General features: G+C 45.3%; 51 protein-coding genes and 1 other RNA gene (1 of these 52 running past the window's edge). 40 read left to right on the forward strand and 12 right to left on the reverse strand.

Going from position 1 to position 57671, the window contains the following annotated elements; translation table 11 throughout:
- Positions 1-420 precede the first annotated feature (420 nt).
- The 4 genes from KDM90_RS00005 to nusB all read left to right on the forward strand — a co-directional run bounded on the left by KDM90_RS00005 (position 421) and on the right by nusB (position 6208).
- Positions 421-3684 carry an amidohydrolase family protein gene (locus tag KDM90_RS00005; RefSeq protein WP_212673580.1) on the forward strand — a complete coding sequence of 1088 codons (3264 nt, stop codon included), beginning with the start codon at positions 421-423 and terminating at the stop codon, positions 3682-3684.
- A 330-nt stretch (positions 3685-4014) separates the two neighbouring features.
- The gene (ribBA, locus tag KDM90_RS00010; RefSeq protein WP_212673581.1) at positions 4015-5127 is read left to right on the forward strand and encodes a bifunctional 3,4-dihydroxy-2-butanone-4-phosphate synthase/GTP cyclohydrolase II; all 1113 of its coding nucleotides are present in this window, start codon (positions 4015-4017) and stop codon (positions 5125-5127) included.
- Positions 5128-5199: 72 nt separating this feature from the next.
- Positions 5200-5700, forward strand: a complete 501-nt coding sequence (gene ribH / locus KDM90_RS00015) for a 6,7-dimethyl-8-ribityllumazine synthase (RefSeq protein ID WP_212673582.1) — start codon at positions 5200-5202, stop codon at positions 5698-5700.
- Between the two features lie 46 nt (positions 5701-5746).
- Entirely contained in the window at positions 5747-6208 is a 462-nt protein-coding gene (gene nusB / locus KDM90_RS00020) for a transcription antitermination factor NusB (protein ID WP_212673583.1), read from the forward strand.
- A 328-nt stretch (positions 6209-6536) separates the two neighbouring features.
- Here the strand turns inward: nusB and KDM90_RS00025 are convergent, their stop codons facing one another.
- The gene (locus tag KDM90_RS00025) at positions 6537-6938 is read right to left on the reverse strand and encodes a DUF3224 domain-containing protein (RefSeq protein WP_212673584.1); all 402 of its coding nucleotides are present in this window, start codon (positions 6936-6938) and stop codon (positions 6537-6539) included.
- A 255-nt stretch (positions 6939-7193) separates the two neighbouring features.
- On the opposite strand from KDM90_RS00025, the gene KDM90_RS00030 reads away from it, so the two are divergent.
- The gene (locus tag KDM90_RS00030; RefSeq protein WP_212673585.1) at positions 7194-8120 is read left to right on the forward strand and encodes a LysR substrate-binding domain-containing protein; all 927 of its coding nucleotides are present in this window, start codon (positions 7194-7196) and stop codon (positions 8118-8120) included.
- A 102-nt stretch (positions 8121-8222) separates the two neighbouring features.
- On the opposite strand, the gene KDM90_RS00035 is transcribed toward KDM90_RS00030, so the two are convergent.
- A complete protein-coding gene (locus KDM90_RS00035) occupies positions 8223-9173 on the reverse strand; it encodes a transglycosylase SLT domain-containing protein (RefSeq protein ID WP_212673586.1) in 951 nt (316 codons plus the stop codon).
- A 508-nt stretch (positions 9174-9681) separates the two neighbouring features.
- On the opposite strand from KDM90_RS00035, the gene ubiD reads away from it, so the two are divergent.
- The 6 genes from ubiD (at position 9682) to KDM90_RS00065 (ending at position 16752) form a co-directional block, all read left to right on the forward strand.
- On the forward strand, positions 9682-11166 hold the full coding sequence (gene ubiD / locus KDM90_RS00040) for a 4-hydroxy-3-polyprenylbenzoate decarboxylase (protein ID WP_212673587.1): 1485 nt from the start codon (positions 9682-9684) through the stop codon (positions 11164-11166).
- A 57-nt stretch (positions 11167-11223) separates the two neighbouring features.
- Positions 11224-11322, forward strand: an RNA gene (gene ffs / locus KDM90_RS00045) — signal recognition particle sRNA small type.
- 791 nt (positions 11323-12113) lie between these two features.
- Positions 12114-14414: a DNA polymerase III subunit gamma/tau gene (locus tag KDM90_RS00050; protein WP_212673588.1), complete on the forward strand. Its 2301-nt coding sequence runs from the start codon at positions 12114-12116 to the stop codon at positions 14412-14414.
- A gap of 79 nt (positions 14415-14493) precedes the next feature.
- A complete protein-coding gene (locus KDM90_RS00055; protein WP_212673589.1) occupies positions 14494-14820 on the forward strand; it encodes a YbaB/EbfC family nucleoid-associated protein in 327 nt (108 codons plus the stop codon).
- 82 nt (positions 14821-14902) lie between these two features.
- Complete coding sequence (gene recR / locus KDM90_RS00060; protein WP_212673590.1) at positions 14903-15499, forward strand: recombination mediator RecR; 597 nt, start codon at positions 14903-14905, stop codon at positions 15497-15499.
- Positions 15499-16752: a CaiB/BaiF CoA transferase family protein gene (locus KDM90_RS00065; protein ID WP_212673591.1), complete on the forward strand. Its 1254-nt coding sequence runs from the start codon at positions 15499-15501 to the stop codon at positions 16750-16752. Before recR ends, KDM90_RS00065 begins: the two co-directional genes overlap by 1 nt.
- Before the next feature lie 59 nt (positions 16753-16811).
- Here KDM90_RS00065 and KDM90_RS00070 read toward each other — a convergent pair whose 3' ends face one another.
- Positions 16812-17414, reverse strand: a complete 603-nt coding sequence (locus KDM90_RS00070; protein WP_212673592.1) for a MarC family protein — start codon at positions 17412-17414, stop codon at positions 16812-16814.
- 248 nt (positions 17415-17662) lie between these two features.
- Here KDM90_RS00070 and KDM90_RS00075 point away from each other — a divergent pair, with 248 nt between their 5' ends.
- The 23 genes from KDM90_RS00075 to KDM90_RS00185 all read left to right on the forward strand — a co-directional run bounded on the left by KDM90_RS00075 (position 17663) and on the right by KDM90_RS00185 (position 39930).
- Positions 17663-17851: a DUF1289 domain-containing protein gene (locus KDM90_RS00075; RefSeq protein ID WP_212673593.1), complete on the forward strand. Its 189-nt coding sequence runs from the start codon at positions 17663-17665 to the stop codon at positions 17849-17851.
- 252 nt (positions 17852-18103) lie between these two features.
- A complete protein-coding gene (gene gspG / locus KDM90_RS00080; RefSeq protein WP_212673594.1) occupies positions 18104-18562 on the forward strand; it encodes a type II secretion system major pseudopilin GspG in 459 nt (152 codons plus the stop codon).
- Positions 18563-18571: 9 nt separating this feature from the next.
- Positions 18572-19060 carry a GspH/FimT family pseudopilin gene (locus KDM90_RS00085; RefSeq protein ID WP_329605270.1) on the forward strand — a complete coding sequence of 163 codons (489 nt, stop codon included), beginning with the start codon at positions 18572-18574 and terminating at the stop codon, positions 19058-19060.
- Between the two features lie 5 nt (positions 19061-19065).
- Complete coding sequence (gspI, locus tag KDM90_RS00090; protein WP_212673595.1) at positions 19066-19464, forward strand: type II secretion system minor pseudopilin GspI; 399 nt, start codon at positions 19066-19068, stop codon at positions 19462-19464.
- Complete coding sequence (locus tag KDM90_RS00095) at positions 19454-20110, forward strand: PulJ/GspJ family protein (RefSeq protein ID WP_230409525.1); 657 nt, start codon at positions 19454-19456, stop codon at positions 20108-20110. The genes gspI and KDM90_RS00095 overlap by 11 nt, the downstream gene beginning before the upstream one ends.
- Positions 20107-21156 (forward strand): type II secretion system minor pseudopilin GspK, encoded by a 1050-nt coding sequence (gene gspK / locus KDM90_RS00100; RefSeq protein WP_212673596.1) that lies wholly within the window; start codon positions 20107-20109, stop codon positions 21154-21156. The genes KDM90_RS00095 and gspK overlap by 4 nt, the downstream gene beginning before the upstream one ends.
- Before the next feature lie 106 nt (positions 21157-21262).
- Positions 21263-22540, forward strand: a complete 1278-nt coding sequence (gspL, locus tag KDM90_RS00105) for a type II secretion system protein GspL (protein ID WP_212673597.1) — start codon at positions 21263-21265, stop codon at positions 22538-22540.
- Positions 22540-23043, forward strand: a complete 504-nt coding sequence (gene gspM, locus KDM90_RS00110) for a type II secretion system protein GspM (RefSeq protein ID WP_212673598.1) — start codon at positions 22540-22542, stop codon at positions 23041-23043. The genes gspL and gspM overlap by 1 nt, the downstream gene beginning before the upstream one ends.
- 1 nt (position 23044) lies before the next feature.
- Complete coding sequence (locus KDM90_RS00115; RefSeq protein ID WP_212673599.1) at positions 23045-23824, forward strand: type II secretion system protein N; 780 nt, start codon at positions 23045-23047, stop codon at positions 23822-23824.
- A gap of 10 nt (positions 23825-23834) precedes the next feature.
- Positions 23835-26018, forward strand: coding sequence for a type II secretion system secretin GspD (gene gspD, locus KDM90_RS00120; protein ID WP_230409526.1), 2184 nt, complete (start codon positions 23835-23837; stop codon positions 26016-26018).
- 5 nt (positions 26019-26023) lie between these two features.
- On the forward strand, positions 26024-27454 hold the full coding sequence (gene gspE, locus KDM90_RS00125) for a type II secretion system ATPase GspE (RefSeq protein WP_212673600.1): 1431 nt from the start codon (positions 26024-26026) through the stop codon (positions 27452-27454).
- A gap of 19 nt (positions 27455-27473) precedes the next feature.
- Complete coding sequence (gene gspF / locus KDM90_RS00130; RefSeq protein ID WP_212673601.1) at positions 27474-28691, forward strand: type II secretion system inner membrane protein GspF; 1218 nt, start codon at positions 27474-27476, stop codon at positions 28689-28691.
- A 43-nt stretch (positions 28692-28734) separates the two neighbouring features.
- Positions 28735-29235, forward strand: coding sequence for a type II secretion system protein N (locus KDM90_RS00135; protein ID WP_212673602.1), 501 nt, complete (start codon positions 28735-28737; stop codon positions 29233-29235).
- 18 nt (positions 29236-29253) lie between these two features.
- Positions 29254-30027, forward strand: coding sequence for a uracil-DNA glycosylase family protein (locus tag KDM90_RS00140; RefSeq protein WP_212673603.1), 774 nt, complete (start codon positions 29254-29256; stop codon positions 30025-30027).
- 285 nt (positions 30028-30312) lie between these two features.
- A complete protein-coding gene (locus tag KDM90_RS00145; RefSeq protein WP_212673604.1) occupies positions 30313-31563 on the forward strand; it encodes an HD-GYP domain-containing protein in 1251 nt (416 codons plus the stop codon).
- Between the two features lie 90 nt (positions 31564-31653).
- Entirely contained in the window at positions 31654-32391 is a 738-nt protein-coding gene (gene surE / locus KDM90_RS00150) for a 5'/3'-nucleotidase SurE (RefSeq protein ID WP_212673605.1), read from the forward strand.
- Complete coding sequence (locus KDM90_RS00155; RefSeq protein WP_212673606.1) at positions 32388-33215, forward strand: protein-L-isoaspartate(D-aspartate) O-methyltransferase; 828 nt, start codon at positions 32388-32390, stop codon at positions 33213-33215. Before surE ends, KDM90_RS00155 begins: the two co-directional genes overlap by 4 nt.
- 53 nt (positions 33216-33268) lie before the next feature.
- Positions 33269-34183: a peptidoglycan DD-metalloendopeptidase family protein gene (locus KDM90_RS00160; RefSeq protein WP_212673607.1), complete on the forward strand. Its 915-nt coding sequence runs from the start codon at positions 33269-33271 to the stop codon at positions 34181-34183.
- A 65-nt stretch (positions 34184-34248) separates the two neighbouring features.
- Entirely contained in the window at positions 34249-35298 is a 1050-nt protein-coding gene (gene rpoS, locus KDM90_RS00165) for an RNA polymerase sigma factor RpoS (protein WP_438947417.1), read from the forward strand.
- 226 nt (positions 35299-35524) lie between these two features.
- Positions 35525-36859 (forward strand): 23S rRNA (uracil(1939)-C(5))-methyltransferase RlmD, encoded by a 1335-nt coding sequence (gene rlmD, locus KDM90_RS00170; RefSeq protein WP_212673608.1) that lies wholly within the window; start codon positions 35525-35527, stop codon positions 36857-36859.
- Positions 36860-37028: 169 nt separating this feature from the next.
- Positions 37029-38399, forward strand: a complete 1371-nt coding sequence (gene ppnN / locus KDM90_RS00175) for a nucleotide 5'-monophosphate nucleosidase PpnN (RefSeq protein WP_230409527.1) — start codon at positions 37029-37031, stop codon at positions 38397-38399.
- Between the two features lie 192 nt (positions 38400-38591).
- Entirely contained in the window at positions 38592-39548 is a 957-nt protein-coding gene (locus KDM90_RS00180) for a chemotaxis protein (RefSeq protein WP_212673609.1), read from the forward strand.
- Positions 39549-39693: 145 nt separating this feature from the next.
- Complete coding sequence (locus tag KDM90_RS00185) at positions 39694-39930, forward strand: hypothetical protein (RefSeq protein WP_329605271.1); 237 nt, start codon at positions 39694-39696, stop codon at positions 39928-39930.
- A 129-nt stretch (positions 39931-40059) separates the two neighbouring features.
- On the opposite strand, the gene KDM90_RS00190 is transcribed toward KDM90_RS00185, so the two are convergent.
- The 3 genes from KDM90_RS00190 to KDM90_RS00200 all read right to left on the reverse strand — a co-directional run bounded on the left by KDM90_RS00190 (position 40060) and on the right by KDM90_RS00200 (position 44225).
- Positions 40060-40326 carry a hypothetical protein gene (locus tag KDM90_RS00190; RefSeq protein WP_212673610.1) on the reverse strand — a complete coding sequence of 89 codons (267 nt, stop codon included), beginning with the start codon at positions 40324-40326 and terminating at the stop codon, positions 40060-40062.
- A gap of 67 nt (positions 40327-40393) precedes the next feature.
- A complete protein-coding gene (locus tag KDM90_RS00195) occupies positions 40394-42679 on the reverse strand; it encodes an OPT family oligopeptide transporter (protein WP_212673611.1) in 2286 nt (761 codons plus the stop codon).
- Positions 42680-42923: 244 nt separating this feature from the next.
- Positions 42924-44225 carry an MFS transporter gene (locus KDM90_RS00200; RefSeq protein ID WP_212673612.1) on the reverse strand — a complete coding sequence of 434 codons (1302 nt, stop codon included), beginning with the start codon at positions 44223-44225 and terminating at the stop codon, positions 42924-42926.
- 223 nt (positions 44226-44448) lie between these two features.
- Between KDM90_RS00200 and KDM90_RS00205 the strand changes: the two genes are divergently transcribed.
- The 4 genes from KDM90_RS00205 to dcd all read left to right on the forward strand — a co-directional run bounded on the left by KDM90_RS00205 (position 44449) and on the right by dcd (position 47063).
- Positions 44449-45120, forward strand: coding sequence for a 3'-5' exonuclease (locus KDM90_RS00205; protein ID WP_212673613.1), 672 nt, complete (start codon positions 44449-44451; stop codon positions 45118-45120).
- A gap of 3 nt (positions 45121-45123) precedes the next feature.
- Positions 45124-45366, forward strand: a complete 243-nt coding sequence (locus KDM90_RS00210; RefSeq protein WP_212673614.1) for a DUF1653 domain-containing protein — start codon at positions 45124-45126, stop codon at positions 45364-45366.
- A gap of 5 nt (positions 45367-45371) precedes the next feature.
- Positions 45372-46388, forward strand: a complete 1017-nt coding sequence (locus KDM90_RS00215) for an XdhC family protein (protein ID WP_212673615.1) — start codon at positions 45372-45374, stop codon at positions 46386-46388.
- A gap of 108 nt (positions 46389-46496) precedes the next feature.
- Complete coding sequence (gene dcd / locus KDM90_RS00220; RefSeq protein ID WP_212673616.1) at positions 46497-47063, forward strand: dCTP deaminase; 567 nt, start codon at positions 46497-46499, stop codon at positions 47061-47063.
- A gap of 122 nt (positions 47064-47185) precedes the next feature.
- Here dcd and KDM90_RS00225 read toward each other — a convergent pair whose 3' ends face one another.
- The 5 genes from KDM90_RS00225 to rarD all read right to left on the reverse strand — a co-directional run bounded on the left by KDM90_RS00225 (position 47186) and on the right by rarD (position 55822).
- On the reverse strand, positions 47186-48631 hold the full coding sequence (locus KDM90_RS00225) for a DUF1501 domain-containing protein (RefSeq protein ID WP_212673617.1): 1446 nt from the start codon (positions 48629-48631) through the stop codon (positions 47186-47188).
- Positions 48632-48640: 9 nt separating this feature from the next.
- Positions 48641-51103, reverse strand: a complete 2463-nt coding sequence (locus KDM90_RS00230; RefSeq protein ID WP_212673618.1) for a DUF1800 family protein — start codon at positions 51101-51103, stop codon at positions 48641-48643.
- Positions 51104-51239: 136 nt separating this feature from the next.
- Complete coding sequence (locus KDM90_RS00235) at positions 51240-52214, reverse strand: flagellar brake protein (RefSeq protein ID WP_212673619.1); 975 nt, start codon at positions 52212-52214, stop codon at positions 51240-51242.
- 151 nt (positions 52215-52365) lie between these two features.
- Positions 52366-54639, reverse strand: coding sequence for an arginine/lysine/ornithine decarboxylase (locus KDM90_RS00240; RefSeq protein ID WP_212673620.1), 2274 nt, complete (start codon positions 54637-54639; stop codon positions 52366-52368).
- Between the two features lie 238 nt (positions 54640-54877).
- Positions 54878-55822 carry an EamA family transporter RarD gene (rarD, locus tag KDM90_RS00245; RefSeq protein ID WP_329605272.1) on the reverse strand — a complete coding sequence of 315 codons (945 nt, stop codon included), beginning with the start codon at positions 55820-55822 and terminating at the stop codon, positions 54878-54880.
- Positions 55823-55944: 122 nt separating this feature from the next.
- On the opposite strand from rarD, the gene KDM90_RS00250 reads away from it, so the two are divergent.
- Positions 55945-56748, forward strand: a complete 804-nt coding sequence (locus tag KDM90_RS00250; RefSeq protein ID WP_212673621.1) for a M90 family metallopeptidase — start codon at positions 55945-55947, stop codon at positions 56746-56748.
- A 94-nt stretch (positions 56749-56842) separates the two neighbouring features.
- A complete protein-coding gene (locus tag KDM90_RS00255; RefSeq protein WP_212673622.1) occupies positions 56843-57544 on the forward strand; it encodes a hypothetical protein in 702 nt (233 codons plus the stop codon).
- A gap of 49 nt (positions 57545-57593) precedes the next feature.
- Here KDM90_RS00255 and mutS read toward each other — a convergent pair whose 3' ends face one another.
- Positions 57594-57671, reverse strand: the final stretch of a protein-coding gene (gene mutS, locus KDM90_RS00260; protein WP_230409528.1) for a DNA mismatch repair protein MutS. The gene runs 2568 nt beyond the window's last position; 78 of the gene's 2646 nt are visible here — the last part of the coding sequence; the start codon falls outside the window, past its right edge — the gene reads right to left on this strand; the stop codon is at positions 57594-57596.

Genomic DNA, 57671 nt, shown 5'->3' on the forward strand with positions numbered 1-57671 from the left:
CATCCCGAACAGGACCGTGAAACGACTTTGCGCCGATGATAGTGCTGCAACCAGTGTGAAAGTAGGTCATCGTCAGGCTCTTATACCAGAAAGCCCCTGATTCCAACGAATCAGGGGCTTTTGCTTTGCAGATTCAGAAAAACAAATTCTGCATCTCGGTTGTGACCGAGACCTCGACGCTTCAAATCTCGACCCTTCAAGCTGCCTCACAGCTACTCTATAGAATCCCACCACAAATACCTCTTCAGTCACGCTTGTTTGCGAAGCTTCATTCGTTGATAACCGCGAATTCTCCAAATTCGAACAGACCGGATCTGATTGGAACCAAGCGTCTATATTCCTGTCCAATGTGCACTCGTTATTACTTTGGTCTATGGTAAAGTTTGTTCATTTAAAGATAATAATTACACGGAGTTTGCTATGCATTTTGGCTACAGTCGAAGCTTTTTCATTGCGATGTGCTTGGTTTCGGGAATCAGCACTGCTGCTGACGCTCCAAAGAAAAAGTGGGATGTGAATTCACCTACCGGGGAATCAAAAACCATTCAACTTGATATCAAAACTGGTACATGGATGAGTGTTGATGTGAGCCCAGATGGCAAAAAAATTCTCTTAGATATGCTTGGAGATATATACGTAATGCCAATCGAGGGTGGCGAGGCTAAGGCTTTGACGCATTCCATGGCTTGGGAAATGCAAGCACGCTTTTCACCTGATGGTAAGCAGATTACATTTATGTCCGATGCAGGCGGAGGCGACAATGTGTGGGTGATGAATGCAGATGGTTCTGACCCTCGCGCTGTCACGAAAGAAGATTTCCGTCTGCTGAATAACCCAGTGTGGCATCCAAATGGGCAATACATCGCCGCCCGTAAACATTTTTCAGGCACCCGATCACTAGGTTCTGGTGAAATTTGGATGTATCACATAAGTGGTGGCTCTGGTATTCAGATCAATGAAAAACCAAATTGGCAGAAAGATTTAGGTGAGCCAGCGTTTTCACCTGACGGTCGTTACATCTACTATTCTCAAGATACAACTGGAGGTTCCTCATTTGAATACAATAAAAATTCAAATGGACAAATTTACCAGATATTCCGTAAAGACCTAATCGAAGGCAAGACAATTTCATTCGTGAATGGACCTGGCGGTGCTGTACGGCCGACGCCATCACCAGACGGGAAGTATTTGGCTTTTGTGCGTCGGATTCGCAATCAAAGCACCTTGTTTTTGAAAGATTTGAAAACAGGTGAAGAAACCCCAGCCTGGGCGCATTTAGAGCGAGATATGCAAGAAGCGTGGGCGGTACACGGGGTATATCCGGCATTTGCTTGGATGCCAGGGGCGAAAGAAATTGTGGTTTGGGCGCAAGGAAAAATTTGGCGCGTCGATCCATTCACTAAGAACGCAAAAGAGATTCCATTCCATGTGAAAGATACGCGTGAAATACGTCCTGCTGTTCGATTCACCACTGAAGTTGGTACGGATCAATTTGATGTCAAGCAATTGAGATGGGTTAATGTTTCTCCAAAAGGTGACAAGGTACTGTATTCTGCCTTGGGGCATATTTACTTGCGAGACTTACCTAATGGTACACCTCGGCGTTTGACCAAACAAAGTGAGCATTTTGAATATTTTCCACAGTTTTCTAGGGACGGAAAATCTGTGGTGTATGCCACTTGGGATGATCATTCAACAGGTTCGATTCGTCTGTATGATCTTGATGCGAACCGCGAGCAAGTCCTAACGAAAGAGCCAGGAAAATATATTGATCCCACGGTAGCCCCCGATGGAAAAACGGTAGTCTATCGAAAAGTCCGTGGCGGATATTTGACAACGCCATGGTTCGGCATGGAAAACGGGGTCTACGCGGTAAGTTCCGATGGGAAATCGCCCCCACGATTGCTTGCTGAGGACGGCGAAAATCCACAGTTTGCATCTGATAGCAGCAGCTTATATTTAACCCGCACCAAGTATACGAGCGAGGTAGATTGGTCGACCTCGTTATTTCGCGTCAATTTGAATAAGTCCGAAGAGTTTGCTGTTGCACGCGGTGATTTTGCTTCGAATTTCTCTGTATCTCCCGACGGTAAGTGGTTGGCCTTTACTGAACGTTTTCATGTATACGTCATGCCTATGCCGGCTATCGGAAAGGCTATCACGGTAGGTGCGAAGGCTGATGCAGTGCCGGTAAAACAGTTAGATGTTAACGCTGGTGACTATTTGCATTGGTCTGGAGATAGTAAGAAATTGCATTTCAGTCTAGGTGATCAGCTTTTTACGAGTTCGTTGATTGATACATTTAGCTTTATAGAAGGCGCACCAAAAGAATTGCCTAAGCCTGTTGAAAGTGGAATGCCAATCGGTTTCCGCACTTCGTCCGATAAACCCACTGGCGTCACTGTTATTTCTGGTGCCCGTGTCGTTACGATGCGGGGAGATGAGGTGATTGACAATGCTCGTATTGTGATTCGAGATAATCGAATTGCTGCAGTTGGGAAAGTTGACGAAATCTCTGTTCCAGCAGGTGCAAATGTTATCGACGCGAAGGGGAAAACGATTATTCCTGGATTGGTGGATGTTCATTGGCATGGTGGAATGGGAGAGTCTGAGATTATTCCTCAACAGAGTTGGGTAGATTATGCCTCGCTCGCTTTCGGTGTCACGACTATCCATGATCCATCGAATGATACATCGGAGATTTTTACGCATAGTGAAATGCAAAAAGCAGGGCGCTTGGTTGCGCCAAGGATTTTCTCGACAGGGACAATTTTGTATGGTGCAAAAGCCAATTTTAGTGCAGTGGTGAACAGTTATGATGATGCGTTAACTCATCTCAAGCGACTCAAAGCTGCCGGAGCAATTTCTGTGAAGAGTTACAACCAGCCTCGTCGAGAACAGCGCCAACAAATTCTGGAAGCTGCTCGTCAAACGAATATGATGGTTGTACCCGAGGGCGGTTCATTGTTTCAGCACAATATGACGATGGTGGTGGATGGGCACACTGGTGTGGAACACTCGATTCCCGTAGCAAATGCCTATGAAGATGTGAAGCAGCTCTGGTCACAGACAACGGTCGGATACACACCTACTTTAATCGTTGGATACGGTGGACTTGATGGCGAACATTATTGGTACGCAAGAACCGACGTTTGGAAGCATCCAATCTTGTCACGTTATGTTCCGCGTTCCGTTTTAGAGCCGCGTAGCGTGCGTCGTGAAACAGCTCCAGAAGAAGACTTTAATGTCTTCAATATCGCACGCACCGCGACCGAATTGCAACGGGCAGGCGTGCCAGTTAATCTTGGCGCACATGGCCAACGTGAGGGCCTTGGAGCTCACTGGGAAATGTGGACCTTGGCACGTGGCGGGATGACACCAATCGAGGTCATACGATCTGCGACGCTAAATGGTGCGAAATATCTTGGTATGGACAAAGATATTGGATCATTGGAAGTCGGTAAATTAGCGGACATGGTGATTCTGAATGGTGATATTTTGAAAGATATTCGAAATTCCGATCAGATTGCCCATGTTATGTTGAATGGACGGTTGTATGAGGTAAATACGATGAATGAAATCGGTGCACGTAATAAGGCACGCAAACCATTTTTCTTTGAGGGTAAGAATGGTGTCAATGTGCCAGTCAATGTACAAACTTATGGCGATGGACATGGACATTAAATTTGTTGCGTAGGGCCTGACTAGGCTCCCTTAAAAGCCATGGCATTTTCCGTGCTATGGCTTTTTCTTTTTAGGGGCAGCATTTCTAGCTTGTTTTTTGTGCCCTTAAGTTCCCTCTCAATTTTGCCTACACAGTTTTTGAGCATAACTGTCAGTCTAGAATTAGAGGCTGCATTATTAAAAGCGAAGAAAAAGTCCTATTTTGCTATTAGAAAAGCAAGTTTTGTGAATTGTGTTTCTGCATCATTGTGTAAATCCTTTAGAATAGAGGGTTACAACATTTTGTGTTCGCTGGGTTAGATTCGGTGGCACGTCTAAGCAAAGTACAGCATGAATATCTCAAACACCCAAGAAATCGTCGAAGAACTCCGCGCAGGTCGGATGGTAATTTTGGTCGACGAAGAAGATCGTGAAAATGAAGGCGATTTAGTGCTTGCCGCTGAATTCGTTACGCCAGAAGCCATTAATTTCATGGCGAAATATGGTCGTGGACTGATATGTTTGACATTGACTGAAGAACGTTGTGATCAATTGAATCTCGCCATGATGTCGAGTCGTAACGGTACCGCGTATGGTACTAATTTTACGGTTTCTATTGAGGCTGCGGAAGGCGTTACCACAGGTATCTCAGCTGCTGATCGTGCGCGTACGATTCAGGTAGCGGTTGATCCTAATATGACGGCAGACGATATTGTGCAGCCGGGCCATATTTTCCCTTTGAAGGCGCAAAAGGGAGGGGTTTTGATGCGAGCTGGTCATACAGAAGCGGGTTGCGATCTTGCGGAATTGGCAGGCCTCAATCCTTCTTCCGTGATTTGCGAGATCATGAAAGATGATGGCACGATGGCGCGCTTGCCAGATTTACTTGAGTTTGCAGCAACGCACGGGCTCAAGATCGGCACCATCGCCGATTTGATTCGATATCGCAGTCAAAACGAAAGTATGGTGCAACGAGTTGCTGAACGACCAATGCACACGGTTCATGGTGTTTTTAATGCGATTGTCTACCGCGATATTCCGAGTAACTCAGCGCATTTGGTATTGGTGCATGGCGACATCAATCCTGATACTGAAACCTTGGTGCGGGTGCATCAGCCAGTGTCGATTCTCGACTTGCTGGAAACTCAAGTCACCACACATTCATGGAATATTGCGAGTGCATTACAAGCGATACAAACCGCAGCAAGTGGCGTGATGGTGCTACTGAATTGTGAAGAGACCGCAGAGCAGCTGTTTTCACAATTTAATGCATTGAATACGCCTGAGAAGAAACCGCAAGGCCGAGCTGCGCGTATGGATTTACGGACTTATGGAATTGGCGCACAAATCTTGCGAGATGTTGGCGTTGGCAAGATGCGCTTGCTCGCAAATCCACGTAAGATGCCTTCCATGACAGGATTTAATTTGGAAGTAACAGGCTATCTTGATAGTCCAGCAAAATAATTAATGCCGAGTTCACTTTTGTGTGAGCGAGGAAACGAATTTAGTGCGACCAGGTCGCGAAAAGGAATGAAAATGACAGTAGGACATTACGAATCAAATTTAGATGGCGCTGGGGTGCGTGTTGGCATAGTTCAAGCTCGTTTTAACGAGAATGTCGGCGAAGGCTTACTAAGTTCCTGCCTCGCAGAATTGAAACGCCTTGGTGTAATGGACGAGGATGTCTTACATGTCACCGTGCCAGGCGCGCTAGAAGTGCCTCTCGCTTTGCAAAAATTAGCTGCAACTCATCAGTTTGACGCGTTGATTGCTTTAGGTGCGGTGATTCGTGGTGAGACCTATCACTTTGAGTTGGTGTCGAATGAATCTGGTGCGGGAATTACTCGGGTAGGTTTGGATACCGGTATTCCTATCGCGAATGCAATTCTGACGACCGAAAATGATGAGCAAGCAGAAGTTCGCATGCATGAAAAAGGGGCAGATGCTGCTCGCGTTGCGATCGAAATGGCGAATTTGACCCTAGCACTAGAAGAGCTCGCCGAAGCGACAGAAGACATTCATTATGAAGCAGATTAATTTGTAATGTATAGGCATTACTACGACAAAATACGAAGGCAAAACTATGACAAGTACATCACAACACGCTAATCCAAATAAGAGTCGCTCACCACGTCATCGCGCGCGTGAGTTTGCATTGCAAGGTATCTATCAATGGCTCTTGAATAATGAAGACTCTGGGGTGATTGACGCGCATATTAGAGAGGCGCATGGATTCGATAAGGCAGATCGCGAGCACTTTGACGTACTATTGCACGGTGCCATTAATCATTCGATTCAATTGCGGGAAGAATTTGCCCCTTTCATTGATCGTGGAATCGGACAACTCTCACCAATTGAACATGCGGCATTATTGATCGGTGCGTTCGAACTGAAAAATCACATCGAAATTCCCTACAGAGTTGTGATCAATGAGGCGGTCGAGTTGACTAAGTCGTTTGGCGGTCAAGATGGCCACAAATATGTTAACGGTGTACTCGACAAGCTTGCAGCGAAGCTTCGCGCAACAGAAGTAAATGCGAAATAAATTTGTCGCGTTGTTAATTGGAGTTGACGCTTTATTCTAGTTTGATTTTCGATAAGAAAAGCCAGAGAGAAATTCTGGGGCCGAAAATGGTAGTGTCTTTACACAATCAAACTCTCTGTCTTCACAATTTGGAATCCCATCAGATCAATTATCTGCATATTCGAGTGTTAATAGCTGAGCTTCGTTTAGAAAATCCGCGGGTCTTCAAGTTCACTATGAGTTGCAGATAGAGAAATGAACTGTGGCTTCCTTCGGAGCGTTGCGTATAAATACGTGTAGTTGATTCAATGAATAAGCTTGGCTAACATATTCAATACTCGACTACCGATTAGCATTTATTGTCAGACTCAAAACTATATTCTAGCAATACTTGCGAAGCGTCAGCGCCGGCAGTACTCCAAGTTGTTCTGCCGTGCCCTCTAATACCAGCGAAGTCACCAGTTCCAGATCCAGACACGACATTTAAAGTGCTGATAGATTGGCCTGATTTCACAGATCCAATATGTTGAAGTATAAAACCACCAACACGATTACCGATTCGGCCATTTAGATATTCCAATCCTACGAAGTTTGATGCTCCATTTGCATTGGCAAATGCCAAACACTCAAAACGGGACTCCGCTTCGATGTCTCCGAGATAAAGGTGAGTAAGCTTTGAACGTCGCAATCCGGTGGTCAAATCCAATTTCTCATCCATTCCAAACAACTTTATTGTTCCACATGCCAACATATTCGCTCTCCCCCAAGGCGTTAAAGCAAAAAAGCAATATTTAAAATTAATTTCTAATAATCACTTTGCATTTTGATTGCTTTTTTTTGTTTTATTATTTTTTGCGCAGGACTTGTTGTCTCTATTTGTCGCTTTTGATTTTGAGTATTTCAAAAAAACACTATTATGTCTACTAACAAAATCACATACTTTATGTTGATTTGTTATTGTGTTTTTGTTGTTGAAAAAATATTTTAGCTCAGAATTGGCATGATTATGATGAAATTTAGACAAATTGAGGCTTTTCGTTGCCTGATGGTTGCGGGAACAACGATTGGCGCAGCGCGAAAGATGAATGTTACACAGCCAGCAATTAGCCGCTTAGTTGCAGATTTGGAGGATTCGTTAGGATTTCGACTTTTTAGTCGTGCAAAAGGTCGATTGGAGCCGACGACCGCCGGAGTTAGATTTTTTCGGGCAGTCGAGGAAAATTTTTTAGGGTTGGAGCGCTTAACTCAAGTTGCGAACAATATTCGAAATGATGCACCTGAAGGTATTTCTGTCGCTTGTCTCTTCGTTCTGTCGACGACTTTAATGCCATTAGTATTGAAAGAATTTTTTAAGTATCATCCTGAAGTCCCTGTGACTGTTGACAGTTGCAACGGGCCAGAAATATTGGTGCGGCTTCAAGATATGAAAGTTGATATGGCGGTGGCTCTGGATTTTCCACCCTTTGCGGGTGTCGAGGTTGAGAAGATATTGCGTGTCAATGTTATGTGCGCTATGCCGGAAGGACATCGTTTGTGCTCCAAGGAAGTGATCTATCCAAGCGATTTGGATGGTGAAAACATGATTGGATGGATTCCAATAATTTCACAAAACTACGAGAAGGAATTTCAAAGTTTGCAAGATGCCAAAAGTACGCCACGTAATGTAGTTAAAACACATACATCGCACACGCGTTACGCAATGGTTGCAAGTGGGTTGGGTTTGTCGATTGTCGAGCCATTTGCCGCAAAGATTTGGCAAGCTCATGGTGTGGTTGTTAGGCCTTTTTCTGAGAAGATTAGTTACGAATACGTACTCGCCTACCCAGGCGGAGGTATACGTTCTCAGTTATTAGCTGATTTTCGTGATGCAGTGATGAAAGTTGCCAGCGAATACGACTTTGGATTTGACGCGCGACCAAATACGTGTAGATAAGGGCGTGTGAACAATTTTGATTATCGATTTTAGATATAAAAAACGCCTATTGAGAAATAGGCGTTGGGATCAAATCAAGTCTAATTCTAATCGTCGAACTAGTCAGATGCCACCAGCTTGGCCAATCAAATTATTTGATTGTTGTGTAATTTCTTCACCGCGTTTCTCTGTATTGACTTCTTGGGGTCTAGAAATCATGCTCGGTTTTGCTGTTGTCGAAAAAATTGAAACTGATTTTCCGGCTGCGACATCTTTGAGGCGTTTATATTCGGCCATCACGAGGTTGCCATAGCCACCATCGGTCTCGTTGTCAGCCGCTCCAACATATCTCTTTAGGCCTGCCTCAATTGACCCTGCACTACTTACGTAGTCACGGAGGATCATTGCGCCAACTTTGATGTTGGCAACGGGATTTAATGCCGCCTTGATTCCACCAAGGTCGGAAAATTTATCATGGTGAACTTTGGACATGACTTGCATTAATCCTTGCGCACCGACGGGGCTCTCAGAAAATGGATTGAAGCGCGATTCGATCGCAATGACGCTAAGAATGAGAAGCGGATCAAGTTTGGTTTCTTTCGCTGTCAAATACGCAGCCGAAACCAGCATGTCGATCGCTTCGTTTGCAACACGATAGCGCTTCGAGAGCCAATTCGTCACTAATTGTTGTTGGTGTTGATTGCCGAGCAAGCGCTTTGAACCGAGTTCCGAATCCGAGCTATTTTTAGCTGTTTCATTAGTGTCGACATTTTGAGATACTAACTCAGGTGTCGCCATTAACATCGCGAGATCAGGTTCTGATGCTCTAACACCTGCCGAGATACTACTATCTTCACCAAAAGGGGATAGTTGTCGAAATTTATCTACTAGATCTGGATTAAAAAACATACTGGCCAGTATAAGTAGTGCCAACAGGCCCAAAGCGGATGTGAAGTGCAATAATTTCGTTAAACTGCCTACTTTGTTTTTGCTTGCTAACAAGCGAGCCATCTCTTTTTCCGCAGATAATCGTTTATCTGTTGGACGAGCTGATAAAATTAAATTTTGAAACATACAACCTCCTGAAATTTCGAGAAATGTCACGATGCTGGCAATCGGAGTTGCTTAGCAGTTCATTCTTCGAATCAGAAACATCGTCTACAACTTGAATATAAAATTATAGACGCCGGAGTTTTTCATTCTTTTCGGTCTTGCATCTGCATGGCAGAAAAGAATAAAAAACGTTTTCGGGTTGTTGGCTTTCGCCTAACTTGGTACAGGGAGATTTTTCGTCCCTATATTTGAATGGAAACCCGACTTCCAAAATAATTGCGCAGTTCGAAAAGTGTAACGATCTTTGATTTTGCGCAAACTTTAAAAAATTACTGTAAATCAATTCAGTAGTTTTTTAAGTTGGGCGAATTGTAGGTGCGCATTTATATCGAGTCAATACTAATAAGATTGTTCTTTATAACTTTTGAATCTATTTATTTGTGCTGCGTCGCAGCAAATTCTAATAAAATCAAACACTTGCCGTTGAATTTTAAGAAAAACCCTTGACCATACGATTGCATAAAAAAAGATGAAATATTTGGATTTGCGTGATTTTATTTCCCAATTGCAGCAACAAAATGAATTAAAACAAATAGTTACACCAATTTCTCCACATTTAGAAATGACTGAGATCTGTGATCGTACTTTGCGTGCTGCGGGTCCTGCATTGCTTTTCACGAACCCCAAGGGACATTCGATGCCTGTTTTGGCTAATTTATTCGGAACGCCAAAGCGGGTTGCAATGGGAATGGGCGCTGCTGACATCAGTGAGCTGCGAAAAATAGGGCATGTCTTGTCTTCGCTAAAAGAACCTGAGCCACCTAAAGGCTTCAGAGACATCATGGGTTTGGGATCATTGATCAAGGCTGTTTGGGATATGGCACCCAAAGAGTTACGCAGTGCCCCGTGCCAAGAAATAGTATGGGAGGGAAATGATGTTGACTTAGGTCGCCTGCCGATTCAACACTGCTGGCCAGGTGACGTCGCCCCTTTGATAACATGGGGACTAGTGATTACCAAAGGACCTCATAAGAAACGCCAGAATCTCGGAATTTATCGGCAACAAGTCTTGGCTAGAAATAAAGTGATTATGCGTTGGTTAGCGCATCGTGGGGGGGCGCTTGACTTTCGTGAGCATACTTTGCTCAACAAAGGAAAGCCTTATCCGATCGCTGTTGCCTTAGGTGCTGATCCCGCGACTATTCTGGGGGCAGTTACCCCAGTTCCAGACAGTTTGTCCGAATATCAATTTGCTGGTTTGTTGCGCGGTAGTCGGACTGAACTTGTCAAGGCGATCGGGAGCGAATTGCGGGTTCCTGCTTCTGCTGAGATAGTCTTGGAAGGGCATATATATCCCGACGATTCACACCATAGCGGATTCGAACACGCGCTTGAAGGACCATTTGGGGATCATACTGGCTACTATAATGAACAAGATAGTTTCCCTGTCTTCACCATTGACCGAATCACGATGCGACATAACCCAATCTATCACTCCACCTATACGGGAAAACCGCCAGATGAGCCTGCGGTTCTCGGCGTCGCATTAAATGAAGTCTTTGTTCCACTTCTACAAAAGCAATTCTCTGAAATTACTGACTTTTATTTACCACCAGAAGGTTGTAGCTATCGAATGGCAGTGGTTCAAATTAGAAAGTCGTATGCCGGTCATGCGAAGCGAGTGATGTTTGGTGTTTGGAGTTTTCTTCGGCAATTCATGTACACCAAATTCATCATTGTTGTTGACGAGGATGTCAATATTCGTGATTGGAAAGAGGTCGTATGGGCAATTACAACGAGAGTTGACCCAATGCGTGATACGACGATGGTGGATAATACACCAATTGATTATCTTGATTTCGCGTCACCTGTTAGCGGCCTTGGAAGTAAGATGGGTTTGGATGCAACAAACAAATGGCCGGGTGAAACAAATCGAGAGTGGGGAACGACCATTCAAATGTCGGTTGACGTGAAAACCAGGATTGATCAAATCTGGCAAGAACTAGGTCTTTAGTCTGAAACGTCATAATTTCAATTCACGAAACTCTGTCAATACAGTATAATTCGGGCTGGCGGGCCCCTGCGCATTGCGGCGTGACCAATCTGGTCAGGTCGGGAACGAAGCAGCCACAGTCATTTCCCGTAAGTGCCGCAGATCAGGCTCGCCTCCTACCTATTTTTATTTCTAGCGTCTTCGTTTTTCATACGGCGCGACTCATTTTCTGTGAACATCAAGTTGGGGCTCGCTAAGGGTGTATTTTGTCAACTTGTACTGACACATTTCATTTTTCTTCTTGATTGTTGACTTGCACGTTCCTAGCACTGCAGATCTGAAATGTTAATGAAGCTTAGCTCTATGTGTTGGCTTGAATTTTAGTAGTGCGATGCCATGGCTGTAACGGAAATGCGCGACGCATTCTTCGATTTGATCCTTTCAGTTGACCTGAATTGGTATTGATATTCAACCTCAATTGAATAGAAATGTTTGTTCAATTCGTTTTGTTTGCCTGATCAATGTGGAGAGCTATGCCGAAAGATTCAATCAGATGTTGGAAAATGGCGTTTTGTTGCGTTCTTGTTTTGAGGAACCAAAGAGGTTTGACTTGATTCAGCCGATTTCACCCGATTAATTTGGTTGTATGCGCGCGCGATTTTTGTTGGAGAATATTGACCCCATGTGAGCTGTGATCTGAGTAAAGTGGAGGAATGCTATTGAGGTCTCGTAGGTGAATCGAATAATTGAACGGCAGCGGTTAGGATTCTAAAATACCTACTGCGGTTTTATTGAAAACTCTATAAAATGCCTCGTCGATTGTCGAGCATTCTCGGCTAGAATCGAACAAATAAGTGAGTTGGTTAGCACGGCAATCAATCTATTTAAGATTCGGTGCTGAATGGAATGCACAAAGGATTGAATTTTTTGAAGACTTTGTGTGAAAAACAATAAGGTAAAATTGACAGATGTCTTATCAAGTTTTAGCCCGAAAATATCGCCCTAAGAGTTTTTCAACTCTGGTTGGGCAAGAGCACGTTGTGCGCGCTTTAACTCACGCGCTCGATCAGCAACGATTGCACCATGCTTATTTGTTCACTGGCACACGTGGGGTTGGGAAAACAACATTGTCCCGTATATTGGCCAAGTCATTCAATTGTGAAAAAGGAATCACGGCTCAGCCTTGTGGGCAATGTGAAGCATGTGTTGCAATTGATGCTGGACGTTTTGTCGATTATATCGAAATGGATGCGGCATCCAATCGTGGAGTCGACGAAATGGCTACTTTGTTGGAGCAGGCTATCTATGCACCATCGAATGCGCGATATAAAGTGTACATGATCGATGAAGTGCACATGCTCACGAATCACGCTTTCAATGCGATGTTGAAGACTTTGGAAGAGCCGCCAGAGCATATAAAATTTATTTTGGCGACGACCGATCCGCAGAAAATTCCCGTTACTGTACTTTCAAGATGTTTGCAATTTAATTTGAAGCAGATGCCACCGGGTCATATTGTTGGACATCTTGAAAATATTTTGGGACAAGAACAAATTGAATTCGAAGTGTCGGCTTTGCGATTGTTGGCGCAGGGAGCTCATGGTTCAATGCGTGACGCCCTCTCATTGACTGATCAAGCTATTGCCTATGCTGCGGGTAAGGTTAGCCTTGATGCCGTTCAAAATATGTTAGGGGCTCTTGATCAATCTTATTTGCTTCGCTTATTGGATGCGCTTTTAGTTGAGGATGGTCGATCACTATTGGGTGTGGCGGATGAAATGGCCGCGCGCAGTCTTTCCTACAAAGCGGCTTTGCAAGATTTGGCGACGTTACTTCATCAAATTACGGTTGCGCAATTGGTTCCGTCGGCCTTGCCTGAAGATTTGCCTGAGCGAGCAGAATTGCTCAGATTGGCGCAGGCGTTCGCGAAAGAGGAAATCCAACTTTACTATCAGATTGCCATACATGGACGAAATGAAATTGGACTCGCACCTGATGAGTATGCAGGATTTTGTATGTGTTTAATGCGTATGCTGGCGTTTCGTCCTGCGTCCTCCACGGCTCAAGGAAGTGCATCGAGATCGGATGGTGATGTGGCGGCAAGGCATTCTACCGCAAGTCAGAGTACTGTTCGATCGTCGAACGGCGCTCAAATTTTAAAGCAAGATTTGTCGGTGACCCCGCGTTCAAATAATGCAAACTTGACCGACCAAGTGGCTATCGAACAAATCGCAAAATCAGAATTGATTGAAGATGGAGAGAAAGTTGCTATACCGCTGAGTTCTGCGCTAAATATGCAAGCGCCAGTCCCGAACAAACCGATGAGCCCAGCAATGGCAGCGTTGGCTGCTGCCCGGGCCGGAAGTGCAAATGGCGCGAAAAAGCAAAATGGCATAAAAGCGCCAATGGCTCTGTCCTCCGAATCTCCAAATCAAAGTTCTGTTCCTTCCATAAGCATTCAAGATCGAGAGTCAAGTGCAAAGTCTGAACGAGTAATAACTCCAGCGTCTTCAACCGTACAAGAAATCGCAAAAAGTTCAAATCGCGATTTGGAACCACCTCCATGGGATGATATCGATATTGACCAATATTCCTTAACTCCTACGCACGGGCGGCACAAAGAAATTCAGGAGAGTGATTATTGGAGTGAAGAGATCTCTAATCAAGCGCATAGGCCTGATGCTGCCGAAACAGCAACGGCTGAGTTGCAATTAGAGTCGGAAAATGTTGCTTTAGCTGCAACTGAAATCAATCTTCAGATCACGGAGTCGGCACCACAGTCTGGACGACTCGAGGAGTGGGTCCCATTGACCTCGTCTAGCCAGACTATCGAAAATGCTAGTCGTACTCTCAAACTGCTTCCTGTGCCAGAAATCGAGTGGGATGGACATTGGCCTAATTTGGCAGCGAGCCTACCTTTGCGGGGAGTTGCTCAACAACTTGCACAACAAAGCGAATTGCGTGATTGTGTTATCAATGGCAATGCGGTTTTGTTTAAGCTCTGCGTTCCTTTGCAAACACTGTTGTCAGCAGGTAGTGGAGAAAAGTTGTCGGCTGTATTAAACGAGAAATTTGCGACATTTCAAAGAGAAGTTCGATTGGAATTTGAAATTGGCGCTGTTGAACTGACCGCAAACGCGCAGGCAGTGGCTGAGCGGGCCGAACGTCAAGCGGAGGCAGAAAATTCTATACGAACAGATGGCTTTGTTCAAACACTGATGCGTGAGTTTGGCGCGACGATTTTAACTGGTAGTGTTCGACCAGTATAAGGATTTTGAAACAATGACCCCAAGTTGCTGATCTATCAGACCTTGTAATATGAATTAAATTAGTAAAGGAGAAGTTCTCATGATGAAAAACCAATTGGCTGGCTTGATGAAACAAGCGCAAGCAATGCAAGATAATATGAAAAAAGCGCAAGATCAATTAGCGTTGGTCGAGGTGGAAGGGCAATCTGGTGCTGGATTAGTGCGGGTTGTGATGACTTGCAAAAATGACGTTAAGAGAGTGACGATCGATCCAAGCTTATTAGCCGACGATAAAGATATGTTGGAAGATTTAGTCGCCGCCGCTTTTAATGATGCGGTACGAAAAGCTGAGGCAACAAGTCAAGAAAAAATGGCTGGATTGACAGCCGGTATGCCTCTGCCACCAGGCTTCAAGCTGCCATTCTGAGTTTTTTCGTCGTTACGTATTTGAAAAAAATCGAGGCGCATCCGGTTTAGATCGGGTGCGCTTTATTTATTGAGATAATCGTGTGAAATCATTAGGTAGTTTAGAACAATTGTCTGAAGCGTTGCGGCGCCTACCTGGGGTTGGTCCCAAATCGGCCTTGCGAATGACTTATCATTTACTTCAGCATGATCGCGAAGGCGCGGAGTTAATCGGTCGTGCAATGTTGTCTGCTCTGAACATGGTGCATAACTGCTCGCTATGCAATACTTTCACTGAAAATGAGACTTGCGAACTGTGTTTGAATCAGGAGCGCGAGCGGTCGATGCTGTGCGTTGTAGAGTCTCCCAGTGATCAGCTAATGATCGAGCAAACGATGACCTATAAAGGTTTGTATTTCGTGTTGATGGGGAGATTGTCGCCGTTAGATGGTGTGGGGCCTCAGCATATTCATTTGGAAAAATTAGTACGCAGAGCGACCGACGGCCAAGTGCGAGAGGTCGTATTAGCAACTAACTTTAACAATGAAGGCGAAGCAACAGCGCACTATATAAGTGAAACATTGAAAGCGCGAGGCTTGCTGGTAAGTCGACTTGCTCGCGGCGTGCCAGTTGGTGGCGAGTTGGAATATGTCGATCCAGGGACAATAGCGCGCGCAATGCTCGATCGACGGGTGACTTGATGTCTGCACGAAACCAAGAAAAATCACATGGCCCGTTAGCAGGTATTAAAGTTCTCGAACTTGGTACCTTGATTGCAGGTCCTTTTTGCGCCCGGATGTTTGGAGAGTTTGGTGCTGAAGTGATTAAGGTGGAAACGCCAGATGGCGGTGATCCATTGCGCCACTGGCGAGTTTTAAAAGATGGTACCTCTCTGTGGTGGCGTTTGCAATCGAGAAATAAGAAAAGCCTGACGCTGAATATGAAGTCGAAGGAGGCCCAGGAGATAGCTCGACGATTGGCGCTCGACGCCGATATTATTATCGAAAATTATCGCCCAGGTGTTTTGGAAAAATGGGGGCTTGGATACGAAGATTTGAAGTTGATTAATCCAGCGACGATCATGGTGCGTTTATCGGGCTATGGCCAATCTGGTCCGCTCAAAGATTTCCCCGGCTTTGGTGCGGTTGGGGAATCGATGGGAGGACTACGCTATGTATCAGGTCATCCTGATCGACCACCAGTTCGCGTTGGTATCTCAATAGGCGATTCAGTTGCAGCGCTGCATGGCGTGATTGGTGCCATGATGGCATTGCGACATCGAGATGTCACAGGTGGGCGCTGGAATAAAAAGGAAGGTGCTGAATTGATTGCTGGGCAAGGACAAATGGTCGATGTTGCCTTATATGAGTCAGTCTTTAATTTGATGGAATCATTGGTTCCAGAGTTTGATTTTGCTGGAGTTGTTAGAGAGCGCACTGGTGGCGCATTGCCGGGGATTGTTCCATCGAATACTTATACTTGCCAAGATGGAGAGAATATAGTTATTGCGGGAAATGGTGATGCCATTTTTCGTCGATTGATGTTAGCGATCCAGCGAGTTGACTTGGCGGAAGATCCAGAGTTGCAACGAAACGATGGGCGCGTTCCTCGGACCGCAGAGATTGATGCTGCGATTCAGGCGTGGTGTTCGTCAATGCTGATTGATCAAGCATTAACTATCTTGCGTGAAGCGGATGTTCCTGTCAGTAAGATTTATTCTGTGCGCGATATGATGGCTGATCCGCAATTTCAGGCTCGTGACATGTTTGAGCAGCACCATTTCTCAGATGGGGCGCCAGTGAAATTTCCTGCGATTAGCCCGAAGTTATCAAAGACTCCTGGCGTGACACATTGGATGGGGCCGGAGTTGGGCGCCCATTCAGAAGAAATTTTAATATCGCTGGGATATACTTGTTTAGAGATCGATGAATTGCGCAAGCGAAAAGTGATATAGCACTTTTCGCTCTCAGCGTATTCCACCTAGATTGGACTTCGAATTGGTTTGGAAATACCCTAGGATAAGGTTTTTAAATATTCTCTTATCCCAGCAAGTAGCATTTCGACTGCCATCGCTGTAAGAATCAAACCCATGAGGCGTTCGACGGCAGTCATTGTACGTTCGCCCAATGCGCGTTGCATTCTTTCTGCGCTCAATAGGACAATCAACCAAACGATCGCAACCGCGATTAGTGCGGCAACGTGAATCGCGACATCGAGACGACTGTCAGACGAAAATAGTAAAACCGTTGCAAGCGATGAAGGGCCTGCAAGAGCGGGAATCGCTAATGGGACAATAAACGGCTCACTCTCACCTTCGGTTCCCCCGAACACTCCGCCTTCTTGAGGAAACACCATTCTTAGTGCAATCAAGAATAGGATGACACCACCACCAATTCTCAAGGATACTTCAGATAACTGCAAGGCTTCAAGAAAGTGCTTGCCAAAGAACATGAAGAGGAGCAACAGGATAAAAGCGATTGCACATTCTCGAACGACAACTTGCCAACGTCGCTCTGGAGAGACTTTCGAAAGAGCACTGACAAAGATAGGGATGTTGCCAAATGGGTCTGTGACTAGAATGAGCAGAATAAGTGATTGAAAAAAATCTTGAGTCATTTAATTGTTTCTCACCTTTGTTATAGTTAATTAATGCTCGAGTGTTTTCTCTATGCATTAGGTGGCGGTTTTCTAAGTATTCATTACACGCAATTCTGGGGGCGAAAAAGGTTTCGGTCAATCTTGTTTTGTGCAGGGCTATTAAGGCGAGAAAATATCTTTGTGTTTTGCCGTAAAATCTCCTTGTCTCGATCGAGATGTTAAAGTACTGACCGAGCAAATTATTCACTTTTAGAAAACGCTGAGAAATGATCACAAACAAAAAAATACGACCAGACACTCCCTGTGTTGCCGTTTGTTCGACAACCTTTGACGAGGTTTGCAGAGGATGTGGTCGGACGGTTGCCGAAGTTGCGGATTGGGTATTTATGAGCCAAGACGAGAAAGATAAAGTTTGGGATCGGATTTTGGCGCAAGGTTTTCCTCGCCGCAATTAAATTCTATGATGTAAATAGTTGTAATGAAATTTAACGTCATCATTAAGTCAAATTAAAATATTGTAGAAGTGAATTCTGTCCGAATTATTCTTCTACAAGAGATTCTAATGGCATCTTTGTGCTGAATTCGTGTTAGGATTTCCGACTTAAGCTTTTAATATTTTTTTTCGGTGATCGAGAGCGGTTTGCGTCATTCAATCTGCTTGATCGGCCGATATTTTTATCAAAATTAACCAATGTAATGAGAATGCAATGAAGAATGTTCGTTTTAAACAGAATCCCAATAAGTTTGCTTTTACAAATGGTTTTACTTTGATTGAAATTATGATTGTGTTAGTCATCATGGGCATTTTGGCTGGGTTAGTAGTGCCAAAATTAATGGGACGAACCGATGATGCTCGCGTATTGCAAGCAAAGCAGGACATCTCGACGATGCTCGGTGCCTTGAAAATGTATAAGTTGGATAATTTGCGTTATCCGACAACAGAGCAGGGCCTACAAGCTTTAATCACTAAGCCAACTTCAGGGCCTGCTGCTAATGGGTATAGATCGGAAGGCTATATTTCTAAATTAGCCAAAGATCCTTGGGGAAATCCCTATCAATACGCCTCGCCGGGCTTGAAGTCTGAAATTGAAATCTATTCCTATGGACAAGATGGCAAACCTGGAGGTACAGGCTATGACGCTGATATCGGGTCTTGGGATCTGTAAATAGCGCTCGTGTCTATTTATCACAAAAAACAAGGCGATTTTCGGCAAACTGGCTTCACTTTGCTAGAACTGCTTGTCGTGTTGGTCATTATGGGCATCATGCTCGGTGCCGTCACCTTGAACGCAGTGCAGAGCGTACATCAGCGATTGCAAACTGATGCGCAAAGAATCTCATTATTGTTGCAATTGGCTCGAGAAGAAGCCATTGTGCGGAATCGCCAAACGGCTTTTGAGGTGTTTGAGCAAGGCTACCAATTTATTGTGTTGAATGATAATAAGTGGGAAAAAATTGCTGATTTAGATACTTTGCGTGCGCGTCAATTCACTTTTCCCGAAACCAAGCTGAGTATTATTTCAAATGATCCAATCAGCGCTGAAAAATTGCGTATCGTGTTTGGACGGGAGCCAGTATCGCGACCTTTTACTATGATTCTGCGCGTCGGTAGCGATCAAGTATCGATCAATGCAGATGGTGTTGGACATTTTGTCGTAGAGTGAGTCAAATGTATCTAGCAAAAACAGGCAAGTTTGTTACTCTCAAAAATAGCGGATTTACATTGCTTGAAGTTCTGGTCGCTTTAGTCATCGTTGGCACTGTTCTCGGCGCAAGCTTACGCGCTGTCGCGAGCCTTGCTCAGAATAGTAGCGGTCTGCGTGCCACGATGATGGCCAATTGGTCTGCCGAAAATCGGTTGGCGCAAATTCGTTTGGGTAAGGAATGGCCTGAAATAGGGGAGCGTAGTTTTCCTTGTTCACAGGGGGAATTGAATTTACTTTGTGAAGAACACGTACTTTCAACTCCGAATCCATCTTTCCGTCGAGTTGAAGTGTTGGTATTTGATGCGAATAATATACAGCGTCGTTTGGCAAAGCTGACGCAGGTGGTTCCTAATGCGCCTTAAAATGATCTATCGCAATGCTGGCTTTACTCTGATTGAATTACTGGTGGCAATCGCAATTTTGGCGATTATCGCGGTGATGGGCTGGAGTGGCTTAGATAGCATTATTCGCGCTCGTCAGACATTGAACCAAGAATTGGAGCAGAGCCGTGGCGCGCAAATTAGTTTTGTACAGCTCGAGAATGATTGTGCCCATCTTGTTAGCGAAGCACACTTGCCTAAGCGTGAAAACCTGCGTGCCTTTGACACCCAATTGATTTTGGTGAGAACTGTGTATGAAGATAATCGGCCGCCTCAACTTCAAGTTGTTGCCTATAAGTTGGAAAATGGAGTTTTTTCTCGACGCGAGTCTGTTGCGACTCGTGATTTGAGAATTTTGGATTCATACTGGCAAAGTGCCATTAGCAGTACCGATAACATGCCTGTCGTGGCGCTGCAGCGCGATGTTTTGTCGTTTCAAATGCGTACTTGGAATAATGATGAAAATACTTGGCGAGTTGCTGGCACAGATTTGGCAACGGACACCCGCGGAGCTGTCGCAATTAAACAAGGTAAAGAACCACCGCGTAAGACTGGGCTCGAAGTGACGATGCAATTGCGAAATCAGGCCAACCCTTTGCTAAAAATTTTCTTGCTGGGTGCAGCATGAACTTGTTTAAGCAACGTGGCGTGGCGGTGGTGACGGCACTATTGCTCACCACGCTCGCGATCACAATTGTTGCCAGTCTTTTTTGGCAGCAGCAAGTCCAAGTACGCTCCATTGAAAATCAACGTTTTCAATTACAAAAGAAATGGGTTTTGCGTGGAGCGCTGGATTGGGCAGGTCTTATTCTTCGCGAGGATAGACGAATCAGTAAAGTTGATCATTTAGGCGAGCCATGGGCGGTTAGTTTGGGCGATACTCGGCTCGACCAATATGTAGAGAATGGAAAAACAGATACTGAAGATAGTGACGCGACATTGTCTGGCCAAATTAGTGACGCTCAGGCCAAATATAACTTAACAAATTTAGCGGCGAATGGTCAAGTTGATCCGCGTGAGCTTGCTGTCTTCGCCAAATTGCTAAGTAATCTCCGGCTAGATCCCAGTTTGGCGCAGCAAGTTGCCGTGCAAATTGCTCTCACGCAAGAACGCGTTGTCGCGGGTCCTGATAAGCCTGGTGATAGTTCAAAAAAACAGGAAGATAGCGGTGCCGGAAAGTTGGGGGGCGGCTTGAGCGGGGCAAATACAACGCTTCATGGGGGACTTTCATCTGTTGGTCTATCGACAAGTTCCAATTCCGAAGTACAATTCTTGAAATTTAGTCAAATTGAAGATTTGCTCGCTGTGCCTGGCTTCAACTCCTCGATGATTTTTCGCTTAAGAAACTTTGTTACTGTGTTGCCTCGTGTAACCAAGATAAACGTCAATACTACTACTGCGGAAGTCCTCTCTGCTCGTTTAGAAAATGTCAGTTTGAGCGATGCGGCGTTGATGATTGCAAGCCGTGATCGCGCCTATTTCCTTGATTTCGAGAGATTTCGAATGAACTTTCAAGATAAGGTGCAGGAATCGGATAGAAATTTTTTGGAATTTCAATCAAATTTTTTTGTGGTGAACGGTAAGGTTAAGTTAAATCGCTCATTACTTGAAGTTGACGCCTTGTTCGAGCGAGATGATACAAAGACACAAGTCCTTTGGATCAAGGAAAATTGAATAAGATGCGATAGAAGTTGGAATACGAGTAGACGATAGCAATTGCAATTGCTCGAAATAGACAAATAAAAAGAGAATGCATTTATGCATGAGGGTGTAGGAGAACATGGCAAGTACGCTTTATATACAAATTCCATCTAAGTCTGCTTTGGAAGACTTAGGTCCATGGAATCAGCACCAATTTTCCTATTGCTTGGCAAGTTCGGACAAAAGAATAATCCAGCAGGGCCAGCTTGATTTTAAAACTGCGCAAGAGATGATCAGCAGAGTGGATTTGGTCACGTTTTTGCTGTCAGGGAGTGATGTAAGTTTTGTGGACTTGCAACTTCCTCCTATGCCGTTTGCTAAGTTGAAAAATGCCTTCCCCAATTTATTGGAAGAATTTGTCCTCAGTGATCCTAGTGAGCTTTTATTCGTTGCTCATCCACCTCAAGATGGACGTTGTCGTGTTGCGGTTGTTGCTCGCGATTGGATGGAACAAATTTATGGTTTAGGGTCGCAATTAGGTGCGACCAGAATCGCAGCTTACGCGATGTCTGATACTCTAATTGCTGATGATAATCAGATGACCGTCGCTATTGATCTTTCAGCCGCCAACCATCGCGCTTTTCAAGTGACTGCGCGTAGCTCGGACAATACGACTGCTGGTTTGGATATTGATATCGGCAGCTTGCCTTTTGATGCGCCAGAGAGCGTTGAACAGTTGCGAAATGCAATAATGATCCTGACGCAAAATCGTGATTGTGTCATTTTTCTGTCGCCAAATCTCGCCACGACTCTTTCGGAGAGTGCGCTTCAATTGACTGAGTCAGTACAGATACGTGCATTAGATTGGCAAAGCAAAATTGCAGGTTATTCAATTCAAAGTTTGAACTTGCTGTCGCCCCTTGGAATCGGAGGTAAACACAGTTTTGATTGGCTGAAATGGCGCTGGTCTATCACATTGGTGCTAGCGATGTCGCTTATTAGCTTATCCGCCCTGAATTGGAAATGGCTCAGTATGAAGAGAGAATCGGATAATGTTTCGGATTCAATTCAAGCTGCTTATCGGAACGCCTTTCCAAAAGAGCCTGTTTCGCGCGATCCTTTATTTCAAATGCAGCAAAAAATTAATGCAGCAAAAAAATTGTCCGGACAGTCTGGGAATGATGATTTTTTAGTCTTAAGTGCTCAGTTTGCTTTTGTTTGGGGACAGTTCGTGCCAGCGCAAAACTTAGCGACGATTGCCACTATTGAATATCGTGAACGCAGCTTGTTTGTTACGCCTAAAAATCTTGGAGATGTTCCTATAGACCTCGTTAGGAATGCTTTGAAGGAGCGAAAGTTGAAGCTTGATGCACAAGATGGTGTCTTAAAGATCTCTGTTGATGTAGGTGGGATGTAATGAATCGAAATGAAATTTTGAATGAGTTGCGAGAAAACTGGAATCGTCGCGAGCTGCGAGAACGTCGGATTTTGATTGGTGTCGCTCTGATCGTCATATCAAGTTTGGTTTTTTTACTTGGCGTTAGCCCTGCGATGGATGGAATAAAGAATTTGGAAAAATCCTTGCCAGAACTAAAATCTCAAGCAGCTAGTATGGCGAATATGGCAGCGCAATATGAGCAATTGGCGAAAAATGTCGCGGAGAATATTCCACCAATTACGCGCGAGACCATTGAGTCGACTTTAAGCCGTCGAAGTATTAAGACGCAGTCACTGACGGTATCGAACGATATTGTGCGCTTTCAGGTCAACGTCGTTGCTTACTCAAATATGATGGAATGGATTTTGGAAATGCAAAAAGCGGCACGCTTGACCGTTGAAGAGGCAAAGGTCACAGCTTTGACTGACCCTGGTCAAGTGAGTATCGTCATCACCCTAAGACAGCAGCGCTCCGGAAGTTAGTATGCAAAGAAAAACCGTGCTTGGCTTGATTTTGGTTGGTGTGTTGAGCGTGTTCGGCACAGTAATTTATTTTCTACCTGCGAGCTGGGTAGGTATTCTCTTGGAAAGACAGACATTAGGGCGAGTGAGCCTTGGCGATATTCAAGGTAGTTTTTGGCAAGGGTCGGCCTTCTTGGGTGTGGCTGTCGATCGCAGCTCTCCATTGACGCCTTTGTTTCCTGGACGCTTTAGCTGGAAAATTTCTCCAGCTTTGTTACTAGGGCAAGTAGCAGTTCATGTTGAAAATAATGCTGCAATGTCGGCGCCACTGAGAATTACTGGGAATCTGCACACATGGCAAATCAGCCCAGCGAGCATTCGCTTGCCACCAGAACGACTTGAAGGATTTGGAGCTCCGCTCAATACCATAGGCCCTACAGGTAAGATCAATTTGCGTTGGGGGGCGTTAAATATTGAACGAGCAGAAAATGCTTTGATGCTGGTTGGGAATATGCATTTGGAATTGCAGGAGATGGCTTCAAGAATAAGTTCGATTAGGCCTTTGGGTAGCTATGACTTGAATATACTTTGGCGTGGAGATAGCGCTGAAATGCAGTTGAGTACAACGGTTGGACCTTTAATGCTTGAGGGACTTGGTGGACTAAAACAAGGCCGATTCCAGTTCACAGGGAAGGCTTTTGCTGATAAAGGACAAGAAGAAAAAATGGCAAATCTATTGAATTTGCTCGGGAGACGTCGCTTTGATGGTGACAAACAATTCATCGCTTTAGAATATAAATGAGACAAACTGTATGAAGAAGATACAAACTATTTCGGCTAGTTATCAAGTTAAATCCCATACAAAAAAATGGCATCAGGCCATATTGCATGCCGCAATGGTCAGCGGTATGGGGTTGTTAGCCGCCAGTGCGACGCAGGGTGCCTGGGCGCAAGAGGCGACACAGAATACAGCGGGACTTAATTTTGTGAATGCTGATATCGAATCGGTCATCAAAGCAATTGGACATTACACAGGCACGACATTTGTGATCGACCCGAGAGTGAAGGGGCAGTTGACTCTCGTCTCAGAGAAACCTCTGACGAAGGAACAGGCTTTTAAGCTGTTAACTTCTAACTTGCGAATGCAAGGATATGCAATCGTTACATCGGACGGATTTTCGAAAGTGGTACAAGAGGCTGACGCAAAATTGCAAGGCGGTCCGACACAAGTCAAAGGTGTGAAAGGCGACCAGATCATCACCCAAGTCTTTCGTATTAATTACGAAGCGGCAAACAACATTGTGACCGCATTGCGACCATTAATTTCACCGAACAATATCATCAACGTCAACCCGGGAAATAATTCCATCGTCATTACAGATTATTCCGACAATATGCGTCGCATGTCAGAAATCATTGCTTTGCTTGACGTACCATCTAATCCTGAATTGGAAATTATCCCGATTAAACACTCGATCGCTGCTGACGTTGCGACAATGGTGACGCGTTTAACTGAAGGAAATCAAGCGAGTGCGGATGCTGGAAGGACTGTCGTTCTCGCTGACTCGAGAACGAATTCTGTGTTGGTCAAAGCCCCGTCAGTAGCACGTGGAAATCTGATCAAATCATTGGTTGCAAAGTTAGATCAACCAACAGAATTGCCAGGTAATGTCCATGTAGTCTATTTAAAAAATGCGGAGGCCGTGAAATTGGCCGCGACCTTGCGTTCAATTTTAAGCGGTGATAGCTCTTTACCTTCGAACTCGAATTCCTCCAACAACAGCACTAGTTTTTCCAATAACGGACAAAGCGGTATAGGTGCTGGGGCTGTACAAGGAAATAATTCTGCATTAACTACATCCGGATCGAATCTGAGTCTGCCAATTAGTACTAACAATAATAGTCAAGGGCAAGCAGGAGGGGCAGGTGGATTTATTCAAGCTGATCCGGCAACGAACACTTTGATTATTACTGCCAGCGATGCGGTGTATCGGAACTTACGCACGGTTATCGATCAACTTGATGCGCGTCGTGCACAAGTTTATATCGAAACTTTGATTGTTGAAGTGTCAGCCAATCGGATGGATGAGTTGGGAGTTGAATGGGCTGGCGCAAGTGGAAACAGTACCAGTAATTATCGTTTGGGTGCAACCACCTCTTATCCAAATCAAAGTACTCTTATTAATTTGGCGTCCGGCAACGCCGCAACACAGGGGCAGGCACTCCTAGGCAAAGGCTTGAACGTCGGTTTATTTCGTCAGATCGGTGGTCAACTCGGTATTGGTGCATTGGCGCATGCTTTGGCAACAGATGGTTCTTCGAATGTACTCTCGGTGCCGAACTTGGTCACCTTGGACAATGAAGAGGCAACTATTATGGACGGCCAGAATGTGGGTATTGTTACTGGACAATACACGACTGCTACGACTGGCACCGCAGGCTCGAATCCATTTCAGACAATTGAACGTAAAGAAATTGGTATTAAATTGAAAGTTAAGCCCCAGATTTCTGAGGGCGGGACAGTGAAATTGGCCATTGCACAAGAAGTCTCCAACGTTGGCGAGCCAGTGGCCGGCGGTGTGGGAATTACAACGACTGTTCGTTCCATTGCGACGAATGTCTTGGCTGAAGATGGCCAAATTATCGCATTGGGTGGTCTGATTCGCGATGATACTCGAGGTCAAACAGAAAAAGTCCCATTTTTGGGCGATCTCCCAGTCCTAGGTAATTTGTTTAAATACAATAGTAAGAAGCGGAATAAAGTGAATTTGATGGTGTTCTTACGCCCCACGGTGATACGCAGCGCGGAAGATAGTAACAATGTTTCTCTAGATCGTTATGATTACTTACGTACTCAGTACCTACGTAGTATGGAGAATGAAATGGATGTGCCATTTCTCAAATTAGAAAAGGGTAAATTAGCTGTCCCTTCAGCACCTGTATCAATCAAAGAACCGACTAAATCGACTGCAACTGTCTCCAAAGAAGGTCAATAACTCGTATGTCAGAAAATCGATTATTGCCATTTGCTTTTGCCCGAGATTATTCGATTCTCGCCAGCCGCCGAAGTGATGTAGAGGGGGCTCCAGTCGAGCTCAAAGTATCTACAGAGACAAAACAAACAGCCATTTTGGAGGCTGGTCGTCGTTTTGGTCGGATTCATTTGAGTTTGTTGACGCATGGGCAATTACTGGAAGAGATTGCTCGCGCCTATGCTGGATCCGGCGGTGATGCAGCCGATGTCGTTGGTGAAGTGGAATCCGATATGGATTTGGCTAAGCTGATGCAAGATATGCCTGCTATTGAAGACTTACTTGAATCGGCGGACGATGCACCCGTAATTCGAATGATCAATGCATTATTGACTCAAGCTTTGCGAGAGGGCGCATCCGATATTCATATTGAACCTTTCGAGCAAATATCCGTTGTGCGTTTTCGAGTTGATGGTGCCTTGCGCGATGTTATCCGGCCTAAGAAAGCGATTCATGCTTCCTTGGTTTCGCGGATCAAGATTATGGCGCAACTCGATATTGCGGAAAAACGTTTGCCGCAGGATGGTCGTATTACTTTACGAATCGGTGGGAAGCCAGTCGATGTCAGGGTGTCGACGCTGCCAACTGGACATGGAGAACGAGCTGTTTTACGTTTGCTCGATAAAGAAGCAGGTAAACTCGACTTGACCAACTTGGGAATGAGCCCAGAAGTATTGACGCAATTTGATCAGTTAATTTCTCAACCGCACGGTATTGTTTTGGTAACAGGGCCAACTGGCTCAGGCAAAACGACAACCTTATATGCTGCGTTATCGCGAGTGAATGCAGGCACGACGAATATCCTTACCGTCGAAGATCCAATTGAATACGAATTGGCAGGGATCGGACAGACTCAAGTTAACGCGAAAATTGACATGAGTTTTGCAAAAGCTTTACGTGCAATTTTGCGCCAAGATCCTGATGTCATTATGATTGGTGAGATTCGCGATTTGGAGACGGCGCAAATAGCAGTGCAGGCTTCTTTAACGGGACATTTGGTTTTGGCAACCTTGCATACTAATGATTCAGCTGCGGCGGTCACGCGTCTACTCGATATGGGCATTGAACCATTCCTTTTGTCATCCTCGTTATTGGGTGTTGTTGCACAACGTTTAGTGAGAAAACTTTGCGGGCAATGTAAAGTACAGGAGATGGGTGTTTGGAAATCCGTTGGGTGTGAACATTGTGGTCATACAGGTTATCAAGGTCGGGTTGGTGTGTATGAATTACTGCTCACAACCGAGGCCATTTCCGCTCAAATTCATCATCAAGCCTCGGAAGCAGAAATTCGTAGTGCTGCGCAGTCCGATGGGATGAAGACCATGCGGGAAGATGGACAACGCTGGCTCGATACTGGTGTCACCACCCATGAAGAATTGCTTCGTGTAACCAAAGAATAATTCAAAAGCGAGCTAATCCGTGCCAGCATTTCGATATGAAGCCGTAGACTCCTCTGGGGGCAATAAAAAGGGTGTAATCACTGCCGATAGTGCGCGAGCCGCGCGGGCAGATCTGCGTGCGCAACAATTGGTTCCGATATCGGTTGAACAAATCGCGAATCAATCAGGAGAGGGCAAGCGTGGAAAATCTATTTTTGGTGAGCATCTAAATACGGTTGAATTAGCCTTGTTCACTCGCCAACTGTCGAGCTTGTTGGAGGCGGGTCTTCCATTGGAGCAAGCATTTTCTGCATTGTTAGAACAAGCAGAGCGAACCTATATTCGAGATCTGATCGCGTCAATTCGATCGGAAATTTTGGCTGGTTCAGCACTTTCGGATGCACTTAAACAGCATCAAAATGACTTTACTGATATTTATTGTGCTTTGGTTGCTTCAGGTGAGCACATCGGTCAATTGTCGAAAGTACTGTCTCGTCTTGCGGATTATATTGAGCGGAGAAATGCGCTGTCTCAAAAGGTCAAATTGGCTTTCACTTATCCCGCTATCGTGACGGTTGTGGCGTTTGCCATCGTAATTTTTTTGTTGACTTATGTGGTGCCGCAAATCGTCTCAGTGTTTGCCAATACAAAGCAGAAATTACCCTTATTGACAGTTATTATGCTGGCGACCTCAGATTTTGTTCGATCCTATGGATGGTTGTTAGTCCTCGCAATAGCGGGTATTACGATGGGATGTCGAAAAGCCCTTCAAAATCCTCAAATTAAGATGCGCTGGCATACTTGGTTACTTGATGCACCGTTGTATGGCAAATTTGAGCGAAGTTTGAATACAGCGCGTTTTTCGAGCACGCTATCGATCACGACTGGATCGGGTGTGCCTATTTTAAAAGCCTTGCAGACAAGTCGAGAAACGCTCTCGAATGTTGCCATGCGTGAGCAAGTTGAAGAGGCAACGAATAGTGTTCGCGAAGGGGTGAGTTTGGCTCGTGCACTCTCAGTACATAAACATTTTCCGCCCATGTTAATCCACATGATTCGCGCTGGTGAGGTCACGGGAGAATTACCAGCGATGTTGCAGCGCGCATCTGCAGCACAGGAACAAGACTTAGAGCGACGTGCATTAACCATTGCTGGTTTGTTGGAGCCACTTCTTATTTTGGCAATGGGGGTTGTCGTTTTGTTGATTGTTTTGGCGGTGTTGATGCCAATTATTGAAATCAATCAATTAGTGCGATAAACATCATGCAAAAAATTTTTAAATTGAGAAAATCGAGTAAGAAATGATAAAGCGATTGCCCATTATTCTGAACATCATCTTGTTTGGCTTACTTTGTGCTGTATTGAGTTTTTGGGGTTTGCAAATTTTCAAACCGAAAATTAGACCAATTCAAGCGCCAGTTGTTGTTGATAGTTTTGAACCTGCAGTTGGCCAATGGGGCTCGATGTTCGGATTGTCCGCAGTCGCTGAGAGTGCGCCAAGCAGCTATCAATTAAAAGGCGTCATTGTGGCAGCGAAACCTGCTGATAGTGTCGCGATTATCGTTGTTGATGGTAAGCCGAATTTTGCTGTGAAGATTGGGAAAGAGCTCATGCCAGGTGTGAAATTAGAAGAAGTTCACGCGAGCTATGTGATGGTTAGTGAGTCTGGCGTTCCTCGTCGTATTGACCTACCCGTCGTTCCGCAGGGAGGCGGGTCGCAAAACCTTGCGCCCAATCCGGAGGCGATGACCTTTCGCGCGCCGGGTGTAGTGCCTCCACAGACAATGCCTCCTAGTAGCTAGAACTTAACGATCTTATTCATGCCATTTCCAGATTTTTTTCGTGCCGATATCGATATGGCCGATGTGTCATGGCAAGCGATCCTTGAGCGCGGATTGAGTGCGATTGAGCAAATTAATCCAAACTATCTTGCGAACTTGGCGAAGTCAGACTTCTTGCCGACAGAGCATAGACTTTTTGCGGCTTTTTCCATTCCTTTACCTTCGGTTCGTTACGTATTGGTCGGAGAAGGGCCTTATCCCAGAATTCAAAGTGCGACCGGATATTGTTTCATGGATGGTGCCGTCGATGCGCTTTGGTCATGTGGGGCGCAATTAGGACTAAGCAAATCAGTCAATCGTGCCACCTCCTTACGCAACTTTATAAAAATGCTCTTAGTTGCAGATGGCCGACTTGTTGCAACATCGACCTCTGGTATCGCGATGGCTGAATGTTGTTGCAAGCTCCATCAGGAAAGCAGCATGATTATTCAAACTATGAATGATTTACAGCAGAATTTTTTAAGGAACGGCTTTTTAATGTTGAACGCATCCTTGGTATTTCGTGAAAGCGTCTCGCCAGCAGTCGATGCAAAAGCTTGGATTCCTTTTTTTAGAGTCATACTAGAGGCGCTGTCTGGGCAACAAAGTTTGGCGAGATTGATCCTATGGGGGAAAATCGCAGATCGTCTTGATGCGTTCACCGAAACCGCCTTATTTCCGACGAGTCGAGCGGAGCATCCCTATAATTTGAGTTTTATCGCGAATAATGACATGCACAATTTATTCGCGCCCATGCGCTTACTTTATCGGTAGAATTGAAAAAGCACAAAAGCAAGTTGAAAAGCTTTAGATAGGTGTCAACTTAATGTTTTCCAGTTGGGCATTGATGATGTATGTGAGCTAACTTTTTTTGCATATTTGCCTCAAATCAACAAAAAGCCGGCGCTCAATGCTTCCAAGTCAGGAGTGCTCCTGTAAAATGGCTTCTGTTTCTTTGTGTAAACACTTATTGCTCTGTTTTTGATGAACACTCTTCAAATTGGAGTCTTCGCGTCCAACACAATTCAGAAGATTAGATTGCGTTAACATCGGTCAAGTATGTTGAAAAAAATTTCACAGGCAGAAATTCGTAAAGGGATGTACATTCAAGAGCTTTGCGCATCTTGGATGAGCTCACCATTTTGGCAAAAGTCATTCATGATCGATAGTCAAGCGACCATCGAAAAAATCAGGAATGCAGGGATTAAAGAGGTTTGGATTGATACTGCGAAAGGTTGCGATGTTTTAGTTGAGGAAGCGATAGCTCCGACTCCAATTGAAGTTGCCCCTGAAAGCGTGATTGAGCTGGCTCCCATTGAGCCAAGAGTCCCGTTCTCCGAAGTGCAGTCAGTCTCGATGGATGCAGAAATGGGACGCGCTGCGAAAATTGTCGATAAGTCGAAAAGCGCTGTTTTCTCGATGTTTAGTGAAGCGCGCATGGGCAAGGCAATTGAGGCGGAACAAGCAATGCCACTCGTTGAAGAAATAGCGAATTCCGTGATGCGTAACCCTGGAGCCCTGATCGGATTGGCGCGTTTAAAAACGGCCGATGATTACACTTACATGCATTCCGTTGCAGTCTGCGCCCTAATGATCGCTTTATCGAGGCAACTCGGTCTGAACGATGATGATACTAGAGAGGCGGGACTTGCGGGTCTTCTTCACGATATCGGTAAAATGGCAGTGCCAGCGGACATACTGAATAAGCCTGGCAAATTAACAGACGAGGAATTTGTTTCCATAAAAGAACATCCGAGCGCCGGATACGAAATGTTGCTGGAGTCAAAAGGTGTGGGGCAGATTGCTTTGGACGTTTGTTTGCACCATCACGAAAAAATGGATGGAACTGGCTATCCAAAAGGTTTGAAAGGCGATCAAATCAGTCTTTTTGCGAAAATGGGAGCTGTGTGCGATGTTTATGACGCGATTACTTCGAATCGGCCCTATAAGGCGGGTTGGTGCCCAGCTGAATCATTGAAGAAAATGTCGGAGTGGAGTCGTGGACATTTTGACGAAGTCGTGTTCCAAGCTTTTGTGCGTAGCATTGGTATTTATCCAGTTGGGACGTTAGTGAAGTTACAGTCAGGGCGTCTTGGCGTCGTAGTCGAGCAGCAAATCGGTAAGTCATTATTGTTGCCGAAAGTGCGGGCTTTCTTTTCAACGAAATCGATGGCTTACATTTCGCCAGCACTACTTGATTTAAGTGGCCCCGGCAACCAAGACAAAATTGTGTCGCGTGAAGATGCTAGTACTTGGGGTCTCAAGGATATTGATCGCTATTGGTTGGGTGATGCAACTGGTCCGACCTAAGTGTTTACAACTTTTTGCGCTAAAACCAACGACCAGAAATAATTCCTCGCTCGGGTGAATTTCGTGATTTGCATCAGGTAAAATGCAAACATGAAAATTCTGATTAGTAATGACGATGGATACTTGGCACCAGGTCTGCATGCACTGGCCAATGCCCTGCGCCCTCATGCCGAAGTGACCGTTGTCGCTCCTGAAAACAATCGGTCCGGAACATCCAATGCACTCACTCTTGATCGTCCACTAAGGCTGACACGTGCCGAAAATGGATTTTATTTTGTAGATGGCACGCCAACCGATTGCGTCCATATTGCTTTAACAGCCCTGATGGAAACTGCACCGGATTTGGTCATCTCTGGCATTAATCAAGGGCAAAATATGGGGGACGATACCTTGTACTCAGGGACTGTCGCCGCAGCAACCGAAGGCTACTTGTTTGGCATTCCATCGATTGCCTTTTCACAGGTTGAAAAAGGCTGGCGGCACCTTGATGCAGCAGCAAGAATCGCAGCGGAAATCGTGCTAAAAGAATTTACGCAACTGCCGAAACCCTATCTGCTGAACGTTAATATCCCGAATATTGAATTGAGTGCGATTAAAGGAATCCGCGCGGCGCGTTTAGGTAAGCGGCATATGTCCGAGCCAGTAATTCGTTCAACTGATCCTAGCGGTCGCGATATCTACTGGATAGGTCCACCAGGTGCGGTGAAAGATGCCAGCGAAGGAACAGATTTTGATACTGTCGCACAAGGCTTCGTTGCTGTGACGCCCCTGCAGATCGATTTGACTGATCGAGAATTATTACAATCGTTGTCTTTGGGTCTGGCATGAGCACAAAAGAAAAACGTTTTCCACTAAGCCTTTCTGCAGTAGTTGATGCACGTCAAATTACACACAAGCCGTCGCAGACCGCGGTTCAAAATGTCAACGCAGTCCATTCACTCACTCCCAGCAAAATCAAACAAACCCATCAAAATGCTGGGAACGTTCTTTTTACCCAGTCGGTTCCAGATGGCGTTGGGATGGTCTCAGATAAAATTCGAAAAGCCATGGTCATGAGGGTGGCACAGCAAGGCGTTAAGGATGAGATTGTTTTGGCTGCACTTGATGCGATTCCTAGACATTTGTTTGTTGATTCGGGTCTGGCAAGCCAGGCTTATATTGATGCATCATTACCGATTGGCCATCATCAAACGATATCTCAGCCATATATTGTTGCGCGAATGACTGAAATTTTGCGAAATGGCCGGCAACTGCAGAAAGTTTTGGAGATAGGTACAGGATGTGGATATCAGGCGGCGGTGTTGTCCTTGGTTGCGAAAGACGTTTATTCGATAGAGCGCATCAGAGCTTTGCATGAGCTAGCGAAAAACAACTTACGCCCCATGCGTATTCCGAATATCCGCTTGCATTATGGAGATGGCATGTTAGGTTTGCCACAAGTCGCTCCGTTTGACGGTATCATATTGGCAGCGGCGGGAATGGAAGTGCCACCCGCATTGCTCGAACAATTGGCGATTGGAGGACGTTTAATCGCACCAGTCGGTGGACGTCAGCAGGTTTTACAGTTGGTAGAGCGGGTAGGACCACGGGAATGGACCAGTTCAGTTCTCGAGCATTGCCATTTTGTGCCCTTGCATAAGGGTGTGATTTAGCTCTGTACGATGTTGAATTAGTTCGTAGCGAAATTGAGAAAAAAGAGAAGTTTATGAAGCTAAGTTGGAGTTTGAAAAACAGTCTAAGTCTGGGAGCCCTTATTTTGTTGGTAGCATGCTCAAGTGTGCCAAATAATGCCCCCGTTGTTGAGCGTAGTCAGGATGTTCCAAATAAAACCGAAAAAAACACACCTGAACCAGCAGAAAAAAAAGTAACTCCTCGGCTCAGTTACGTCGTGAAACGCGGGGATACTCTCTCGCGCATTGCGATCGATAATAGTTTGAATATCAATGATTTAATCAGTTGGAATAATTTGAAAAATCCAAGTGATATTAAAGTTGACCAAGTTTTGTGGCTTGCAGCGGCTGATGGCGACACCGCCAAGACTTCGCCGATCGCTGGGAGTGGTGGGATCGAGGTGCGTAATTTGACACCAATTAATCCAGCTACCCACAAGACTAGTCCAAAAGGTGAGAAGCGAAGTTATTCTGAATCGAATTTGGCCGAATTACAAAAAGAGTCAGGTGCTAATCTTGGTGTGACCAAATCTGAAGTAGCAGCTGTAAAAAATGGCGAAAAAGAGAGTGCGGGCGCGGTGGCGCCAATCGATTGGGGGTGGCCAGCAGTCGGGAAAGTGTTAGGCAGTTTTGATGAACAAAAGAACAAGGGCATCGATATCGGTGGCCGAGCCGGTCAAGATATAGTTGCTGCGGCTAATGGCAAGGTTATCTACGAAGTTGCCGCTGTTAGAGGATATGGAAATATGGTCGTGATTACTCATGCAAATGACTATTTAACGATTTATGCTCACAATAAGCTGAATTTTGTAAAAAAAGGGCAGGTTGTGAAGAAAGGTCAAAAAATTGCGGAAATGGGAAACTCGGACAGTGATACAGTCAAACTTCACTTTGAAATTCGTCAAGGTGGAAAGGCAGTTGATCCCACGAAGTTGTTGCCAGCAAAATGATGGTGGGTGAATGAAACCACCCAATTCACTTAATCCGTGGCATTTATTGGAGTGAAGTCGACGTTATGCATAGAAAAACATCACTGGAGATGGCTCTGAAAAAATCCAAACTCGATGATTCCGGAGTGGAAGATCAAATGCGAGATGAAGATATGACAGGGGACGGCTTAGAACGGGATGAGCGTGATCTTGTGAAAGAAAACGAGGACGAGTTAGACGTCGTTGCCGCAGTTGCTATCGCACCAATTGATGAAATTAAAAATATCTTAGCAGCCGAATTATCGACGGACACAACTCAACATTATTTGAATCAAATTGGTACCCGCCCGCTGTTTTGTGCGACCGAAGAGCTACATTTTGCGACACTCGCAAAACAAGGTGATTTTGAAGCACGTCAAAAAATGATCGAGCATAATTTGCGTTTGGTTGTCTCGATTGCGAAGCATTATATTAATCGCGGAGTTGCATTGCTCGACATGATCGAAGAGGGCAACTTAGGTTTGATGCATGCGATCGACAAGTTTGAGCCCGAACGAGGTTTTCGCTTTTCAACTTATGCAACCTGGTGGATTCGGCAAAGTATTGAGCGCGCGATCATGAATCAAGCGAGAACGATACGTTTGCCGGTTCATGTTGTTCGTGAGCTGAATCAGATTCTGCGTGCAAAATATCATTTAGAATCACAGCAGCGCGATGGGAAAGATGCCACGGTCGATGATATTGCGCATTTGGTTAGCCGCCCTTTGGATGAAGTTCAAGACATATTGGCATTGTCGGAGCATGCAATGTCCCTTGATACTCCGTTAGATGGTGATCCTCAAAGCAGTTTATTGGATATGTTGCCAGGTGACAGTGATCACGCACCAGATACGCAAGCTGAACATCACGAAGTGACGATACTAGTGCGTGAATGGTTGTCGAAGTTGCCAGATAAGCAAAGAATCGTCATTACGCGACGGTTTGGTCTTGATAACGATGATCCAGTTACCTTAGAAACTTTGGCTGATGAAATGGGGATCACGCGGGAGCGGGTACGGCAAATACAGCAGGAAGCCCTAATCAAGTTGAAACGTAGCTTCGTTTCTCGTGGTGTAGGACGGGATGCCGTCCTATAAGCTTCTTAAGACCGCAGGCAGTGCTGGACGCAATGGAATAAATTGTTCTTTCTCTTTGCTCGTCAATGCCTGATGAAGTGCTGAATCCAGCGCGCCTCTTCGTGATTTTGGTTCACATTTTCAGAAAACTTTCGTTCGGGTGGCTTTGGTGAAAGCTCTGAAGAAGGTATAATTTCGCTCCTTTGTCCCCTATCTTTTTCCGGTAATTTCATGCCGGCTTTCCTATATGAAAACAATTAATATCCGTTCACTTGACATGGATGCTCGTGGCGTTGGACATCTTGATAATGAAGATGGTAGCCCAGGCAAGGTCGTCTTTGTCGAAGGCGCTTTGCCAGGTGAGGTGGTGGGATTTAACACATATCGCAAAAAACCAAGTTGGGAGGCTGCGACACTTGGGCCTATCGTCAAAGAGTCGTCTCAACGAGTGAAGCCAAAATGTCCGCACTATGGTGTCTGTGGTGGTTGTTCTATGCAGCATCTTGAACCCAATGCGCAAGTCGCAATGAAGCAACGCGTGTTAGAAGACAATCTTGCCCACATTGGGAAAGTGAAACCAGAAATGGTGATGCGGCCAATTTATGGTCCAACATGGGGTTATCGTTATCGTGCCCGACTGTCCGTGAGAAATGTTCACAAGAAGGGTATCGTATTGGTTGGCTTTCATGAGAAAAAATCACGCTATGTCGCCAATATGGAAACATGCGAGATTTTGCCGCCACATATTTCGGCGATGTTAATGCCGCTTCGAGATTTAATATCTTCTCTTACGATCATTGAAGCATTACCGCAAATTGAACTTGCAATTGGCGAAAATGTAACTGCAATGGTCTTGCGAATTATGCAGCCTCTGGGTGAGGGAGATGCAGAAAAATTAAAGGCGTTTGCCGATCGGTACCAAGTTCAATGGTGGCTGCAAACAGCGGGTCCTGATAGCGCACAAGTTTACTCTCCTGCGGCGTCTGACTTGCATTACTTGCTGCCAGAATTCGGTATCAAAATGCCCTTTAAACCCACTGATTTTACACAAGTCAATCACCATATTAATCGCGTGTTGGTTGCCCGCGCATTGCGACTGCTCGATGTGCAAACCCATGATCGTGTTTTGGACTTATTTTGTGGACTTGGCAATTTTACTTTGCCGATCGCAACTCTGGCGCGCGAAGTGGTCGGAATTGAAGGCAGCTCGGCACTGACTGCACGTGCGCTTGAGAATGCTGAGGCAAATGGTGTTGCGAATAAAGTCGCGTTCTCCACGCGAAATTTGTTTGAGGCGAAAGCGGAGGATTTCATCGCCTTAGGAAAATTTGATCGATTTTTGATTGATCCACCAAGAGATGGTGCAATGGCAGTTTGCCAAGCTCTGATCGATTTGCGACTCCAAGCGCCAAGTCTTTTGCCAAAACGAATTGTGTATGTGTCGTGCAGCCCATCAACGCTCGCAAGAGATGCTGGCATGTTGGTGACGCAAGCGGGTTATCGTCTTTCAAAGGCTGGGGTAGTGAATATGTTCCCACATACGTCTCACGTCGAATCGATGGCAGTTTTCGATTTGGAATAACGTAATTTCATTTTGGATTGTAAAGTCAAAAAAACCGGTGCAAAAGCACCGGTTTTTTTGTTTCTCAGACGTCGCGAGGCTTGATTCAAATTGCCCACTTGAAAGTTTTTACGATTCCATGGATACTGAAAGCCAGACTAAATAAAAGATGAGAGAGGAAAATAAAAATATGAAATACGAAGTAATTGATACACAAATTGCGCCAGAAGGGCATTTAGAAGTTTTATCGAAAGCAGAAGTTGCCAGATTGTGGGATACCAGTCATGGTGGCTTATATCAATTGTTTAGAAGTTGTGCTTTGGCTGTTTTAAATTGTGGAAGTGGCCTCGATGATGGCAAGGAATTGCTCGAACGTTACAAAGATTTTGACATCAGCATTGTTCAACGTGAACGTGGAATTAAATTAGATGTGAAAGCTGCGCCAGCCAGTGCTTTTGTTGATGGCGTGATGATTAAAGGGATACAAGAGCATCTGTTCGCGGTATTGCGCGACATTTTGTTTATTGATGGTGAGATTTTAAAAAATCAGCATATCGATTTGGAAACAACGGAGGGTGTGACCGACGCTGTATTTCACATTCTTCGTAACGCAAAATTATTACAGCCACAAATCAGTCCGAATATGGTGGTGTGCTGGGGTGGACATTCTATTTCGGGACACGAATATGACTACACAAAGTTAGTTGGTTACCACCTAGGCTTGCGTGGAATGGACATTTGCACCGGTTGTGGGCCAGGCGCGATGAAAGGTCCAATGAAAGGTGCCACAATTGGTCATGCAAAGCAAAGGATAACAAACAGTCGCTATTTGGGAATTTCCGAGCCTGGCATCATTGCTGCCGAAGCGCCAAATCCTATTGTTAATGACTTAGTGATTATGCCGGACATCGAAAAACGATTAGAGGCATTTGTACGTGTCGCGCACGCCATTATTGTCTTCCCCGGCGGGGCAGGAACTGCCGAAGAAATTTTGTACTTATTGGGAATTTTGCTGCATCCCGACAATGCAAATTTACCTTATCCAGTGATTTTCACAGGTCCGGCTTCCGCTGCAGATTATTTCAAACAAATTGATCAGTTCATTGGTCAGACCTTGGGCAGTGAAGCACAGGCAAAATACACAATCATTATTGACGACCCTGTTGCAGTGGCAAAAGAAGTACAAGCAGGAATAAAAACGGTTCGTGCCTATCGTAAGCAACATGGTGATGCCTATTATTACAATTGGTTGTTAAAGATTGATCGTGAGTTTCAGCATCCATTTGTGCCTACCCACGACAACATGCGTGGCTTGGCGCTGCATAAAAATCAGCCAGCACATTTGCTGGCAGCGAACTTGCGCCGAGCTTTTTCAGGTGTGGTTGCTGGAAATGTGAAAGACCAAGGAATTCGAGCAATCGAGCAGTACGGACATTTTGAAATTTGTGGCGATAGTGAAATCATGCAGGCAATGGATGTGCTGCTCGACTCATTCGTGAAGCAAACGAGGATGAAGTTGCCAGGGAAGACTTATATCCCGTGCTATAAAGTAATTAAATAAGTAGACTTGGAATTATTGAATTACTGCTTTTTTAAGAGGGTAGTGGCTTTGCGAACCATTTTTGTCACATCATTGAAAAAAACTAATATTTCAGATGGGAAATTAGTGTTTATTTGAAAAAAAGTAGCATAATAAGAAAATGGTGCAATAGAGAACTGTCGGCTGACTACATATTTGATAAGGATGAAAAACATGAGTACTGTCCAACATGAAGTTGATGAGCGTACCAACTTAATCAGTTCGAATAAGTTTGAACTGTTGTTGTTCAGATTAGGTGTTGATGCAGTCAATCAACGCTCTGAATTATTTGGTATCAATGTGTTTAAAGTACGTGAAATTGTTGCGATGCCAGAAATCACTGCCGTCGCAGGCGCATTGCCGCACAATTTGGGTGTCGTGAATTTGCGTGGCCAAATCATCCCAGTCATTGATTTGCCTTCTGTTGTGGGGCGCACTCCTGCGACTGGTCTGAATATCATGTTGGTGACTGAGTTTGCGCGTTCGACTCAAGGTTTTGCTGTTGAGTCGGTGGAAGAAATTGTTCGTCTTGATTGGAGTCAAGTGCTTTCTGCTGAATCGAGTGCAGCTGGAGGCATGGTCACCAGTATTGCTCGTTTGGACGGTGATGCAGAGGATACCCGATTGGCTCAAGTGTTGGACGTTGAGCAAATCCTGCGTCAAATTGCCCCATCTGGCAATAAAGATATCGATTCGGAGACGATTGGTGCCAAACTTAAGATCAAGCCAGGCGCTGTGATTCTTGCGGCGGATGATTCTGCTGTTGCACGTGGCTTGATTGGACAGGCACTCGATGCGATTGGTGCGCCTTACATCATGTGCAAGACTGGTAAAGAAGCGTGGGATAAATTACAGGTGTTGCATGCTGGTGCAACGGCAGAAGGAAAACATCTGCGGGATAAAGTTGCACTGATGTTGACTGACTTGGAAATGCCTGAGATGGATGGCTTTACTTTGACGCGCAATATTAAGCAAGACGATCGTTTCAAAGATCTGCCGGTGATTATCCACTCCTCTCTGTCAGGAACGACTAACGAGGATCATGTTAGAAGTGTGGGGGCGGACGCCTATGTGGCTAAGTTTGTTGCGGAAGAATTAGCCGCAACGATTCGAGAAGTCATTACGCACTGATTCGACCTATTGGGAGTGCAAGAAAAGCTGACTTGACCGAGGTCGAGTCAGCTTTTTTATTGGCTGAGAATGGAAATTAACATTGATATTGCGTGCGGTTTCAGTGTGTTTGAGATTTGATAGAAATTAGAAAAGGTGAATATCGATGGAAAAGTTTATGACCTATGAAGAATATTTGGATGAAGTGACGACACTTTTGACCGAGATGTACAATTTAAACGACGAAGCCGCGATTAAATACGTAATGCGTGCGCAAGCGGCGGAATATTTCAGCCCACATGACGACCATGAGGAAATGCGAACACTTGATCGAGCTATGAAAGATGCGAAAATTGTGTACGAAACGAGAAATAAGTCACGCCCTGAAATCTATAAAAAGTAAGAAGTTATTTATCGTATCTGTCGCCGCAATATTGATACCAACAGTGAGTATTCTGATCGTCGGGAGACTTCGTACTTTAGAGTCATCGAAGTTTTCTTGTGGAGTCATTCAGAGGGGCGATGAAACAGATCATACCTTCTGCATCTCTTCGGCATCCAAGGCGATGACATGGGTCTGTAATTGTCCTCGTTCATCATGCCATTCACGCATAATGCAAGCTTGACCTTCTTCGTCGACGGCAATCACTTTAAAAAAATTGCCTACCATTGACTCGATTAGAATACGTTCATCTTCTGGAAAACTTTTGATAAATTGTTTATCGAGGTGGATGACGCGTACGATGTCGCCAATCACTACTAGTTGGTCATTGCAGTCTCGAATTGGTTTTTCATTCATGGATAGTTCTCTTCATATTGTGTGATGTTTCCAGCAGTATTGATCAGTTATTTTAGTTTGCGGCAAATTAACTAGAAATGGATGTGTCGTTCTTGTCCTTCCGTTTTTCCTTTCCCACAAAATACAGTAATAGCCCAATGATTGTGAAAGGAATGAGTGAAAGTGCGTCAGCTTGCGCGCCACCAAAAAATGGATTGTGCTGTATTGCCCAATTGCTTATCTGGTTATCGAAATCGGTCATAAACCCGGCGCTAAATGCGATGACAATCCCTGCAAGTGCACCGCCAGCGATGTAACCAGAAGACAGCAAAACGCCATCGCTCCGATCGCCGGCAGCTTGTCTTTCTTCTTCGTTTAGATGCTGGTACTTCTTTAGTTTGCTATTTTTGAAATCGACTAGCCAGCGTATCATTCCGCCGATAAAAAGTGGAGCTGATGACGCAAGTGGTAAATAGACGCCGACTGCAAAGGCTAAAGATGGAATACCAGACATCTCAAGCGTTAAGGCGATGATGACTCCAAACAAAACCAAGGCCCAAGGTAGTTCGCCATCCAAAATGCCTTTGATAATGTAAGAAATGAGTACTGCTTTTGGGGCGTCGTATTTCTTTACTTCTGAACCATCTGGTCGTTTGTTATAGGTGCCATTGATACCGGGATCCACGAAGTAAACAACGTCACCATCTTCTCTCACAAGATACTTTCCTGCTGGCGCACCTTGACTATCGGATTTGTGCCACACCTTGTACGCATATTTGTCCTGTTGTGCTTGCGGCCCCTGTAGCGTACTTGTTTCTACGAGCTTGTCGGCATTGGTCTTTAAGCCAGGCGCAATTTGTGCAATGGGAACATAAACCGTACTGGCTTCGTTGAGTCGCAATAGAATTGGCCCTAAGATCAAGGCAGAGCAAAATGCACCAATCAAAATGGCATATTGTTGGTAGCGCGGTGTAGAACCGACTAAATATCCAGTCTTTAAATCTTGTGAGGTACATCCTGCGACGCTGGAGGCGATACAAACGATTGCGCCGACTGACAATGCTGTGACGTAGTATTGTCCCCCTATCCATCCCATCAATAAAAATATCAGACAAGTGAACAAAAGCGTTGCCACTGTCATCCCTGAAATAGGGTTTGATGATTGCCCAATTTGCCCTGTAAGTTGTGACGACACTGTTGCAAACAGAAAACCGAAAACCAAAATCAACAAGGCGCCGAGAAAATTCATGTGTAGTGGCGTTGAGATGGTGATCACAGCAATGATCGCCAATGCGCCAATGATGACCCATTTCATATGGATGCTTTGTTCTGTACGTATCGTTTGTGACTCAGTGAGATTCACTGATTCTTGTTTCCCAATGCCAGCAAGGCCTGAAGCTAAGCTTCGCCAAATCAGAGGCATCGCTCTTGCGAGACTTATCAGACCGCCGGTAGCAACGGCTCCCGCGCCGATGTAAAGAACGTAGGCGCCGCGAATTTCATGGGGACTCATTTCGCTGATCAACTTTGTCGCGGGAGCCAGTGGCGTTAGTAGCCCATCGCCAAAAAACTTAATGAGAGGTATCAACAGCATATACGACAATACACCGCCTGCCGCCATGATTGCCGCGATACGAGGACCGATGATGTAGCCAACACCAAGGAGTTCTGGAGAGATCTCCGTGCCTATTGATCCCCCTTTGAGGGGGGCTTGAAAAACAAAATCCACGGTATCTTTCCAACCTTTGAATGCAATATTGCCGACTTTGTATATCAGGCCTACAAAAAAACCTCCAAATATAATGGTTGCCCGTCGATTTGCATCGGATTGTGAATTGGGGTTGCTAGACTCCCCAGCCGCTGCCCGCGAGCTATCGGTCGCTGCTGCCTTGAGAACTTCGGCGCAGGCCGTTCCTTCGGGATATTTCAATTCATGATGTTTCTCAACAATCATGGTACGACGCATTGGGATCATTAGTAGAATGCCCAATAATCCACCGAGGATCGCGACTAGCATGATTCGGTAGATTTCTAAGTCAAATCCAAGAATTAAAATGGCTGGCATCGTGACGCCAAGACCAAACGCCAATGATTCGCCAGCTGAACCCGCGGTTTGAGCAATACTGTTTTCCAATATTGTTGAATCGGTGCTACCAAATTTGTGCATCAACCTAAATAAAGTAATCGCGATAACCGCTACCGGAATCGATGCACTGACGGTTAAGCCAACCTTTAGCACTAGGTAGAGCGATGATGCGCCAAATATCATCCCTAGGATTGTCCCCATCATGAGCGCTCTAAGCGTGAATTCAGGCAGATTGGCGGAAGCTGGAATATATGGTTTGAATTTTGGTGATTCGTTGAGCGATGACATACTTATTCCAATTAGCGAAGACAGCGTAGTGGACACGAGAATCCACTGCGGGACAATTTAAACAACTCCTTGGTCGGTTGACGAGCCGATTGCCTATTATCTCGTGTTTCTCATTAATTGTGAAACAATGACTTATTTCGTGAAGGATAAGATCTGACTAGTTAAGGTAAAGTGTGTTGCACAAGGTGTTTTTTTGTTCAGCGACAAGTAAATCGACACCAAGAATTTTTCTTTCTTTTCCTCTCTACTGCATGTTCGACAGATTTTTGATATCTCGAATTGTGCTGCTGCGCCAAGCAATCAGTGCAATGATTAAGGCGCACGAACTTGAGAATCCTAGTGCATATCGTAAGCCATAGTTTTCGCCAAGCCAGCCACCAATCAATGCGCCAGGTCCAGCCGGAATTAATGTGAGCCAGCGCATGGTGCTGGTAATACGGCCAAGTAGATGTTCTGGTGTGACCGCTTGGCGTAATGCCAAGAAATTGATGAAAATGAATACGCTGCCAGTTGCGAACAGAATCAACATCAGAGCAAACGCAATCACACCTAATTGATTGGCAGGTGCAAGCGCAAGTAGTCCCCATCCCCCCGAACACAGAAGAATACCAACGATCATACAACGTCCCGGTCCGATTTCTTGACTGACCCGATTCCCGATGATGCTGGCAAAAATGGTGCCAATACCCATACACACATAACTCAAACCTACTGCTTGCTCAGAAAGTCCTAGCTCGCGGGTTGCAAATAAAATTTGAACGACAAGTGCCGCATTGTAGGCGAGTTGCCAGAGGCCTACAGTGAATGCTAGTGCGACTAAAACTGCGTGGGTTTGGACAAACCGTAGTCCATCTTTTAGATCTCCCCAAAAATTGGCATTGGCAGAGATAATGCGCGTTTCTTGAATATGAATTTTTCGCAGGATCGTTGCTGATGCGAGGAGCAGCAAGGCATCCGCCATCAATGCGAGAGGTGCACTCAATAATTTAATTAAAGCCCCAGCAGCGGCAGGCCCCGCAACTTCCGAACCCGAGCTCGCGAGAGCATTTTTTGCATGTGCCTCAATTAATCGATCTCTTGGGACAATTTGCGTTAATACGATTTGTGCTGCTGTTCCAGCGGTGGTATTGACCGTACCAATGAGAAAGCCAACAATGTACAACCACGAGATGTTGAGAAAATTTAGCCACCATGCTAGGGGTACGCTCGCGACAGCAATTGAAATTGCGATCTCTCCAGCAATGTACACTGGCAATTTTTTCACTCGATCTAACCAAACGCCAGACGGTAATGAGAGTAGAACGTAAGGAAAGATCTCCATGAATGTCAAGATACCCATTTGCGTGGGACTGGCATGCAAGAGTATCGCTGCGGTCAAGGGAAGTGCCAACAAAGTAATTTGTGCGCCAAATGAACTGATTAGAATCGATAACCAAAGCCTGCGATAAACAAAATCGCGCAACAAATCATCTGCTGGTAACAGTTGATTTGGGAGAATTCTTGAATAGAAACGGCTTAGAACCGACAATGCAGGCTTTTTTTTCATGTTGATTCAAAATCGCAGACGCAAGTCCGCAGATACTTAAGTAGGACAGATTACAATGGTAAAGGATGGCAGTGTAAAGCATGAGATGGAGTCTTTCCGCGCCTAGGAAGTTCCTGTGCGATTTAAACTGAAAGCGTATTAGACGAAACTTGTTGTGAACGAGTCTCTGTAAGTAAGAATAATTGTGAATGATTGAGAATAAATGATACACGATGAGTAAAGAATGTTAGCAGAGCCAATTGTGATGATTGACTTCGAAACGACCGGAATGAGCCCCGTTCATGGAGACCGTGTAACGGAAGTTGCTGCAATTCGGATAGTCGGCAACGAAATTGTCGAACGCTATGTGTCCTTAATTAACTGCGACGTGGAAGTCTCGCCTTTTATCACCCAATTGACAGGAATTACACAGGCGATGGTCGATCGCGCCCCTCCAATAGCTAAAGTGATGCCTGAATTGCTTAGATTTATTGGCAGGGACTGTCTGGCGGCTCATAATGCAAGCTTCGATGAAAAGTTCTTGTATGCTGAGAGTGCTAGGTTGGGACTTCATCTTGCTCATCGCGGAACGGTCTGTACCGTCAAGTTAGCGCGTCGAATACTGCCGGGCTTGTCAAGCTATGCGCTTGGCGCCTTGGCCACACGATTAGGAATTGGTTTTAAAGGCCGCGCGCATCGGGCTGAAGCTGATGCAGAAGTCGCCGCGAATCTGCTCATGCATTTAAGCCAGCATTTGAGTAGGCATTACCAGTTTGGACAAGTCGATCCCATGCTGCTTGTCAAATTGAACCAACTTAGTGCTGCGAAAGTGGCAGCTTATTTGCAACAACATTATTTGCAACAACAATGTCAAGTGCGGAGTCCTGGCTCGCATTTTTCTTTACCAAAAGGGTAGGCTGTGAATTCCTCCAATCAAAGTGCAGTTCGTCAATTTCGTCACTACAAAGGTGGTATTTATGAACTTATTTGTGAGGCGACAAATGAAGCAGATTTGCAACCCGTCATTGTCTACCGCGCAGCGAATGGAAGCGTATGGACGCGACCGAAATCCGTTTTCTTCGAGTCGATTTTGGTCGATGGCCAAATGGTTCAACGTTTTACAGAAATCGACGTGACACATAACTCGTTCAAGGATGAATAATTGGTATGGATAGTATCGATTTAGAAGTCTTGAAAGCATCCGAGCAGTGGATGGCTTCGGGGATTCGCTGTGAACTCGTCACGGTTGTCAAAACTTGGGGGTCAAGTCCGAGGCCTGAAGGAGCCATGTTAGTGATTTCGGAAGCTGGCCAACTCGTTGGCTCCGTTTCTGGAGGCTGTATTGAAGACGATTTGGTCGATAAAATGCGCCGGGGAGGCTGTTCCCGTATAAAGCCGGAACTAGTGACCTATGGTGTCAGTGCGGAAGAGGCGCACCGTTTCGGCCTACCATGTGGTGGAACCATTCAATTGCTGATTGAGCCGCTTCATGTCGGCAGTCAGATTTCTAGTTTATTGCAAAAACTTGAAAATAAAGAATTAGTTGCACGCGAACTAAACCTTCAGACTGGTGCGGTGAGCTTATTGCAGGCAAAGATTCATGATAAGTTGAGCTTAGAACGAGATCTATTACGGACGATTCATGGACCGCGTTGGCGATTGTTGATTATTGGCGCGGGACAAATGTCGCAATTCCTCGCGAATATAGCGCAAGGATTAGATTATCAAGTCACCGTCTGTGATCCGCGCGAGGAATATCTTGATGCTTGGCATCTTGACGGCGTCACTTTCTCCAAGGAGATGCCAGACGATACGGTGATACAAATGAAACTGGACGCACACAGTGCGGTGGTTGCCTTGAGTCACGATCCTAAATTGGATGATCTGGCATTAATGGAGGCGCTTAAATCGCCGGCATTTTATGTCGGTGCGATCGGCTCACGTGCCAATAATTCGAAGCGGAGAGTCCGCCTCAAGGAGTTTGATTTGACAGACGCTCAAATTGCCCGTCTTCACGGTCCGATCGGTTTTTATATTGGCAGTAAAACGCCTGCAGAAATAGCGATTTCAATCCTGGCAGAGATGACGGCTGTAAAAAATCGCGTGCCCATTAGTAAGGAGATGCAAGTGGCCCATGCAAAGGAGCAACTTGGAAGTGCGAATTCGGATACATGTTCGATTTAAGATCAAGGATTACGCAGAAATCAAACCTAGTAAATGGATAAAATCCGATTAATGAGGATGTTTTGGCGTAAAATTCAGGTAATTCTAAAGTGATAAAGGCAGGAGAAAATGAGCATAAAATCTGATAAGTGGATACGCCGCATGGCTGAGCAACATGGCATGATTGAGCCATTTGCGCCCGATCAAGTGCGTCAAGCCAATGGTCAAAAGATCGTAAGTTACGGCACGTCTTCTTATGGTTATGATATTCGTTGTGCGGATGAGTTTAAGATATTTACTAATATTAATAGCACAATAGTCGATCCAAAAAACTTTGATGAAGGCTCCTTCGTTAATTTCAAAGGCGATGTTTGCATTATCCCGCCGAACTCCTTTGCTCTGGCCAGAACGATTGAGTACTTCCGTATTCCGCGCAGTGTCCTTACAATTTGTTTGGGGAAATCGACGTACGCTCGTTGTGGAATTATCGTCAATGTCACGCCGTTTGAACCGGAGTGGGAAGGGTATGTGACATTAGAGTTTTCTAATACTACGCCTTTGCCCGCGAAAATTTATGCTGGTGAAGGGTGTGCGCAAGTACTATTCTTCGAAAGTGATGAGATCTGCGAAACCTCTTACAAAGATCGCGGAGGCAAGTATCAGGGGCAGGTTGGTGTGACCTTGCCAAAAACGTAGATTGTTGTTGAATCGATGTCACGCAAAGTAGGGTAATTCTTACTTTGCGTTTTTTTTTGCAAGTCTGTTAGTTTCATGTTCCAGAGCGGATAACAGCGATACCCTAAAGCCTGTTCTCAGCTTCAAATGAATCCAAGGTTGCGAGTCGTGAAATTATTGATATTCGGAAAAATATCGCTAATCTGAGATGCACTCAAACCGAACCAGTTCGCTAAGGTCGCACCGTATTGATCGACAGAATATTGGGGCAATAGACTTCCGGAACCGACATCTTGGGCGTGTTTCAAACCGGTCACTGGAAAATTACCATAGATATTTTTCCCCTTGACAGCGCCGCCAACAATAAAATGATGGGAGCCCCATCCGTGGTCTGTTCCATCACCATTACTAGTAAAGGTGCGCCCAAAGTCGGACGCTGTGAAAAGTGTCACTTGTTGGCGTAGGTCACTTCCTAATAAATTCGTTAACGTACTATCAAAGTAGGCAATCGCATGGGACACTCGCGCTAATAAATCGGCTTGGACGGTTTTTTGCGCATCATGGGTATCAAATCCACCTATGCTGACAAAGAAGACTTGTCGCTTGACACCCAAGGTATTGCGTCCGGCGATGATGCGTGCAACCGTTTGAAGCTGTGTCGCTAAAGAGTTATTTGCAAGTACACCTGTGTTTGGATTCTTATATTGACTGGGATTCGCTACTCCATTTGCGCCCGCCGGCGCCATTGCCGGAGCCAGCATACTTTGAGCTGCAATGGCACGGGAGGTCACTGCTGCGTGTTCTTTCTGAAAATAGTTGGCAGTGTCCGTCGTGATGATGTTTCTTAAGGTGTTACTCGCTGTTGTTGATCCAAACAAGTTCCCATTGATACCTGAAATAGCAACCGCGCCTGAACTACCGACCTGATATTGTCGCACTGTGCGTCCAGATAAAAAAACGGTATTGCCCGACGCCGAAATGGCCGTAAAAATGGGGTTGCTATTATTCGCGGCTAATAGATCCCCCATTCGACCACCCCAGCCATACGCAGCCCCTTCGGGCGCATAGGCTTGCCATAGTGACTGTTGATCGTTGTGCGAAAATAATTTCGGTGGCAAGGGCACACTAGCGGCTTTATATTGTTCTAGAGTGGTCGGCACAAATAATGGTCCAACGTTGGCCACGACGGCCAATCGACCTGCATCAAACAGAGTCTTGAGTTCGGGCATTGCGGGATGGATTGCAAATGTCCTGCCGGCTTGAATTGTGTTTGGAACAATGGGGAGGACACCTCCCGTTGTGCCGACAGCGGGTAGGGCAATCGAACCGGCTTCACTTGTCGTGCGCACTGTTTGGTATTGGCTCCAAGAACTGCTGTCGGTAGCGAGGACGGTATTCGCATGATCATTGGCCCCATTCAAAAACAGACAAATTAGGGCTTTATAATCATTCACGTTTGTCTGTGCGGCGGCCGATGCAACAGTCGCTAAATTGACTGCAAAAGGGGTAGCCATGCCGAGTGCCCCGGTTGTGCTTAATAGGGTTGATAGGCGAAGAAATTCTCGCCGAGAAGCTTGGAAGTTTGACATAGCTACTCCTTATTTTTGCACTAAATATTCTGGCGATGCCAAGCTCAAATAAACACACAAATAAACTCGATTGAGTTTCGCAGTATCGATCGCAGTTTGAGGCGAATTTGGGATGGCGATAGAATTGATGGCACTAATAATTTGATTGCGAAGATTGCTGCTCATTTGATTTGACATCAATAAGAGATTGACTTTGTCGACTAATTGGTCTGGCGTTGTTGCGAGTGATGTGAATGCAGAATAGTCTGCTTTGACATCTCTTGCCGTCCCCGTGCCATTTACGATGATATCGCGCATGAAGTTGAGGTACCCGACCACCGAAGTTTCCGCAGTAATTTGCATTTCCGGCGAAACCAACTGAGCGGTAGCGATGCTGGAATTCGGGGGGACATAGCCGGGACGGTAAAAATTAAATACCGATGGCGATCTCATCGGTGTTTGTGCTAATCCACTTAGTGGGTCATCTAGATTGGTGATTCGGTAAAAACCGGAGGTCGAGCGCGAACTGAACGCACGCAGCCAATTTGCTAGGCGTATGACAGGTTCGCGTAGTTTGCCAACGCCAGCATCGCTAAGCATAGGATCATTTCGAGCTTCTGCATCGACCAGAATGGCTCGAATCAGCGCTTTCATATCGCCACGTACACCTTGTCCATTATTATTAAAGACTGCTGCGACTCGGGCGACATATTGAGGACTTGGATTGCTTGTGACTAGGCGTTGAATGAGCTGTTTTCCGATAAACGGTCCCACATTCGGGTGATTGAATAGTGTGTCTAGTGCGATCTTCAAACTGGCTTCTGGATTCGCCGGCGCTTGCGCAGGAATCGTTGTGCCTAAAAAATTTTTCACGCTTGTGGAGTGATAATTTGGGTAGCTTTGCATAGGGAGCCAATCTCGATTGGGATCAGGCGTACCACCAAAAAATCGGGTGTTCGTTTTGTCAGGGCCTGCCCAACTCCAGCCGGTGAATACCTTGGCGAGTCCTGCGATATCATTGCTATTGTAGGTTTCTACGGGTTTGCCATTTTCTAAGATATAACTGCCATCGATATTTAATTTGTAGAGACCAATCGTGAACAATTGCATCACTTCGCGTGCGTAATTTTCATCGGGTACACGCGTGCCAGCCTCTTTTTGATTACGTAGTGACGTCAAATAAATACCCATCATTGGATGTAAGCTAACCGCTTCGAGTAGCTGACGGAAATTCGCGAAAGAATGGGTTGCTAGCATGTCGTAATAATCCGCAACGCCGCGCGGATAATTCACGACACTACTATCTTGGAAGGAAATTACGAAGATTTGCGAAAGCGCGAAAGTCACGCGTTGACGCAGCTGATCTTCCCCGTTGATCGCTTGCTGCCAGAATGATTCAAAAAAGTGATTTTGATTTAATTCACTTAATCCTTTCGGTAAAGTGGCTGCAGTCCTATCCATGTAGTTGCGATGCAGGCTTTGAGATGCAATAAATTGATTGGCAAACCAATTGTTGAGGCCCATATTGGTGAGATTCGTAATATCCCCGACGGTTGGGCCAAACGTACTTTGGTGTAAGAAACGTGATGCTTGTGCAGCGCTAAGTTGGTTCAGATTGATGTTGATAATACCGATGAGTGCGTCGATTAATCCTTGTGCCACACTGATGTCATCTGCTGTGACTGTCGCGGCAATTGACATACCTTTGCTGATCGAATCGCTAGGGTTGATATAACTGAGTCCACGCGTTACGGAAAAATCTTTCCCGACGATATTCTTATTGTCTAGCAGTCTCGCAACCCAGCCGTAAGTTGGATCGCCCATAAATGTGTGGGCTGAATTGAGCATGGTGCGAACCAGCGTACCGCGACTCGCTTTCCCACTATCGAGCAGTTGACTCCAGTAATCAACACCATCTTGATCTGGACTTGGACGACCCAGAACGTTGCGGTAGATAATGCGGACAAAATCTGCATTGCTCATACTCGCGGAATAACCAGTTTGGGTCGAGTAAAGTATTGCAGCGGAGTAGAAAGACTCACCGATTTGGTCGAATGTCATTCCTGCTTTCAAGCGATCAATCCAATAACTAAGGCCCTCTGCATCAGGAACCCGATTGAAATAGGCGATGTAGAGCTCGACTAGAGCGTTGAGTTCTGTTGCGCTGAGGCTATCGGCCTTGTTTTTAATTGTTAAATTGATCGATACATCGGTAAAGTTGAGTAAGGAAATGTTGCTGGATAGTTTTGTGATGCCGTCCGAACCGACATTGTCAACAACATTCGTTTCAAGTCCATTGTTCGTGATCGTGTAGTTCGAACGCGGTCCATTGAAACTTGCGACGTTATTACTAATTGTGGGAGGCGACATTGCCACAGCGGGCGGTGATTCTGTCTGCTCGCTTTTGGATTGCTCATTGCCACAGCCAGACAGCCCCATGAGGCAAATCAAATACAAGCAAGTCAACAAAATAAGACGACAATGCGATTGCATGAAATGCTCCTTGTGAGTGACAAGAAATTGCGTGCAGGTATCCGTCAATGAGAACTGGCGGCCCAACATTTTGTTTCTGAATAGACTAAACCGATGACCTCGATTTTAATTCAATTAATTTCCGCGTGGAAATTAATTATTCGATTTCTGCGAGTGTTTGATGTACAAATGACGACAGGATAATTTTTGATTGTGTCGGCATATTAACGAATTCAAATCCATAGCGAAATTCTTGGCTATTTTCCGTTTCAACAATGGAGCGAACGATGACAGGTAGGCTTAAGTAGGCATCTTCACCTGCGGTCGTTACTTTAAACTTGATGATGCCGTGGTCATTTTTCTTACCAATTTCATGTTTAATAAGGCCTGAGGTTCCACCCATGCTAATGTCATTCAAAACAGCGGCGGCTGTCTGCTCACCCTCACCAATAGTTACTGATGCAATAATCTTGACCGTTGCCCGTGAGCTTTGACGAATTGCCGTGCAGCGGACGATTTTGGGATAACTCAAGTGCAGGTAGGCATGGGGTGTGTAGACAGATTTGAGTGCTGAGGCAGTGAAGGCATACGCCTTCTTTCCTGGGAAAGCCCTAACAATGAAGGTTTGTCCGTCACGGATAATCGCGCCGCGGCCATCAATTTTGGGTGCGGTGACAAGTATGGATTGATTTTTGACATAGCCAATCAATCGCACGGTATAGCGCAGAGCAGCATTGTCGTGGACTTGCAAGAAAAAGGTTTCTCCTACGTGCCAACGTACACTATCTAAGTCCAACATCACCGATTCTTTATTGAGGTCAGTATTGTTGATTGTGTTCGAATTGGCAGGAGATAGGATGGGGTCTAGCGCGTCAGTTTTGATGGACGGCTGGGAAAAACTACTTGCTTGCGTTGCCTTTGGGAGCGGGGTTTGATCATTCGCGTCAGGGCTGCCCAGCGTATCTTCAAAATAACCGTCTTCGATGATCGAATCGAGCTCTTCTTGGGTTGCGACAATCGTGCCAGTTTCGTGTAACAGATTTCCCCAAGCATCAAAGACTGCCCATGGCAGAGCTTGACCGAGTCGAAGCTGGTCTTTATCGACAGGGGTTAATGCACCAAGTTGTGTCATTGTTCTTTCGTCGCAAGATTAAAACCACAGGTATTGTATATCGAATACTGCGTTGCCAAAAAGAAAAATAAATGAAAAAAGCCGTACTTCTTGACCCGTACGGCTTTCTTTCTACCAATTGATGTGAAAGTTTGATCTTTCACAAAGCAAACTACGCCTCGATGTTTTCTGATCCCCGTGGGACGCAATCAACAAAGTAACCACGTTTACCGTCCACTTCTGCTTTTACTAAACCATGGCAGTCAGTTTCAAACCCTGGGAACTGTTCGTTGAATGCACGCACAAATTTTAAGTAGTCGACGATTGTTTTGTTAAAGCGTTCGCCCGGAATCAACAGTGGAATGCCTGGTGGGTAGGGCGTCAACAGAATAGCCGTGACACGACCTTCCAATTCATCAATCGATACACGTTCGATTTCACGGTGTGCCATCTTGGCAAAGGCATCGGATGGTTTCATCGCTGGCTGCATATCAGACAAGTACATCTCTGTCGTCAAGCGTGCAACATCATGTGCTTTGTACACTTCGTGAATACTTTGGCACAAATCACGTAAGCCTGCGCCTTCATAGCGCGGGTTTGCGGCCGCAAACTCTGGCAAGATGCGCCACATTGGTTGATTTTTATCATAATCATCTTTGAACTGCTGCAATGCAGTTAACAAGGTGTTCCAGCGGCCTTTGGTAATGCCGATGGTGAACATGATAAAGAACGAGTATAGACCGCATTTTTCGATGATAACGCCATGTTCCGCCAAGTATTTGGTGACGATAGAGGCTGGGATACCCGTTTCGCCAAATTTACCTTCCAAAGACAAGCCTGGTGTCACGATCGTTGCTTTAATTGGATCGAGCATATTAAAGCCCGGTGCCAATTTGCCAAAGCCATGCCAGTCATCTTCTGCATGGATCATCCAATCTTCTTGCGTACCGACACCGTCTTCCGACAAGTGATCTGGTCCCCAAACTTGGAACCACCAATCTTGCCCCCATTCTTGATCGACTTTACGCATCGCACGACGGAAATCGAGTGCTTCTAAAATCGATTCTTCAACCAGTGCTGTTCCGCCCGGTGCTTCCATCATCGCCGCAGCGATATCGCAGGAAGCGATAATTGAATATTGCGGTGAAGTTGAGGTATGCATCAGATAAGCCTCGTTGAAGCTATCTTTATCCAATTTGACCGTCTCGGATTCACGCACCAAAATTTGTGATGCTTGTGAAATACCAGCTAGCAATTTGTGGGTTGATTGTGTTGAGAAAATCAAAGACTTCTTTGCGCGTGGGCGTTCTTTGCCAATCGCATGCATATCTTGGTAGAAGCTATGGAAAGTCGCATGGGGCAACCATGCTTCGTCAAAGTGTAGAGTATCGATTTCGCCATCGAGCAAATCTTTGAGTGTTTCGACGTTGTACAACACGCCATCATAGGTTGATTGCGTAATCGTCAAAATACGTGGCTTTTTATTTTTTGCTTTGCTCGCAAATGGGTTTGCTTCGATTTTTTTACGAATGCTTTCCATGGAAAATTCTTCCAATGGAATCGGGCCAATAATGCCGAGATGATTACGCGTTGGCATCAAGAATACAGGGATCGCGCCGCACATAATAATGGAGTGCAAAATCGATTTGTGGCAGTTACGATCAACGACAACGATGTCACCTGGCGCGACGGTGGAGTGCCAAACCATCTTGTTTGATGTCGAGGTGCCATTGGTAACAAAGTAGCAGTGGTCTGCATTAAAAATACGTGCGGCATTGCGTTCGGATGCCGCGACTGGACCTGTATGATCGAGCAATTGACCGAGTTCTTCCACTGCGTTACAGACGTCTGCACGCAACATGTTTTCACCAAAGAATTGATGAAACATTTGACCAATCGGTGACTTTAAGAATGCTACACCGCCAGAGTGTCCTGGGCAGTGCCAAGAGTAAGAACCATCGTTCGCGTAGTGCACCAAGGCGCGGAAGAAGGGTGGCGCTAATCCATCTAAATAGGATTTCGCTTCACGGATAATATGGCGTGCAACGAATTCTGGTGTGTCTTCAAACATATGGATGAAGCCATGCAGTTCGCGCAAAATGTCGTTTGGAATATGGCGTGAAGTGCGCGTCTCGCCATACAAATAAATAGGGATGTCGGCGTTTTTGTAGCGAATTTCTTCGACAAAAGCGCGCAATGGTTTGAGCGCGTAGTCGCTTTCTTCGTCCGTACCTTCGCCGAATTCTTCATCATCAATAGAGAGAATAAAGGCAGAGGCGCGCGATTGTTGTTGTGCGAATTGTGATAAATCGCCATAGCTGGTCACACCCAGAACTTCCATGCCTTCTTTTTCCATGGCATCGGCAAGTGCGCGGATACCTAGACCAGAAGTGTTTTCAGAACGGAAGTCTTCGTCAATGATGACGATGGGGAAGCGGAATTTCATTTAGGTCTCCAAAAAGCCTGTTACGGGAGACGCCTGGGCCAGTGTGTTAAACCGCTTGCGCGCCGAAAAAATAAAGATGCGAATTTTCGCAGAAATGCTGGTGTAGATGTCAAAAAAATTGTCATTTTTTGTGCAGATCATCTCCAAAGACGACAAATTTCATCGACATCTGCTAAAAAGCAATCAAGATACGGATTTTTCCTAATTAAATGGCAAGTTTTGTATTAATTCATCGGCTCTATTCTGATTGTCTTTCCAAGAAACGAAAGCGAAGACTATCCAACGTGTAGAGACCTAGTCCTATCCAAATTCCGATAAAACCGACGAACCGATCTAGAGAAAATTGCTCTTGAAAAAGCATTATTCCAAGTATAAGTTGAATGCTTGGTGAGATATATTGCATTAAACCCAAGGTCGCAAGCGGGATACGTCGAGCGGCAGCAGCAAACATCAACAAGGGAATGGCAGTAATTGGACCAGCCGCCAATAAAAGCAGTTGACTTCGTGTCTCAACTTGCAGAAAAACGCTCTCGCCTTGAACTAGCATCCATCCCAAGTAGCTTGCCGCAAATGGAAAAAGTAACATCGTTTCAAGCGATAATCCCTCGAGTGCACCTAATTTTGCTGTTTTACGTAGCAAGCCGTATAGCCCAAATGTGATCGATAAGACTAATGCGATCCAAGGAGGATGGCCTGTTTGCAAACCCAACCAGAGCACGCCCGTGCCAGCAAGACAGATTGCAATCCACTGGATGCGATTTAGTCGCTCTTTTAACAAAACATAGCCTAAAAGAACATTGACTAAAGGTGTCATAAAATAGCCGAGGCTTGCATCGACAATACGATCGTGGTTGATTGCCCATATGTATAAAAACCAATTCACCGAAAGCAAGATTGCGCTGAGTGCGAAATCTGCGAGCAAGCGTGGCCGATGGCGTAGATCAAGTAACCACGACCATTGGCGTCGCAGTGCGAGAACACCAATCAGGAAGAAAAACGCCCATATCATTCGATGCAACAGAATCTCGAGAGAGGGGATCGATTGTAGTGCTTTGAAGTAGAGCGGAAAGAGGCCCCAAGCTGAGTAACAACATGCCGCGTAGATTAGGCCTTTTCGCATTGAAATGAAGTCTTGAATATTGAGGAAGCCTGCCATTATCGCAGCAATTGCAATCGAATGCATCGAACCACAAGTTTTGTTGCAGAGCGTTTAAAAATTCGGACGCTCTATTGAGTTTCAAGCTCGGGCTACCATTTGAAGTGGACAGGTCGTTACGATCTGTATTCGTCAATCACGGGGGACCTATGTGGGCATTGGTATTGATCATCGGCTTGGCGCTGGCATTTTTTGTCTGGCCAAAGTTGCGTTTGTATTATGTCTTGAATAGGCCATTTCCATCTGAATATCGACGCATTTTGCGTAAGAACGTTCCTGGTTACATTGCTATGCCTACCCATCTTCAAATGCAATTGAAGCGACGCATTCGGGTATTTCTGAGTGAGAAAACTTTTGTTGGTTGCGGCGGTTTCGAAGTAAATGATGAAGTGCGTTTAACTATTGCTGGGAAGGCCTGCTTGCTTTTGTTGAACCGAGAAATTGCCGTTTTCCCTAGACTTAGCCAAATATTAGTTTATCCAGGTGCATTTATCGCGCCGCGTCAACATACCGAACTTGGTGGTGTCGTTACGCATACTAATCAGACTTTGAGCGGTGAATCGTGGAGCGATGGTCGAGTGATCTTGGCGTGGGATCAAGTCGCGAACAACCCACATTGGGACGAATTGGGGCAAGATGTGGTCATTCATGAGTTCGCACATCAGCTTGATAGTGAAGACGGAAGCGTGAACGGCGCACCAATTTTGAATAGTCGCGAGGCATATCGACTTTGGTCGGAAGTGATGGCCAAAGAATACGCCGCACTGTTGGAGGCAACCGAACGAAATCAGCCCTATTTGATTGATCGCTATGGCGCAACGAATCCCGGTGAGTTTTTTGCAGTAACAAGTGAGGCTTTCTTCAAGAAGGCACACGCCCTAGCGGAGAAACATCCACGATTATTTGAACTACTACGATCCTATTATCAGGTTGACCCTCGAGAGTGGCAATAAATTCATATTCAGCATGCATACTTGTTTTATCAAAGCTTTCTTTGGATAATTCTTGTTTTGATTCTTGTTTAAAACAAGTTGGCTTGGGATTGCGATGCGTTCTATTGGTTATCTTAAACGGGTATTATTTTTTGTCTCTTTGCTTTTTTTGGCGGGCATCGATGCCTTTGCAGAGGGTGTCGTCTGCAAAAAAACATTGGCATGGAAAGACGCGACCCATCTGCAACGTACTTCTGTTAAAGGCGATGTGTCGATCAAGTCCGAATGGACGCAGTACACAAATGGTGAATTGTTCGTTTCCCAGATCAATGGCCGACCCGTACGTTTCTTGAAATTGGGCAATGGGATCAGTTTGACCTCGGGAAGTGGACTCCCAAAACCTGATGAATTCTCAATGATGCTCGCTGCTGTCGCTTCCCCAATGTGGGAGTCAAGTACGGCCAATTTAACGCGCTTTGCTCGCCCTTGTCTGCTGAAAGAGGCAGAAGATCAGCCATTCAATGAAAAAGATTTTGTGTATTGGAAACCATCTGAAGATAGCCCCATTCGTATTTTTGGCTCACTGAAACGGCAAGGACTAGTTGTAAAATATTCGCTAGAGATCGCTCGACGTGGAACGGATTCGGTATCCGAGCCCTTGTTTGGCGCCTGGGAACACCAAACGATCTTAGAGGCGATTCCAGACAATTTTGATTTGAGTGGATGGCATTTATTCCGCGATGGTGATTTTGTTCGCACCATGCCGAATAATGTGCCATTTTCACTGAAGGACTTAATTCAGGAGAGACAACCTTAGGTTAATTTGCTGACGCATTGTTTTCTTTAATTCATGGTTGTTGGGATTTTCATGCACGGGTATCGGCAGCTGCTTTCAATTGGTACAGTGCATCGAGTGCTTCGCGCGGTGTCATGGAATCAGGGTC

Origin of the sequence: Affinundibacterium fentianense (genome assembly GCF_018139545.1) — a bacterium.
Classification (GTDB): domain Bacteria; phylum Pseudomonadota; class Gammaproteobacteria; order Burkholderiales; family Burkholderiaceae_D; genus Undibacterium; species Undibacterium fentianense.

Bases quoted from the DNA above. Each gene is read 5' to 3' on its own strand.
- KDM90_RS00005 (WP_212673580.1), top strand. From the start codon at position 421: ATGCATTTTGGCTACAGTCGAAGCTTTTTCATTGCGATGTGCTTGGTT.
- ribBA (WP_212673581.1), top strand. From the start codon at position 4,015: ATGAATATCTCAAACACCCAAGAAATCGTCGAAGAACTCCGCGCAGGT.
- ribH (WP_212673582.1), top strand. From the start codon at position 5,200: ATGACAGTAGGACATTACGAATCAAATTTAGATGGCGCTGGGGTGCGT.
- nusB (WP_212673583.1), top strand. From the start codon at position 5,747: ATGACAAGTACATCACAACACGCTAATCCAAATAAGAGTCGCTCACCA.
- KDM90_RS00025 (WP_212673584.1), bottom strand. From the start codon at position 6,938: ATGTTGGCATGTGGAACAATAAAGTTGTTTGGAATGGATGAGAAATTG.
- KDM90_RS00030 (WP_212673585.1), top strand. From the start codon at position 7,194: ATGATGAAATTTAGACAAATTGAGGCTTTTCGTTGCCTGATGGTTGCG.
- KDM90_RS00035 (WP_212673586.1), bottom strand. From the start codon at position 9,173: ATGTTTCAAAATTTAATTTTATCAGCTCGTCCAACAGATAAACGATTA.
- ubiD (WP_212673587.1), top strand. From the start codon at position 9,682: ATGAAATATTTGGATTTGCGTGATTTTATTTCCCAATTGCAGCAACAA.
- KDM90_RS00050 (WP_212673588.1), top strand. From the start codon at position 12,114: ATGTCTTATCAAGTTTTAGCCCGAAAATATCGCCCTAAGAGTTTTTCA.
- KDM90_RS00055 (WP_212673589.1), top strand. From the start codon at position 14,494: ATGATGAAAAACCAATTGGCTGGCTTGATGAAACAAGCGCAAGCAATG.
- KDM90_RS00065 (WP_212673591.1), top strand. From the start codon at position 15,499: ATGTCTGCACGAAACCAAGAAAAATCACATGGCCCGTTAGCAGGTATT.
- KDM90_RS00070 (WP_212673592.1), bottom strand. From the start codon at position 17,414: ATGACTCAAGATTTTTTTCAATCACTTATTCTGCTCATTCTAGTCACA.
- KDM90_RS00075 (WP_212673593.1), top strand. From the start codon at position 17,663: ATGATCACAAACAAAAAAATACGACCAGACACTCCCTGTGTTGCCGTT.
- gspG (WP_212673594.1), top strand. From the start codon at position 18,104: ATGAAGAATGTTCGTTTTAAACAGAATCCCAATAAGTTTGCTTTTACA.
- gspI (WP_212673595.1), top strand. From the start codon at position 19,066: ATGTATCTAGCAAAAACAGGCAAGTTTGTTACTCTCAAAAATAGCGGA.
- KDM90_RS00095 (WP_230409525.1), top strand. From the start codon at position 19,454: ATGCGCCTTAAAATGATCTATCGCAATGCTGGCTTTACTCTGATTGAA.
- gspK (WP_212673596.1), top strand. From the start codon at position 20,107: ATGAACTTGTTTAAGCAACGTGGCGTGGCGGTGGTGACGGCACTATTG.
- gspL (WP_212673597.1), top strand. From the start codon at position 21,263: ATGGCAAGTACGCTTTATATACAAATTCCATCTAAGTCTGCTTTGGAA.
- gspM (WP_212673598.1), top strand. From the start codon at position 22,540: ATGAATCGAAATGAAATTTTGAATGAGTTGCGAGAAAACTGGAATCGT.
- KDM90_RS00115 (WP_212673599.1), top strand. From the start codon at position 23,045: ATGCAAAGAAAAACCGTGCTTGGCTTGATTTTGGTTGGTGTGTTGAGC.
- gspD (WP_230409526.1), top strand. From the start codon at position 23,835: ATGAAGAAGATACAAACTATTTCGGCTAGTTATCAAGTTAAATCCCAT.
- gspE (WP_212673600.1), top strand. From the start codon at position 26,024: ATGTCAGAAAATCGATTATTGCCATTTGCTTTTGCCCGAGATTATTCG.
- KDM90_RS00135 (WP_212673602.1), top strand. From the start codon at position 28,735: ATGATAAAGCGATTGCCCATTATTCTGAACATCATCTTGTTTGGCTTA.
- KDM90_RS00140 (WP_212673603.1), top strand. From the start codon at position 29,254: ATGCCATTTCCAGATTTTTTTCGTGCCGATATCGATATGGCCGATGTG.
- KDM90_RS00145 (WP_212673604.1), top strand. From the start codon at position 30,313: ATGTTGAAAAAAATTTCACAGGCAGAAATTCGTAAAGGGATGTACATT.
- surE (WP_212673605.1), top strand. From the start codon at position 31,654: ATGAAAATTCTGATTAGTAATGACGATGGATACTTGGCACCAGGTCTG.
- KDM90_RS00155 (WP_212673606.1), top strand. From the start codon at position 32,388: ATGAGCACAAAAGAAAAACGTTTTCCACTAAGCCTTTCTGCAGTAGTT.
- KDM90_RS00160 (WP_212673607.1), top strand. From the start codon at position 33,269: ATGAAGCTAAGTTGGAGTTTGAAAAACAGTCTAAGTCTGGGAGCCCTT.
- rpoS (WP_438947417.1), top strand. From the start codon at position 34,249: ATGCATAGAAAAACATCACTGGAGATGGCTCTGAAAAAATCCAAACTC.
- rlmD (WP_212673608.1), top strand. From the start codon at position 35,525: ATGAAAACAATTAATATCCGTTCACTTGACATGGATGCTCGTGGCGTT.
- ppnN (WP_230409527.1), top strand. From the start codon at position 37,029: ATGAAATACGAAGTAATTGATACACAAATTGCGCCAGAAGGGCATTTA.
- KDM90_RS00180 (WP_212673609.1), top strand. From the start codon at position 38,592: ATGAGTACTGTCCAACATGAAGTTGATGAGCGTACCAACTTAATCAGT.
- KDM90_RS00185 (WP_329605271.1), top strand. From the start codon at position 39,694: ATGGAAAAGTTTATGACCTATGAAGAATATTTGGATGAAGTGACGACA.
- KDM90_RS00190 (WP_212673610.1), bottom strand. From the start codon at position 40,326: ATGAATGAAAAACCAATTCGAGACTGCAATGACCAACTAGTAGTGATT.
- KDM90_RS00195 (WP_212673611.1), bottom strand. From the start codon at position 42,679: ATGTCATCGCTCAACGAATCACCAAAATTCAAACCATATATTCCAGCT.
- KDM90_RS00200 (WP_212673612.1), bottom strand. From the start codon at position 44,225: ATGAAAAAAAAGCCTGCATTGTCGGTTCTAAGCCGTTTCTATTCAAGA.
- KDM90_RS00205 (WP_212673613.1), top strand. From the start codon at position 44,449: ATGTTAGCAGAGCCAATTGTGATGATTGACTTCGAAACGACCGGAATG.
- KDM90_RS00215 (WP_212673615.1), top strand. From the start codon at position 45,372: ATGGATAGTATCGATTTAGAAGTCTTGAAAGCATCCGAGCAGTGGATG.
- dcd (WP_212673616.1), top strand. From the start codon at position 46,497: ATGAGCATAAAATCTGATAAGTGGATACGCCGCATGGCTGAGCAACAT.
- KDM90_RS00225 (WP_212673617.1), bottom strand. From the start codon at position 48,631: ATGTCAAACTTCCAAGCTTCTCGGCGAGAATTTCTTCGCCTATCAACC.
- KDM90_RS00230 (WP_212673618.1), bottom strand. From the start codon at position 51,103: ATGCAATCGCATTGTCGTCTTATTTTGTTGACTTGCTTGTATTTGATT.
- KDM90_RS00235 (WP_212673619.1), bottom strand. From the start codon at position 52,214: ATGACACAACTTGGTGCATTAACCCCTGTCGATAAAGACCAGCTTCGA.
- KDM90_RS00240 (WP_212673620.1), bottom strand. From the start codon at position 54,639: ATGAAATTCCGCTTCCCCATCGTCATCATTGACGAAGACTTCCGTTCT.
- rarD (WP_329605272.1), bottom strand. From the start codon at position 55,822: ATGCATTCGATTGCAATTGCTGCGATAATGGCAGGCTTCCTCAATATT.
- KDM90_RS00250 (WP_212673621.1), top strand. From the start codon at position 55,945: ATGTGGGCATTGGTATTGATCATCGGCTTGGCGCTGGCATTTTTTGTC.
- KDM90_RS00255 (WP_212673622.1), top strand. From the start codon at position 56,843: ATGCGTTCTATTGGTTATCTTAAACGGGTATTATTTTTTGTCTCTTTG.